Origin of the sequence: Nostoc sp. UIC 10607 (assembly GCF_047228265.1) — a bacterium.
Taxonomy (GTDB): Bacteria; Cyanobacteriota; Cyanobacteriia; order Cyanobacteriales; family Nostocaceae; genus Nostoc; species Nostoc foliaceum_A.
Map to the genome: position 1 here is coordinate 1 of NZ_JBIQNW010000010.1, position 57,671 is coordinate 57,671.

The following is a 57,671-nucleotide window of genomic DNA, read 5'->3' on the forward strand; positions in this document are numbered from 1 at the left end:
ATGATAATCAAATACTGGGTAAGGAGGCGAGCGACGCTCGCCTCCTTCCCAACCTCTCACTACGATTATCATTTTCACTAACTGGCTTTTGAGTATTTTAGCTGATTGACAAAATGCACTTTTACTTAACCTGTCACGGGTGGCAAGGGACGGATTTATAAAAGTTGATATACCTGCTTTCTGGTGCTGAACTATGCGTAGACGCCCAGGAGCTTGTCGTCCATCATTGCTCATGTCACCCTTCCTTCATTTATAGCTAAACCAAGGCATTGTTGATAACACACATCATACAATTTGTCTAATTGCGATCGCTATCGACTTAAGTATAAATTATCTCGCCTAACCTTGAGGGATAGTTAACGTTTGTAACCACAGCTTAAGCTCTATTAATAAAAACTTAAGCGTAACTTATAAGAACTTGAACGTTTATAACTACAGTTTCTTCTGTGGTAACTAAATAATTTTTTGAGGGGCAATCTTTAGTGTGATGACAAATTATCAGCCAATACTAACAATAGTTGCTCATGAAATCGTCATTCTCTCTAAAAGCGATCTGCTCTCCCGATTTTTGCCGAAAAACTTGATTGCTCTCTATTTAAAATATCAAGAGCGATCGCAACGATGTGTTACACGGTTAGGCACTAGCGTTAGCGCTGCATAGTTAGACCCAACGAGTTCGATAGCACAGAGCGCATACCCTGTACCGTCTGACGCATCTGCTGTAGCTCCTCTATTGTCTGGTGAACGATCGGATTCGCGGCTCCCTGCCCACCGTATGCGCTGCCAGGTATCCGCCCCGCAGTGATGAAGTAGATTTGGTTCGGTGATGCTTTGTACACAAGCCCACCTGAGCGTCCAAAGTTGGCAAGCTGGAAGGTCTGATAGGGGATGTAGTAGGTGACACCACCCTCACGCTGACCCGACTTCTGGTTGCGCCTGCCCTCGACTCGCTCTCGTGCTTGGGTAGCATGTCCGGCTGCCTCCTCTTCCGTTCGTCCCAATCCGATGGTGGTGTCGATTTGCACGGTGAGCACATCTACATCGCCCAGCAAACCTGCGATGATTGAGTAACCTTGTCCGCCTCTCTGACGGTCGGCAGCAGCGCCTAACTGGTCTAGCGAGTTGCGTAGTGTGTCGCGAGCCTGTAGATACTCTCTCATTTTGGCTTCAAGGATCTGTAGCGCGTTGAACATCGCCGTTTGCGCCCCGCGCAGCTGGGATACATTGACGCTGATCGCGGCCTCGCGAGTCTGGGCATTTGCCTGAGCGATCTGGGACTCAATCTGGTTGGTTTCCTCACGGTACCACTCTTGGCTGATTGCTGTGGCGATAGAATCCGGGCTTATGGTGCCCAGTGCCTGCTGCCCCAAACTAGTCAACCCTTGACCCAAGGTATTACTGGCAGCCGCCGTTGCTGCTGTACCCATACCTGCTGCACCGCCGATTGCTGACAACACCTTTAGTCCGGTTGACAGTCGGCTCTGCATTGTCGAGACCCTGGCCGAGATGGCGCTCCGCTGGGCAGCTAATTCCGGGTTCGCCTCGCGTGGGATGATGCCGGAGTTAAGGTTACTCAATGCAGAATTCAGCTCGTGTACAGCTTGCCTAGCATTACCCTGAGCAGCATTGAAATCGTTGCCTTTCTGTATCAGGGTGTCGTGATTCTGCTGTACATCTAAACGCATTGTTTCAGCGTTGCCTCTGACTCCCCCTGCCGACTCCTGAGCACTTCTAGCACCAGTGGCCGCACCGACAATCTGCTCGGCACGGTAGGACGCTGACTGGTTAGGATCTACGACCCCCATAGCTTCAAGGTGAATCATCTGCCCTTCAACGCGACCATAGTCTAATCGGACTTGCTGCAACTGTTGCTGAAAGGTTGAGAGCGTCCGGCCCTGCTCACCGATATTGACAAGGTAGTCCGATAGCGCCGCGATCGCTGTTTCATTGGCGGAGATTTCGTCCCCGGAGACGGTACCAGTGCGCCCGCCGTTCTGCATGTTCTGGCGGTACCCTTCGATCTCGGTCATTTTGCTTTGTGCAGCGCTTCCGTCTGAGATATTGTTGACCTGCATCGCTGGCGGTGGTTGCTGCTGCATCTGCTCACGTTGGTCTTGCTCACCAAAGTCGGCGAAATCCCGCAGGTCTTCGGCCTGATCGCGCTGGATACTATACCCCTTCTGCTGCACTACATGAGTTAACTCATTATTCCCTGGTGACTTACCTGACCCAAAGTAAATATCACTTTGAGTCTGTTCTTTTGGTAAAATCTCCCGTTGCAGAGCAGAATCAGGCATCGACATGACTTGATTTGCCATCATCTCAGCTTCTTGCTCATACTGGTCTCCTGGTTCTCCAACCGTGAGTTTTGCCTGTGGACGACGCAACGGTATGCTACTAATGTCGTGACTAAGGGGCTTTTCTTTGAGCGCCAAGGATTGCTCATCCGCAGATTGCGCCTCTTGAAGGTCTGGTGCTATCTCAGTTACTGTTTGGGGCACATTAGTATTGATTTGTGAACCAAAGCCGCGGATTGGATTCGCTAGTGTCGGAGTATCTTGTGAGGCAAGGGAAGGATTCGTAAAAGTAGATGCGGCTGATTTCTTACGCCCAATTATGCGATCGCTCATCTCACTCTACCTTGGATATCACAAGGCGTATTTTTGAAGCAAATTATACACTTTGTCTAATTGCGATCGCTATCGACTTAAGTGTAAATTATTTTGTTAAGCGATCGCACATCCTCATCCACAAAGAGCTATATCTGACAACAAACCGAGGAAGCGTCTACACTTTTGTAATTATTTAGACAAATGCGATCACCTACGGTGGGCGCTTGCGCCATCGCTCATCTCATCTTCTTTATATCAACTAAACTATGGGGTTATCTGATTGCTAAAGCTTGACATACACCAAAACCAAAATTTGTCAATACCTACTGGCTACAACTAAAGTCTAATTTTAGAATCAAGTCCTCAGTTAAACTAGAGAGTATACAAACCATTTCTAATTACTAGTAGACTGTAACGGAAGTTTATCTACCTTTAACAAGGAAATTTTGCCTCTTGTTAGTATAGTTAATTGAGATGGGAGCTGGATTTACGCCGTGTTTTACTAGTTGTGATGTCTTTCGCTCTCCAAGGAAATCCGGTCAAATGATAGAGATAATTCATCAGCTACAGTGTCTTTCAAGACAACTAATACTACAAAAATGGCTTAAGAGTTTAGGGATTGTGACACTAAGTTCGTCTGATTGCCCATAATAATAAAAGTAACTCTTCAGCAATTTCTCGTTGTACTCTATTAGTAAATCATAACTATATTTTTAACTATGACTACGCAAACACTACCTCCACCAGAAGTTTATCAAGGCCAGTTTGGGGAATTTACAATTACTCCAAGCGATCGCACTGGCGTAATTATCTATCGCGCTGGGTTAATGGTAGCAGCACTAAGCTTTGCCATAGGCAGCGCTTTGGTTTTGCTCAACAATAACCAAGCTGTTTCTACCGCAATTACACCACTATATACTTGTTTTAGTCTCGCTCTTGGTGTAAGTTTATTTACCATTCATATCTACATGGCATCGCTGCACCGAATGTTGCAAATTTTTTGGGCGATCGGTAGTATAGCATCAGTGATTTTGGCAATCTCTAGTAGTGAACCTTTGGCTCTCACTGTTTACAATCAGCCTCTTACCTTATTTGGAGTTGGTTTTATCTTCGTTGCTTTGACAGGTATTTATTTTAAAGAGGCTTTTTGCTTCAATCGCCTGGAAACCAAAGTATTAACCCTAATAGTACCGCTACTGTTGTTAGGACATTTGGTGGGAATTTTACCAACTCAGGTGGAAAGTATTTTATTAGGAATTTGGGCAACGTTGTTTTTAGTCTTTGCCCTGCGAAAGACAGTGCAAGTAATTCCTGCTGATATTGGAGATAAGTCTGTCTTTACCTACTTGAAAGAACAACGTTTAGCTAAGGGTTAATGCAGACAAAAAAACGTCGGCGTCAAAAATTTCCAAAAATCAAACTAATAAAACGCCAAGAAATGTGGACACTTACGGCTCAGGGGTGGGCGATTGCAATCGCTTTGATTGCTTATTTAATTTTTTTCACTATTACTCATGTACACTCATTTCTCGCCGTGACTTCCCCTATTAAATCAGCAGAAGTATTGGTTGTTGAAGGATGGCTACCAGATTATGCCATACAAGAAGCTTTGACTGAATTTAAAAACGGTTCTTATCGTCTAGTAATTACCACCGGAGGCTCAATAGAAAAAGGAAATTATCTTAGTGAATACAAGAACTTTGCAGAAGTGTCAGCCGCTACCTTCAAAAAACTCGGTTTAGAATCAGAGAAGGTGGTAGCTGTTCCAACACCTGTGGTAATTAAGGATCGTAGTTATGCATCTGCTGCCGAATTTAATCGCTGGCTATCTGATTCAAATTTAAATCTACAATCAATTAATGTTTTTTCCTTGGACGTTCACACCCGTAGAAGTTGGTTGCTGTTCAAAAAACTCCTTACTCCTAACATCAAAGTTGGTGCGATTGCTGCCAAAACACAAGATTATGATCCAGACAAATGGTGGGATTATAGCCAAGGTGTACGGACAATTATTGATGAAGGCATAGCTTATATTTATGCGCGGTTTTTGAATTGGAAAGCCTAGAAGTGATAATTCGTAATTCGTAATTCGTAATTCGTAATTTTGAGTTACGAATTATGAATTGTGCTAGATAAAGTAATTTCGGTGGTATCAAGTGCTTTTACTATAGGCAATTAGACAAACATCATATTACTTTTCCAAGATTTGTAATAATGCTTGTCTGTAAATTTTAAGTCCTTCTGCGTTCAGATGGTCGCCATCACTCGTTAAATTCTCTTTAAGAGCATTATTCTCATACAATGGTGCTAGTCCTGCTGCTGCAACTGGTACTTTTTCTATTTCAGCAACTTGATTAATCAGAGCATTAATTTGTTCAACTCTAGAAAGTGAGGCTGCTACAGTTGGATCTGAGCTTGCTGCAACTGTTGAATAAAAAGCCGGAATGAGAAAAATCTCTTTATTTCCCATTGTACGGATAAGTGCGATCGCTTCTTGCAGATTTTTAGTAAACAACTCATCACTAATTCCATACCAAGCATCATTTCCACCTACGGCAATAATAGCTTTTTCGCATTTTACCTTGGTAGGAATTAAACTTTTCAGTTGTTCTAGTAATGAGATTGTACTCAATCCATTTAATCCAAAATTGAAAGTGCCCTCACCAAGAGTATTACCAAGCCCAGCCGAAATAGAATCGCCAAATAAGCAACCTGAAAACTGTTTATCTTGGGCAGCAAGTGTTTGATATTGCAGTGCAATTTTTCCTAAGGGTGAAGAACTTACATTATCCTTTGGAGGTGCATCGGCAGAACCAGAAGAAGAATTTGCCAGTCCAACTAGCTTAGAAATTTTTGACACATCAACAACTAATTGATTACTAGGATATGCTTCTAAAAAGCTGATTAATCCTAGACCTTCTGGTGATCTTGCTCCGATGATAATAGCAGATCGTAGGGCTTGTATACTGGCTTGATCGCGACGGGCGATCGCTTGGGATGCAAAAGATAAAATTTGCTTGCCCATTCCTGTATTTAGCAGCTTATCTAAAGCCACAATATTAAGAGACATTTTTACCTGAAGAGCATCTTGAAACTTCTGTTTCTCTTTAGCACTGAGGTAATCTAGGAAAGATTGCAGATCGGCAGAAGCCTTTTGCGTCTTGTCATAGTTGCGTATATCTGCCACAGGGATCGATTGCTCAAACAATCCATATCTGACAGTAACTTTCTCAGCGGCCAAACTAGGCAACAAACCAAGGCCACTGTGCAACAGTAAAAATATTAAGCACCCAGATAGGCTTATTAAAAAACGATAGAAATATTTCATCACAGAAGATAAGAAGATAGATAGTCAATAGTTAATAGTCAAGAGTCAAGTGTCAAAAGTCAAGGGGAATTGGGAAAGAGGTCTTTGTAGAGACGGCGATTCATCGCGTCTCTTGCCTTAACCGAACAGCATTGCCCCCATCCCTCTCAACAGCCAAGCCCAATTTGGGAATACTCAAACCAGTAGGCGTGAGGATGAAACCGTGGTAGAAGAAGGCGCATATTGGCTAGCTTGGGCGCAAATTTCGGGAATTGGCCCGGTGTTACTGAGGCGGCTGCAACAGCATTTTGGCACGTTAGCAACTGCTTGGAACGCTACTAAGGTAGAGTTAGCAGAAGTGGAGGGTTTTGGTTTTCAGACACTAGAAAAAGTAGTACAACAGCGATCGCGTTTGCACCCAGAACAACTATTCACCAAGCACCAGCAGGAAAATTCCCATTTCTGGACACCAGCAGATGCAGATTATCCCCGCTTACTGCTGGAAACTCCGAGTCCACCGCCGATTTTGTACTATCGCGGTGAAGTCGAACTCCAAGAAAATCTTGGACAAAAACCGATGGTTGGGATTGTCGGAACACGCCAACCCTCAGAATACGGTATCCGTTGGACTCGCCAAATTAGTACAGCTTTGGCTAAAAATGGCTTTACAGTTGTTTCTGGTATGGCAGAGGGAATTGACACAGAAAGCCACATCGCCGCCATGAAAGCAGGTGGACGCACGATCGCAGTTTTAGGAACCGGTGTAGATGTCATCTATCCGCATAAAAATCGGGATTTGTACAAGCAGATTTTGACGGCTGGGTTAGTCGTAAGTGAGTACCCTACAAAAACCCCACCCGATCGCACGCATTTTCCCCGTCGTAATCGGATTATTGCAGGTTTAAGCCGCGCCATCCTTGTAATGGAAGCACCCTTAAAATCTGGATGATGCCAACCATTCTATAGGGTTTCCAGGGCTTCTGGCTACGCTCTGGCTACAATGACAAAAGATAGTAAAAAAGTTGGCAAAGTCGGTATAGAACAGCGCTCTGGTAAATATCGCCTAAGATTACCCAGAGCGATCGCAGATGGATCTAATCGGTACATTTCCACCGGGTTATCTATTGATAGCCAGGAGGGTTACAAACAAGCCCAGAGGCTAGCTTGGGACATAGAGGATGAAATAGCCAGAGGTAAGTTCAACCTAACCAAACATAAGGTAACTAACCAGTCAGAACTAATACCCCAGTTAACCCTAGTTGAACTCTGGCAGCGCTTCAGTGACCATAAAAAAGCCTCTGTTGCCCTATCCACCCATCACAAGGTCTATGAGGGGACCTGGAAAAGATTAATCGCCCTAATACCCCATCAATCCCCTGATGATGCCGAGGCGGTTAAATACTGGTTAGTAAAGCATAAGCCAGCCAGCACAGCTAGGCAGGTACTAATACACTTAAGCGCCTGTATGGATTGGGCCATGTCCCAAGGACTACTAAATACCCATAGGTTTACCGGATTATCAAAGGGTATCAAGGTAACTAAGGGGCACAACATTGACCCATTTACCACCGCAGAGATGTTAGGGATACTCCAGTTATTTCAGGGTAGCCATTATGAGAACTTTGTACACTTCCTGTTTTTAACTGGCTGTAGAACTGGGGAAGCGATCGCGCTCCAATGGAAACAGGTAGCTACTGATTACTCTTCAGTTACCATTAATGCTACTTATTACCTTGAGCTAAGGGCCAGGAAGCCAACTAAAACTAAGAAGTCCAGGGTAGTACCCTGTAACAATCAGTTATCACAGTTACTCCAAAAGTTAACCAGGGGGCAGCCTACCGATCAGGTATTTACCAGCTTAGAGGGCTGTGTCATAAATAACCATAACTTCCTTTTATACCACTGGCGACCTAAGATTACCCAACTGATTGAACAAGGGTTAGTAGAGCGCTACCGACCTGCTTACAATACCCGGCATACAGCTATTACCAGGATGCTTGAATCCGGGTTAACTACTGCTGAGGTGGCTAGGGTAGTAGGTAACAGCCCAAGGGTCATAACAGAACATTACGCAGGCATTAGTCGATCCATAGTCCTACCAGAGTTTTAGGGTATATCTGACTAAGTAGAGGTAACTGTAAGTTTTATAAAAACCCTATTTTTAACTGAACTTTGTCTAATGGTTATATAGATCACAGCCCTCTGGTTAACCTTTCCAGGGGGTATTTTTATGTCCCTTAGTCGCCCCGGCGTTGCATATGGATTCCTGGCTAGCGCTGGAGATGTGGGGGTATTAGCTTGATGTCTTAGTATCTTGTGAACTTTCCTTAAAAGAGATAGAGATACTAAGACAGATGTTACCCCCCAGTACGCCCTATGGATTCTCATTAGAGTCTTAGGATTCTCATTAGTCTGACAGAGAAGATTTCAGATTTCCAAGGGTATTATCAGCCAGCCTAAAATACCAAATCACCTAAGAAAGGGTTAACCCTGTTAAATAAGATACCACAACCCCTTGGCATTTATCTAAGGGTATGATATGATAGTAGTAACAAAGCAACAAAGGTAAAACCATTATGGCTAGCAGTTTTCAAGCATTTAACCTAAGACTTCCTGAAGAACTAGACAGCCAAGTAAAGGCACAAGCGCAACAACTAGGTATCAGTAAGCATCAGTTTATTATCGATGCCATAGCCGCGCAGTTAGGAGATCAAGCTTATGAGTACCCAGCACCCGCCACAACTACCCTTGCGGATCTTCAGGCACAGGTAGATAGATTACAAAAACAGTTCAAAATATTAGCCGAGCATTGTGGTAATCCTCTAGGCACTTGGTAATAGAGGCGCAGAGCATTTATACCTATTCCTAAAGACATAGATTTAAATATCTTTAGGATTCCTTAAGGTTTACAAGATTACCCAGAGGCTAGAACCCTGATTCTACTGTTAACTAACCAGACTTGACATTCTAAGAGAAAGCAGACAAATAGGGACAGGGAAATGATTAAGACAACAGCTAAGTTCTCAATGCGGTTCACTGAAGAGACTAAGGTACAGATTGAGAAGCTGGCAGCCGATCGGGAAAGCTCAATCGCTCAGATAGTCAGAGAAGCATTGAGAGATTATCTGGCTAAACAAACCATAGAAACCAAATAGGGCAACCAGTTACCAGCTAGTTACCCTAAGAAACCAAAGATTCAAAGTAAACAAAACACAGGGCTAATGCCCAAGGATTCAAAAATGTCTTATACCACCGATGATAACACACTTTCCAATACTCAGTCAAGATTTGATGCTGATGCAAATAGCCAGGATAATAGAAAAGCAGCCTTAGATTTAGTAAGGGCTTTTGATATCTTGCAACCCCCAGTATCTAGCGGGGCGGACACATCCCACTCAGATTATAAGGGGCGGGGTGATGTGATTAATGCAAAAAAGGCAGCTAAGTTTTATATTCAAAGCGCCGATGAAAAGGCTTATGCTTTCTGGGAAGTGTTTGCGGCTACTTATGGGGCTTATCACAGAAATGGAGAGTTTAAGTTAACCCAGGATGCTTGGGCGGGTACTGTCTACTATGAGGGTAAGTCTACTACAGTTGGTAAGCTAGTAGGTAAGTTAGAGCAAATACTTGAACTAGCTAGACCCCGAACATCCGAAGGATTCTATGATAGACAGCTAGACCTATTTCTAGAGACTAGGCAGGTTAAGCCAGTTAAGCAATATCTAGATAGTTGCTTGCGCCAATATAGCAAGACTGAAGAGGTTTTTGAGGTAGTAGAAAACGGTATTACCCTATTAATCCCAGGGCAAAGAAATGGGTCATTTATGAATACTACAGTTGACCTACTACCAGAATGGGACAGCTTAGGCAAAGTGCTATTTGGTACTGATGACTTGTTAACCCAAGAGATGATTACCACTTGGTTAGTTGGGGCTGCCAAGCGGGGTATTAACCCTGGCTGTTATAACAAGAGAACCATAATCCTTAAGGGTAGCCAAGACGCGGGTAAATCAGCATTTGTTTCTAAGTTAGCTAAACACTGGGGAACTGAGTTACCCTCTGGTACTTCTGAGATGGACTTTGTTCGCCAGTGTAGCAGGACTTGGATTATGGAACTAGCCGAATGCGATCGCCTGTTCAAAGGTAGAGATGCTAGCATCCTTAAGCAACAGTTGTCTACCACAGTTGATAAATATGTCCCCAAGTATAAGGAAGCCGATGAAATGGCTATTAACCCTAGAACTACTGTGTTTATGGGGACAACTAATAAGTCCCAGTTCTTAGTAGATGATACTGGTAACAAAAGATTCTGGGTAGTTGATTTGGCGGATGATTGGAAGTTACCCCTAGCTTGGTTAGATGAAAATGTAGATCAACTATGGGCTACTGCTTACCATAAGTTACTCAATGGGCATCCTACCGACTTGTCAGAAGATAGCCAAGTTGCATCAGAGGTCAGGAACCGGGATTACATGGTTGAGGGTAGCTGGAATGAGCAACTAGAAACAGTCTTGGAAAAGGCTACACTTGATGGTAAGTTAGCCGTTGCTTTCAAAGCAGTAGATATTATGTATGCAATGGGGCTTCAGGGGGATGCTCATGGCAGACACAAGGCAGCAGTTATCGCTAGCTTGAAACAACTTGGTTATGAGCAAAAGTCCATCAAGGTACTAGGCAAGGCTGAAAAGCTTTGGAAGTTAACCAGTGCATCTAACACTGACACATACCCCGGCAAGTTTGACCTAGAGCGCAGAGTTTGGACTCATCTCGACAAAGATACCCCTGAAAAAGGTTACAGATAAATACTAGCAGTTAACTAACCCCCAGCAATGCCCCTACCATTAGGGGTATTTATTTGTCCTACCCGCTTTAATGCGCTTAAACAGGAGTGCTTTTACTCTATTGACCTCCCAGTTACCTCCCGGTTACCTCTGGTTACTCCAAAGTTACCTTGCTGGTAACCGCTAGGATGTATAGGGGGTAAGCATTACAGCCTTCCGGTTACCTGGTTACCTCTATTTTCTCTAAAATAGGGTGTACAGAAATACTATAGGGGTTTTGTTTGCCAAATATGAGGTAACTAGGTAACCCATAGGCTACAACCTAAGCTCCATAAAGGTTCTAGCGGTTACTAGTAGAGGTAACCAGAGGTAACTAGGGAGGTAACCGGGAAATACTAAAGACTAAATCACCCAGCGATCACCTAACCGACCCTTAGCCCCCTCTAGTATCGCCTAAGACAACCACCGGGGCTTAAGGTATCCCATAAACGCATCAATAAATACACTATAAGTAAATCAGGGTATTAATCCATAACTTATAAGATATTCAAATAACTAAATAGTTCATTATGGGTTAACCCAAAGGCACACAATAGCCTCAAACTATTGTATAATGGTAGTTATAGAAGGTATATGGTTAGGTTGACAGAATAAGGTTAAAGGTACAAATAGAGGATTTATGACTAACCCAGTAGACAAACCCAATCTTGAATATACACTCCGATATCTCAGAGAGCGCCCTAAGTCAGCTAACAACGCTGAGATAATAGCGGCATTAGGTTTGTCTAATAAGGGTAAGACCTCTGGTAAGTATCTCTATTTGGCGCAAGACAAGAAAGGTAAGTTCTACCGGATAGCTACCCAGAAAGCACCGGACGCACTTGTAGGCCATGAGTTGCCCGAATATCAAGCCGAAGTTGTTACCTCCGGTCAAGAGGCTACCAAGCTGAAGCAAGAGAAATACCGCAAGGCTACAGGGGTATTCAATGGGATGGAAGTTTTCAACCCTAAACGCACAGCTAAACCAGAGACTAAGAAGCAACCCCAGATACTAGCAGACGCTGACTGGGTAACCCTAGATGTAGCCTAAGTACTTAATCAACTATTTTATACTAACTAATATGGCAAAGGGAAATACTAAACAGATGCAAGCGCTTGCACTGGAGACTTTAAACTATGGCTCCTATGACCACAAGGATGAGGCGATTAACCTCAGACTTAACCACAAGGATAAGCAGGGATTGAAGAAACTAGCGGATAGTCTAGGGCTGCCAGTTAATCTACTGCTGAGGGTACTAATCAAGCAAGCGATCGCCCAAAACGCCGAGGGTATTAATCCAATACCTACCTTTGATACCAACGCGGATAAGCCAAAGGGCAATAAATAACCATAGGGGATATTATTATGACTGCTGAGGATTTCCAAGATTTATTGGTAGGCTATTTAGGGGATAACTGGTTTGATTTCTTCTACCCTGAGTTTTGCCAAGCTATAGCTGATAGATGGTCTACACCCTATCAGGACATGGCTAATCTTAAAAAACAGGGTTGGTCTTTCAAAGAACTAAACCATCATCCTCTTTATGGCTTCTGGGTTAATCTGGTTGAATATCATCCCAACATGAAAGCGCTTACTAAACGCATAAGTAGTTTTGAACACTAACCAGTAACCACCTAGCGATCACTTAATCAACATCACAGGTATTTAATCAACTAATCAATCCACACTACACTTATTTGAATCAAACAGAGTAGGCTGGGCTGACCTAGCCATCTCTTCTGTCCCCATTGCCACATAGGGGTAAATAGATATCAGCTCATTTAACTCTTGTACACTTTCAGGGGGCAATACTTGTACAAGTTCTGTATACTCGGTATTTTGGAAGTCTTGCCTAGTCTTCCATAGATAGATGTTTTTATTCTCAAAGATTCGCACTACTTCATCCCGATTAGTAACCATTACATAAGCCGGGGTGTTACTGGTAGTCTTAAACTGATGAACAATAGCACCCGCAACAATACCAGCCACATAAACCTTACATTGGCTTCTATCAAAGGGTTCATCATCCCCATCATTATCTAAATCACCTACCGGGGTTTGGATTTGAGCTTGTTCATCTATCCGGGGTTGTTCTGTTCTATGTGTACCTGTTTGAACCGCAACAAGGGATATAACTAGCACCCCCACAACCCCTATTGCTCTAAGATGCTTCTCAATAAAATATATGTATCTGTCTATCATTTAATGTATTTAATATTACTTCCTTAATCTATTCTCAGGGGCATCAAGGGTCAAGGCTATGTATCTTTATTGTTATATTAGAAACATAAGCACCCTAGATAACCATCACTTCTCAGTTCGCTTATTACTGGGTCAAACAGGAGATAATCAGAGATAACAGGAGATAACCGGAGATAATCGGCAATCCCTCAGTTCATTAGTTGCCCCATAAGAAAAGCCCGGTAAGTTAACCAAGACCTACCGGGCTAAACTATGACTTACTGAACGCTTAGAACTGACCGAAAAATGATGAGAGGAGAAAGGCATCATCAGTAGTTATCTGAGATAAATCAGGGACTGACAACGGTTCCTTAGCTTCTCTAACTTCCCTCTGGTAAAGATTAGCATAAGCCTCAAATCTTTCTGGAGTAGAACAAGCATAGACTATAGCGCTCGGATCATTTGAAAAGACCGAATCCAGAATGCTATAAATCCATTGGACATGTTCTAATGGGTCATCGCCAATAACATCTTGCACGGCGGCATAAAGAGCCTCAGCGCTTTCATAACTCTTACCATGCCACAGAAGTCCTTTATTACCATATCGGGCTGTTGTAGACTCAACTCCGAAGTTTTCCTGAGTTAGCAGAAGCGCTCCGAGTCTCAAGTATTCATTGATGGTTTTTTCCCGACCATAAACCAAGATGTATTTAGTAAGATATACCTCAGCCCGGTCAAGGTTTAGTAAACCATGCTTGATTAGTTTTTCAACCGCATCCTGTAATACATGTAAGGTTTTAAGCGCTGAGATTTTCTTAAAGTTATCAGCATCATCAATAGCTTTCTGAGCCGCCTCAGCTTCCTTCATAGCTTGTATTGCTTTATCAGCAGCTTCTTTCGCTTGCTGTTTTAGTTGGTTCACAAAACTGTCATTAGCCATTTTATTAGTCCTTAGATTATTTGGTCTTCTACTAATAAGAATGTCAAGTACAAAAGTCCCTGAAACGCCGAAAGAGGTATTGACAATGTAAGGTTAAATGGGGCAATAAAAATGAAGACTAAGGCATTATCATTTCGGATCGAGGAAGACACATACAACTACTTGGCTGACTTGGCAGATAAGTCAAAACAACCCATGTCAGAGGTAGTTAGGGGGATATTGGAAAATAATCAGATGACAGAGGGTACTAGACGCGCCTATGGGGAATGCTTAACCTATTTGGCATCAGTAGATTCTAATGATTTTTTAGTTGGTCTGGATGCCCTTGTAGAGGCTATTAAGGAGGTTAAGACCAATGGTTAGAAAGACCAACTGTCCCATCTGTTCGCTTAATGCTGAGGCTAGGCAAAGCTTTGAGGATAAAGTCAGGCTAGGCCTGCCAGCAACCGCATTAGTCGATTATTTGATAACTCAGGGTATCCATGTAACCCCTCAGCAGATATATTCCCACAAGAAGCATTCAAAGCCCCTGCAACGCACAGTACCCCAGAGTAACCCGGTAGCCCCTAGGCTAACCACAAATGTCTCAGCCGATGGTTTGACCACCGATGACAGACAAGAGAGGTTACTGGCGATCGCTCTAGAGGCTGTTGATTCCTTAGCTGCCCAGTTTAGAGACTCTAATAATCTGAGGGTAGCTAGGATGCTTAAGGAAATGGGGGAGTTAGCCAGGGCACTGGTAAGAGACAGGATGGATCGGGAAACTCTACCAGAAACTAACATCTCAGTCAGTATCAACCTCGGTTCACTTGAGGCACAACTAGGGTTACCAGAACGGGACATGACCGGACAGGATATCAAATACCAAACAGAGGAACAACAATGATTATCAACAGAAGCCGAATATTTGCCAAGTTCAACCTGAATGCTGACCAAAGGAAAATATTTAACCTATTGACCCCGGCCCAGCAAAAGAGACTTATCAAAGTCCTTGAGGGTAAACAAGGACAACGCAGGGTTATCAAGGCATCATCCAACCCTAGACGCGCCAGACCTAATCAGGCTACCCAAGACACCCAAGGGATAGAAAACCAATACCAAGACCGCCTGATGTAACCTTTGTCGAAATGTTTCGATAGCCTGGGAAATATTTCGATTTTAAGCCCAAGACCAACCAGAACAGCCAAAGCTCCCAAGGTATGACCAGTACCAAGGGAGCTATCAATAAATCTTTATCAACAATACTATGACCATTATAGCACATCTTTCTCCTAATGGGGAAAGAAAAGACAGCAGTTATCACCTAGCCTCTTTTGAGGCTAGGCTAGCCTGTGGTAACTCATGGGAGAATAGCCTAACTGAGTATTTAGGTACTCAAGGGTTAGACCGGGTTTACCAGCCAGACCAGTACATGACATACCGATCGGTTTATGGGAGTTGGAAGCCTGACCCGGATAACTGGCGATCGCGGAGTCAGTCTAAGCTAGCCCAAGACTTATACCCAAAGTACCAGCGAGATATCCGAGTTATTCACAAGGGGGCTGGTTACAACTTAGAGGTTAAGTCCAAATCAGGCATCTTTGAAAACCATAACATACTGGTAGGCGGTATTGCAAGCCGATGGGAGCGCTACAGGTTCCCTGTTCACTTTGTAGTTGCCATCGATCGCAACACAGGAGAAGCCAGGGTAACTGAAGCGGATAGGCTAACCAGAGAGACAAGCTGGTTAAGAGTCAAATCCCAAGAGCTATCATATGGAATACCAAGGCATCTGTTTAGACCCCTGGACACTTGGTTAGACTTCATAAAGACTACTAGTTGACTCTCTGGCTATCCTCTGGCTACACTGGGGACTATAAACACCCCTAGAAGCCTTATAGAAGCCAGAGGCTTTGGATTATTGCAGGTTTAAGCCGCGCCATCCTTGTAATGGAAGCACCCTTAAAATCTGGTGCCTTAATTACTGCTACCTACGCAAATGAATTTGGCAGAGATGTCTATGCACTGCCTGGAAGAGTGGACGATCACCCATCCCAAGGGTGCTTAAAGTTACTGAATCAGGGAGCTTCTTTCATCCTTAAAGAATTAGATGAACTGTTAACAATGCTAGGAGCAATACCACAAATTGATGCAGTCGAGGCTTCCACAGCACCAGAACAGTTAATGCCAACTTTATCGCCAGAATTGCAAACGGTTATGGATGCACTCGCAAGTGAAGCTTTACCCTTCGATTTTATTGTTCAACAAACCAGCATGGCTGCTGGTGCAGTTTCCGGTGCGTTGTTACAGTTGGAACTTATGGGTTTAGTTTCGCAGTTACCAGGAATGCGGTATCAAAAAAGTTAAGAATTAAAAGATAACAGTATAGTTTAGCTTTTAGAAACAAAAAGCTAGTGGCGATCGCACTTTCGATTTTTCTAGCTGCTTGATGAGGTAGATGTCTCTGGAGCTTTCACCACTCTTCTACCCCAAGGTTTGATGACTGAAATGCCGATGATGCCAAGTATACAGAGAGTTTGAATTGCACCACCAATCAGGACTCCATTCAAGTCAAACATGTACAATGGATTGTTCAATGCTTGCTCCCGTGCCACATCTGAAATACCTGTCACCGCATTAACCCACGGGCCTAGCCATATAGTTCCTACCACAATCAAAGTAACTGTGGCAATCCATTTGACAATTACCCAGTAATGTTTGAAGAATCCCCAAACGGTGAGCCAACAGAGGAGTCCTCCTGTTAATAAAGATAGGTTTGCAGAGGGAATAACTACAAAATCATCAAGCAATTTCAAGGTTGTGTTAATTGCATACAGTTCGTCACCATTGGTAATATTGGCATTCTTTAACGCGATCGCAACCATACATAGAGCAGATCCAAACCAAATGCTACCAGAAGCGACATGAGCAGAGAGTAACCAGTTTTTCTGTTTAACGTTGAGTTTGGGCATAAAGTCTCCAGATTTAGCAAAGTTAATTAGCTACCATATAATATGGCTCCTTATTATAATAGGATAAAATTTCCTAACTTCAAAGGTATTTACCTATTTAAACTAAAAATCTCGCATCGCTGGTACTCCTGCCTGTAGCTTAGACAAGAGTTGTATCAGCGTCTTCTGCTCAGTCAGGCTTAGATGAGCTATCAGTCCAGTAGTTCGACAAAAATGATCTGGCAGCATATTTGTCAAATTCTGTTGCCCTTGCTCGGTCAATTGCACGATTAAACGGCGTCTATCTTCTGGGTGTGGTTGTCGCTTCACCCATCCATCCCGTTCCAAACCGTCTAATAATCCAGTTATAGTTCCACGAGTTACACCAGAACGTTCAGCACATTCTGAAGGTGTTAAGTGCTGACCATTTGCTCGGAATAATTGCATGACAACTGTAAATTTACCCATAGACAGCTGATGGCGAGCTAAATGGGCATCCAATGCGGCATAAACAAGGGCTGTAGTTTTCAAAAAGGCTAAACAAGTCTCCACTGCGGAAATGTTTAACTCAGGGAACTGTGTGGCAAGTTCCTCTAGCTCGTACTTTGGTGGGACTTCAGGAGAAACAAACATGAATTTGCAAGCATTAGTTGACTAGCTTACTATATGCTGCCTTAGTAAAACTTGCTGTGGCAACTCTACATTTAAAAATTCTAATTTATCTTGGGGGATAATACTGCGGATTCATCACTGGAGATTGATAACCGTTTGGGGGTACTGTACTTCCCATACCGTTAGGTACAGGACTGACAACAGGAGGCTGATAAACGTTCATAGGTACGGTGCCTGTTGTATTGTTTGGTAAAGCTGGACTCACACCCTGGGGCTGATAACCGTTTGCAGGTGTAGTGCTTATACTGTTGGGTGTAACAGCATTTTGGCTAAACTCTTCGTAAGCAGCACGAGAAATTGAGCTAATTAATTTTTCGGCACGAGGGTCATTATTGGGGCGTTGTACCATGACAGCTGCTACGTAGCGCTTGCCAGTTGGAACAACAACTAAACCTGCATCTGCCAGCATAGTACCAATATCGCCCGTTTTGTGATATACTCTCGCGCCTGTTCCCAAACCAGATGGTAGCAGAGTGTTTCTCTGAGTGCGACGCAAGATATCGAGCATTAAATCGCGTGATGGCATACTCACTAAATTTCCCTGACTCACAATAGCCATCAAATTCCCCAATTCTTTGGGAGTAGTGGTATTTGTCCCTTGCAAATCTGGGAGTTGATTACGAATTATTGTGTTTGTCAATCCCCAGTTTCGGAAACGCTGGTTTAAAGCCTCTATTCCTCCCAGTCGGGCAATCAGCATATTTGTCGCCGTGTTGTCGCTAATTGTAACCATTTTTGTGGCGACTTCCAGAGCGGCGTACTGGGTTCCGGCTGATTTGTATTGCAGATTTCCAGAACCGCCAGCAACCATATCCTGTTGCATGGTCAGCATTTCATCCAGGCGAATTTTCCCTGCGTCCACATCCTGGAAAAAGGCAATTAAAATCGGCACCTTAATTGTGCTAGCCGCCGGAAAACTGGTAGAGCCATTGACATCTACATAATTACCAGTATCTAAATCTACCAAGAAAACTCCGGGTGTAAGATTTGGGTTGGTCGCCGCCAAATTTTGTACGGCATTTTTCAAAGCGCTAATTTCCTGGGATAAGTACATACTCGAAGCTGCAACTGGGGGAGTTTGGGTAGGTTGCGGCTGCGATCGCGCTACATTCGCCACATTACTATTAGATTGCGGCGCAGAAGTTGTGCTGATGCGATTAGCCGGGTCTAATACTGACAATGCGGTGCCAACAATTGCACCCATCCCAACACCCACAATCAACAACCGCACAACATACAACAAAGTTTTGGCCATTGGCTTTAACCGCGTCTTCCGCGATGAACGCCTGCCTATTTTTGGCTTTTCCATCCGCACTGTTTTCACCATCACAGCACCTGGTCGAAAGGGAGGAATTTTTCCCTTCCCAGTAGGTATTGATTTTACTGCCGTTGGCATGACTAACCCCGATTTTACCCTGCGTGTAGCGCCAGGGGTTGGGGGAGGACTGATGCGATTTTTTGGGCGTGCTAACGCCGCTTCTCTGCCAGTGGCACCTTGCTGCTGCTGGCTCTTAACTTTCACTTTCTTCTGCGCCACTTTTTGAACCTTTTGTGGACGCTGGCGGCCATTTAAGGGTTGACGCCGCGAGAAAGCTGTTAGTTCGTCACTTGACTCTGACACAGTTACTCCTTGTGACCCACTTGACTGTTTTCTTGCAGACTCCTAACCCAAAACTTATTTAAGCAATATTAATACTCAAATTCCACTTTGCCACTAAGTAGCATTTTTGTGTTTAGTTTAAGCCATATTAAATATTTTGGGGGATGATTGCGTACATATTAAACGAATAATTACAATTTTTCACCATCCCTCTGGTTTTTAAGGGCCCATTCTACTTGCTGTAAAATCCCTCGCAGCATGTACACTTCCCCTGTTTTCAGGTGAGCGCGATTATATAGTTGGCGGAATTTTTCCATGCGACTAGCTGCCGTATGGGGATATACATAGCCAATTTTTAATAATAATGATTCTAATTGCTGATAGTATCCTTCTACAACATCTAAGGGTGCAAGTTCAGTTTGGGTTAAGGTTTGAGTCTTAGGTTGCTGGGCACATTGTGACAATTCATAACAGCAGATTGCTACGGCGGTAGCCAAATTCAGGGCTACATAATCTGGACTCGTGGGAATGCCAACAAACCGCTGTGCATAATTTAATTCTTCATTGCTTAATCCCCGGTCTTCCCTGCCAAAAATTAGTGCCGCGGGTTCTTCTGGTTCCTCCAGCAGCCAGGGTAGTGCAGTGCGGGGGTTTTCTAAGGGTGTTTCCCAACTCCGAACGCGACCAGTAGTAGCGATCGCTCGTACACATCCATGCAATGCTTCTGGTAATGTCGGCACTAATACCGCAGATTCTATAATTTCCTGAGCATGAACAGCCATCATCAAAGCTTCCGTCGATAGCGGATCGCATTGGGGGTTCACTAATACTAAATTATATAGCCCGAAATTTTTCATTACCCTGGCGATCGCGCCGATATTTATCGGCCCTGCTGGTTCTACCAACACAATTCTTAATCCAGCCAAGCCCATTTTTTTGCCTCCTGCGATCGCACCAGATAATATTTACAGGCTAATTCTCAGCGTTGTGGTTCTGCTGAAGAGTTTCCTTGAAATCATTTTAGCTGTGTAGGTGAATGCCTGTGTTAGCTCTGATGTAATATCAACGTTGTAACATCGCGTGATTTCACTCAACAATGCCACAGCCAGCCCAAATAAAAAGCTTTAGGAAACGTTGGTTTCCTCGGATTATCAAAAGAACTTTAATTGTGCTGTTAGTGCTGGGGCTATTATTAGCGGGATTCGCCACTTACACTGTGCGCCAATCCTTTGCTCAAGAAAGTGGCACAATTCAACTACCTGAACTCAAAGCTAAAGTAACCGTCCAGCGCGATAAATGGGGAATTCCCCACATTTATGCTGCCAACTCTCACGATTTATTTATGGCGCAAGGTTATATCCACGCCCAAGACCGTTTTTGGCAAATGGATTTTTGGCGACACATCGGCTCTGGGCGACTCTCAGAAATGTTTGGTTCCTCTCAGGTTGATACTGACAGATATCTGCGGACAATGGGTTGGGCAAGGGTGGCCCAACAAGAAATTCAAGAAATTAATGCAGAGATGAAGGCATACCTGGAAGCTTATGCCGATGGTGTCAATGCTTATCTTGCAGAGCATCAAGGCAGCGTCCTAAGTCTAGAATACGCTGTGCTAAAATTCCTCAATCCTGGGTATAAGCCAGAACCTTGGCAAATACTGCATTCTCTGACTTGGGGCAAGGTGATGGCTTACGATTTGGGTACAAATTTCCAGAGCGAAATTGAACGTGCCATCCTGCTTAAAACCCTTACTCCTGCTCAAGTAGAAGAACTTTATCCACCGTATCCTCAAGACTTGCCAGCGATTTTACCTGAGTTCGCAAAAAGGAAAACAGGAGAGGATGAAAATCCTGATGAGACAACATTTACCACCTTTGGTATTGAGGAGGTAATAGAGTCAATTACCAAGCCGATCATGGCTTTAGAACAACTCATCGGCCCCACGGGAATCGGTATTGGTTCTAATAACTGGGTAATATCCGGTCAGCGCACGGTTACAGGTAAGCCAATTTTGGCAAATGACCCCCACTTAGGTGTACAAATACCCTCTATATGGTACGAGGTTGGTTTGCACTGTACATCTAAGAGTGCAGAATGTCCTTACAACGTTACTGGCTTTTCCTTTGCGGGAATGATTGGGGTAGTTATCGGTCATAGCGATCGCATTGCCTGGGGTGTTACCAATGTGCTATCTGATGTAATGGATTTATACATTGAGAAACTCAATCCAAACAACCCCAATCAGTATCAGGTAAATGGCAAATGGGTTGATATGAAACTCGTGCAAGAGACGATTCAAGTCGCGGGAAGTCAGCCGATTGTGCAAACAGTGCATTATACCCGACATGGCCCGATTCTCTCTGATGTTTCGCCTAATCTGAAGCAATTCCAGCCAAGTCAGCCCTTAGAAGTACCGCAAAACTACGCTGTAGCACTGCGCTGGACAGCCCTAGAACCTTCCAAATTAGGGTATGCCATTCCCCAAATCAATCGCGCCCAAAACTGGCAGGAATTCCGCACTGCTGCCAGTAACTATGATGTCCCCGCGCAAAACTTAGTCTACGCTGACGTTGATGGCAATATTGGCTACCAAATGCCTGGGAAATTCCCTATCCGAGCCAAGGGAAATGGACGTTATCCCATTCCTGGTTGGACGGATGAATATGAGTGGCAAGGCTATATTGACTTTGAGCAGTTACCCAAAAGTTTCAATCCATCTCAAGGTTATATTGCTACTGCCAATAATTTAGTTATGCGTGAATATCCTTACTTGATTACCGCAGACTGGGTTTATGGCTATCGGGCACAGCGCATCGTTGAGATGATTTCACAACAAACCGAACCTATTTCCCTGGAAGATGTACAGCAGATACAGGGTGACGATCGCAATCTCAATGCACAAACATTAGTACCGCTACTGCAATCTATCACTGTTGACACACCCCGCTTGCAAGCAGCCCAAAAACTTCTACAAGATTGGAATTTGCAGTTGGGAATGACATCGCCTGTTGCTGCCCTATTTGAAGTATTCTGGAAACACTTGCTAGCAGATACGTTTCACGATCAGTTGCCTGAAAGGTACTTTCCGAATGGAGGCGATCGCTGGTATGCTGTGGTAGCAAATCTGGTAAAACAGCCCAATAGTTCTTGGTGGGATAATCGCAACACCCCAGAAGTTGAGAACCGCGACCAAATCCTGCGGCAATCTTTTACAAAGGCTGTGGATGAACTAGAACGTATTCAAAGCAAAGACCCGAAAAACTGGAATTGGGGCAAACTACACACTGTGACTTTTCGTAATGCCACCCTGGGTAAATCTGGGGTTGCACCGATTGAAGCTTTATTTAATCGTGGTGCTTTTGCTACAGCTGGTAACGGCGAAACAGTGAATGCTAACCGCTGGAGAGCAAATAAATCCTTTGAGGTAACTGATATTCCTTCACTGCGGATGATTGTAGATTTGGGAAATTTGGATAACTCAGTCGCTATTCACACCCCTGGACAGTCAGGCCATGCCTTCCATAACCACTACAATGACATGGTTGACTCTTGGCGCAAAATTGAATACCACCCAATGCTGTGGGAACAAAAAAATGTTACAAATAACACTACTGCGACATTGAAGTTAATTCCAAAATTGGCAGAGTAAAGGGCAATTACGAATTACGAATTACGAATTACAAATTAGTCGGTCGATAACCACCAAAAACAGCAAAGCTAAAATTTTTGTACCAGCAATCAACATTTTGAAACCCAGCCGCTTCTAGCCAGCGAAGTTGAATATCAAGGGTTGCCATGCGATCGTATTCCATGCGTTTTTGTGCAGCTTTAAGATTCTCCTCTGAGATCCCCTTAGCGCGGACAGAATCTAGCCAGTGTTGACGGTAAAGTTTTTCTAAATCATGGGTTTTACCCATAACTTGATCGGCGTTGACAAACATTCCTCCAGGATTGAGGACATCATAAATCCGTTGATAAAGAAGTTCTTTGTCAAAATCTGACAGATGATGAATCGATAAGGCAGAGATTATCAGATTATATGAATCACCTAAATCAGTCTCAATATAGTCACCAATTAAGATTTTGGGAGATTTACCCATTTTGCTAAATCTCAACTTAGCTTTCTCTAACATCTCAGGGGCTAAGTCCAGCAAGGTGAACTCTGCATTAGGAAAGACGGACTGCACCATACCTGAGTAAAGTCCAGTACCAGCACCTAAATCCAGAACCTTCAGCCGTATAGTGCGTAGGTGTAGCCCGTCGTAGACATCGCTTGATATGATTTCAACGGCTGTTTTGTAAAAGTCATCAAAACAGGGAATTAAGATCCGACGTAGGTTATCGTAATCTACTGCGGCAGAATTAAAAGCTTCTTGAATATTCATTATTTAATTTTTAATATGGGAAAACACTTCTTGTCGAGTCAAACCCAAATACGAAGTGTTTCCCCTATCACACTAGAGCCTACTACTTGATAATCTCCAGAGAACCATTGCTTGACGTACTGAGACTACCAGAGCTGGTCATATTTGCAATCAAATTTGTACCATCTAAGGTAACAGTGCCTGAAACCTGTGCATCACGAGAGGAACCACTAGAGCGATAAATTGATGAGTAGCCAGGCCCTTGATAGCGGCTATTGGATTTGCCACGGTAGGTATCACCTGTACCCGTCCACGTTAAATTCACTGTTGCAGTTTTGGAAGTCTCCGAATAGTAATCGTAAACTGTGAAAGTGCCATTCAAAGTAGCTGAGTTGAGCTTATTACTTGTGAAGGGAATGTTTTCACTAAAACCACTACCATAAAACTGCGCTCCGGTACAGTAATTATAGCTTGAATAGTCTAAGTAACCCCCTGTTTGAGAAATAGGAGCGCCAGACCCACTTTTAGTAGCACTGTCAAAACCATAAACAGATACGTAGGTATAACTACAATCATCAGATTGGTAAAAAGAGGCGTAAGCATTCTGCCCCTTGATTTGGTATTTAGTAGCTGTAGCAGCTAAGGCTGGAACAGTGCTTAGACTAAGTAGTGTCAAAGCAGTTGCAATTGCTGTTGCAGTTTTCATCGTTTATTCTCCATTAGTATTTGTTTCTCACAACATTTGGACTTATGCACAGCAGAAATTGACATTCCATGAGTAATGGAACTCGAACGCTTGAGACTAATGAGATCACCTTCAGGCATTTATTTACTTGCACAGGTAAGTAAATAATCAAACATCAATGCCTGAAAAATGCTGCATTATTCTTCAGTATTTGTAGTACTCTCTAAGCCCAAAAGATGTTTTTTTTAAACGGAATTAGTTCAATGTTAGGGATGTGCTTACTATTCAACTTCCTAGCACAAGATTAAAACCCGACTGTAGTCTTTATACAGTCAGACTTTTTCTAATTAGCAAAAGTTTTAAAGCTGTATGCCGAGACTAATTATCAAATATAACAGCCTCCTTATAACCTGATAAGTGATTTATGATATTTGTATAGTAGCATACAACTTGCTAGACAGAAGATGCGAAATACATAATTTGTAATCATCATGTAATCAGCAATTTTACAAAGAAAGGCAGAGGGCAGTTCTTGCAAAAGGCAGGAGGAAAGAAGTATTAACAGAAACTTTCCTTATCTACGAGAGGCTGCGCCAACAACAGAATTGTATTGAAACGCCCTCTTCCATGATGCAAAGCGTCGACAGCCTAAATAGGAGTTGCGCGTGGCTACCTCCTATTTCCTGCATGTCAATCCCACCCCTCACAATAACCCTAAGCCTTTTTCATTACTCTGGATAGAGAATAAAACAGTGTTTTCAGTAAAATCCTGAAAACACTGTTTTTCAAACGATGTATCAAAACGCAAAAGCGCTAAGAAATCTTTATCTCTTAGCGCCTTTGTGTAAGATATTTTCTCTAACTTTCTACACCATCTCAGATGAAGCTTGCACCATTGGTTGCGGCTGCGGCTGGAACATGAACAACGAGTACACAACATCTCGGCGGATGTTAACCATCATATCCAAGAAGAGTTCGTAACCCTCACTCTTGTATTCAATCAGCGGGTCTTTTTGACCATAACCACGCAATCCTACTGATTCGCGTAAGGCATCCATTTGTTGCAGGTGTTCCCGCCATAAGGTATCAATGCGTTGCAAGATAAAGAAGCGTTCAGCTTGGCGCATGAGTCCGGGTTGAACTTGGTCAATCTGTGCTTCTTTGAGATCGTAAGCAATTCGTACCTGTTCGTGGAGGAAGGCTTTAATCTCGCTGACTGTCATATCTTCTAATTGACTCGCTTGCAAATCCGCTAGCAAATAAACAAATTCTTTGACTTTCTCAACCAGCTTTTCTAACTCCCACTCTTCCGAGGGCAAGTCTACGTTGATGTAGTAGTCAACGATGTCATCCATCGTTTTTTCAGCGTATTTAATCACCTGTTCTTTCAAGTCTTGACCTTCTAACACCCGCCGACGTTCAGCGTAAATAGCACGACGTTGATTATTCATCACCTCGTCATACTCAAATACCTGCTTACGAATGTCGTAGTAATAGGTTTCAACTTTTTTCTGTGCGCCTTCCAAACTGCGGGTAAGCATCCCAGATTCGATGGGCATATCTTCTTCCACTTGGAAAGCATTCATTAACCCAGCAACGCGATCGCCACCAAAAATCCGCAGTAGGTTATCCTCTAAACTGAGGAAGAATCTCGTTGTTCCAGGGTCACCTTGTCTTCCTGCACGTCCGCGCAACTGGTTATCAATCCGCCGTGATTCGTGGCGTTCTGTACCAATTACGTGCAAACCACCGATTCCCACTACCTCATCATGTTCGCGGGTAGTAAATTGTTCATATTCCTGTTTAACGCGGTTGTAAGCCTCCCGCAATTTTAGAATCACAGGGTCGTCGATGGGAGCTTTTTCGGCAGCCACAGCTACCTTGTCTTCAGCTTCCAATTCCGGTAAACTGCGATCGCCATATTCACGCACCGCAATTTCTACTGCATCTTTGAGCAATTTTTCTGTTTCTTTTGTCAATTGGGTGGGGAAAATTTCTGGCGAAGCCCGCCAAGTTTTGACTTTTTTACCAGGGACAAAACCTTGACCACCACCATGTCCTGTAGGCAATCCGGCTGCTCTTTGCACGCCAAAGCTATCTTCATCTTCTGGCATGACGATTCGGGGCATGAAGTATTCCCGCAGTTTCAGACGTGCCATATATTCGGAGTTCCCACCCAAGATGATGTCTGTACCTCTACCAGCCATGTTGGTAGCAATAGTAACAGCACCTTTTCGTCCAGCTTGGGCGACGATTTCCGCCTCACGCTCGACGTTTTCTGGTCGGGCGTTGAGTAATTCGTGGGGAATTTCTAGTTGCTTCAGCAGTCGGCTGAGAAGTTCGGATTTTTCCACACTAGTGGTTCCTACTAATACAGGTCTGCCGAGTTCGTGCATTTCGGCACATTCCCTTGCGATCGCACCCCACTTACCCGGTTCTGTCTTAAAGACCATATCAGACAAGTCTTCGCGTCTTCTGTCACGGTTGGTGGGAATTACCGCAACTTCCAATTTGTAAATCTTTTCAAATTCCGGTTCTTCTGTTTTTGCTGTTCCGGTCATTCCACCAAGTTTCGGATACAGCAAGAACAGATTTTGATAAGTAATTGTCGCTAGAGTTTGAGTTTCTGGCTGAATTTCTACGTGTTCTTTGGCTTCAATCGCTTGGTGTAGTCCATCACTCCAACGCCGTCCGGGTAGCACCCGACCGGTAAATTCATCCACAATTACCACTTCATCATTGCGGACGATGTAATTTACATCTTTGAGGAAAAGTTCTTTGGCTTTAATTGCATTGAAAACAAAGTGCGCCCAAGGATCTTCTGGGTCAAATAAATCTGTGACTCCCAAAAGATTTTCGGCTTCCGCAAACCCTTCATCTGTCAATAGCACGTTACGAGCTTTTTCATCCACATCATAATGCTCGTCTTTTTTGAGTGTAAATGCGATTTCAGCGGCTTGCAGATACTTTTCTGTAGGTCTTTCCACCTGTCCGGAAATAATTAGCGGTGTCCGCGCCTCATCAATTAAAATCGAGTCTACCTCGTCAATCACGCAATAATTGAACGGGCGTTGCACCACATCTGCCATTGATGTCGCCATGTTATCCCGCAGGTAGTCAAACCCTACCTCGCTGTTGGTGACATAGGTGATATCGCACTCGTAATTTTTCTGTCGTTCACTGGGAGTCATGCTTGACTGGATTAGTCCCACACTCAGACCTAAGAACCGATGCACCTGTCCCATCCATTCAGCATCCCGACGAGCCAGGTAATCGTTTACAGTGACAACGTGTACACCTTTACCAGTAAGGCCATTTAAATAACTCGGTAAGGTTGCTACAAGCGTTTTACCCTCACCAGTTTTCATTTCGGCAATTTGCCCGACATGCAAAATGATCCCGCCAAGGAGTTGGACATCAAAGTGCCGCAAGCCTAAGACTCGCCGTCCTGCTTCCCGGACGACCGCGTAAGCTTCTGGTAATAGGTCATCCAGGGCTTCGCCTTTGGCAAGCCGTTGTTTAAATTCGACGGTTTTACCTTTTAACTCCTCATCGGAAAGAACCTTAATTTCTTCCTCTAGAAGGTTAATTTCAGTAACAGAAGGTTGATATTTTTTAAGCTTACGAGCGTTGGGGTCGCCCAACAAAAGTTTTAACATGGCAGATTATAGAACTGAATCAAGGGGGATGGGAATTAAAGGATCGGCATTGATTATAAACATTTAACCCAACCCAACCTTCTTGGTTGTGGATGGGTGTCAAATGAGAATTAACTCAAAAACAGGAGAAAAACTAGGCAATCAGTGTACTAAATGATTGGTTTTAACTCTTATCTTATATTTAGTCTTTCTTCATAGTATCATTTTGCCCCCAGATGGGGCCAGAGAAGGAGTAGAGTTAGGAATTAGGAATTAGGAATTAGGAGTTAGGAGTTATAAATTCTTCAACTTTTAACTTATAACTCCTCACTCTTCACTTCCATTCTGGTGTCAGGCGGCGGAAATTGAAATCACTAGCGCTGGGATGACAGCTGACACAGCTACCAAGCTGGACGGGACGTGGTAACTTAACTCCTGGATGCAAAGCTTTGAAATAACGCGAGTTGTTAAGGCGATAGGGTGTTTCTTCGTCGTCTCGTTGGACACGGGAGAAAGTCGAAAGATATTTCCACACCAAGATGCGTGGCGGATCGACTAAAGGCTTTAGTTGTGCGCCGTAGTGCTGTGAGTCTTGCAGGAGATTTTTCCAAGTTTGGGTGGGTAAAACGGCTGGTGGTAAGCCGATGTGGCATGTGGAGCAGTTTTCCAAATACAGTTCTTGCCCTAATTGGTACTGTGTTGGCACTACGTCAACAGTGCCAATTTCGGCGGTGGGAGTAGCACTTTGGGCATTAGTTGCCAAGGCAAGAAGCCAACCCATAGCTAGGCTCCATGTGACAATTACCAGAAGTAAACCGAAAAATTGGCGTTTAAATTGGCGTTCGGCGCTTTGCTGTAGTGCTTGGCGATCGCTATCACGGATTTTGCGCTTAACAAAAATTGACATTCCTCACATTCCCAGATATTTAGAAGTGGCGCTTGTGCTAATCATAGGACTTACGCAGTCTTGGCAGTGTTTCAGATTTTGCGTAAGTATTTTCGATAAACAACATGGCAATGAAAGCGATCGCAATTTTGTGGCTGGGTTTTCCGCGTAAAGAAGGTGCGAGGGATAACTGTTATGAGTTATTGACTAAAATGGTAGCGCGAGGAACTTTCCCTGATAGTTTGGATGAATTGATAGCAGAGTCCGAACTGACGCAGGATGAACCGGAGTAAAGGCGCAAACAAATAATGTACTTAATAAAGTAAAACAGGACTAAGAGAACAACTACAAAAATGGAGAGGCATCGAACTCACATTAACATGCACAAATTGAAGCAAGATAAGGAATCTAAAGTTTAGATTCCTTATCTTGCATTTAAGGAATGGAAACCGATCGCAATAACCGCTCAATAACAGTTCTTGCATTCCGTCCTCCTCTTGGGATAAGGCGATGGCAAAGAACATGAGGGACGAGAAATTTCACATCGTCGGGAATAGCATAATCACGCCCTAATAGAAAAGCTAGCGCTTGGGCAGCCCGTTGTAATGCTAATGTGCCACGCGGACTAACACCAAGGGCGATTTCCTCATCTTGGCGTGTTGCCCGCACCAATTCGAGGATGTACTGTTGCAAAGAGGTCGCCACTTTTACTTGAGAGCAGAGGTAACGCAATTCCTGTACTTCTGCCAAGGTAATACAAGGCTGCAAATCAGCAACCTTCACACCATTTTGGAGATTTTGCAGCATTTGGAGTTCTTCTGCTTCGGAAGGATAGCCCAAACTCAGCGACAACATGAACCGATCCATTTGCGCTTCCGGCAGGGGAAAAGTACCTTGATACTCAATAGGGTTTTGAGTGGCGATCACAAAAAAGGGCTGGGGAACTGCACGAGAGACACCATCTACTGTTACCTGATGTTCTTCCATGACTTCTAGTAAAGCTGACTGAGTGCGGGGTGTAGCGCGGTTAATTTCGTCAGCTAGGAGAATATTGGTAAAGACGGGCCCAGGAAGAAAAGTAAATTCGCCGCTTTTTGGGTTCCAGATGTTAGTGCCAGTAATGTCAGTTGGCAGTAAATCTGGGGTACATTGTAGCCGTTGAAACTTACCATCCAACGAACGAGCTAGAGATTTAGCGAGTAGGGTTTTACCAACACCAGGGACATCTTCTAGCAGGGCATGACCACCACCTAGCAAGGCTACTAGCACTAAGCGTATCGCTTCAGCTTTACCAACGATGGTAAGAGCCAGATTTTGTGTTAAAGCGTCAATTTTTTCTCTCATGCAGTGCGGGGAGTGGGGAATAGGGAATGGGGAGTTGGGAATGAGGATTGGATGATTCCCAATGCCCCATTCCCTAAATACATTGTTCCCACTCAGAACTGCTAACTCCTAACTCTTAACTTTTAACTTTGCTCTCCAGCCCTCAAAACTTCTTTAGCAACAATGCAGTCAAGTTGAATTTGTGTTTTCAGGACTTCTAAAGAAGCAAATTTTTGTTCAGGGCGCAAAAATTTCACTAGTTCCACAGCCAGTTTTTTGCCATACAAATCACCAGACCAATCGAACAGATGTACTTCAGCAGATGAATAGGTACCATTTACAGTTGGGCGGTTACCAATATTCATTACGCCTAAGATTTCACTAGGAGCGACATCTGATGTTTCACTGAAAGTGAAAACGCGGACAGCATAGACTCCTTGGCGGGGCAAAAACTTTTCTTTTGGTAGTTGCAGGTTGGCGGTGGGAAAACCAATTGTTCTGCCCAATTGTTGACCTTGAACGACAATACCAAAGAGAGTGTAGGGTCTTCCTAGTAGTAGATTTGCGTTTTCGATGTCGCCGTGCTCAAGGTTTTGGCGGATCAATGAAGTGCTAATGCGGGCATCCTGAGTCGGAGTAGTACTGACGCAACTGCTTTGGGTGGGTGAGTCACCTGTATAAGTTTGTAAGGGAACGATGGTAACGGGGATATTGTGCTTGGCGGCGATTAATTGCAAATCTTTAGCAGTACCACTGCGCTTTTCACCAAAACAAAAATCCTGCCCGATGCTAATTCGCTGGCATCGCAGTTGTTGCACAAGAATTTTTTCGACGAATTCTTCGGGGGTCAAAGCAGATAATTCTTTGTCAAAGGGTAGTAGTACTAGTTGTTCTACCCCAAGCGATCGCAATTGTTGGACTTTTTCATCCAGTGGCGTTAACAAAGTCCGGGGCTGCCCCGTAAAAAATTCCTGTGGATGGGGGTCAAAAGTAACTACTGTTGAGTAGGTATATTCTTGATTTGTCAGTTGTCCGTTGTTAGTAGTTAGTTGCGGACTACTGGCTACTGAGAACTGACCACCAGCGTGCAAGACTGGTTGAATTACCCTTTGGTGACCAAGATGAACACCATCAAACTTGCCAAGGGCAACAGCAGTCGGCGTTAGTAGCCCTTCGCTCGAAGAAGCAACCCACACAGAACACCCATTTTGAGACAAATTTAGCACGTGGATTCTGAAATTTTAGGTTTATTTTAGCTATCAGCAGGAAGCTACCTTATGGTAAACCGCCTTGAGGAGGACATTCACCAACTGCCCATGAGGTCTTGTGCAATCAGCCAGGGTGTTGATGTCACACCTTTTAGCTATCAGCCAAAAGCCTAACTCACGGTAAGTCGCCCAAGATGGGATCTTGTGCAATTAGCTTGATAGCTAATTGCTTAGTCCAGATAACCGCAAATACCAGAGCTAAAAAGGCTCTAGTTTCGTGTTGAGGCTGCAAAGAAGGTTTTACCCGACCATCACCCCAAGAGAGGGTATTTGTGGGTGTCTAGGCTGTGTTGGTGAATCTATAAAGTATGTCCTCCTGTTGTCGCCCTTATCCTGTGGCGCTCTGACAACTCTGGGCAGCGCTGTCTCACCGTGCAGCCACAGGTACGCTCTCGCGCTGAAAGCTTCTGATCACCAATCTAATCTAAAATCTACAATTCCTCCGATCGCAATCTTTAAGTAGAAAATTTACTAACAGGAAAAGATTCTGATAAGGAAACTGAGGTGGGAACCTGAAGTACCATTCCTTCCCGTGCCATAATAGCACCTGGAAATTTCTCAGATGCTTGTTTCCCGACACGATCCAAAAAGTCGTCATTGTGCGCGGGGTCGTGGTGATAAATCACCAGAGTTTTGACGTTAGCAGCTTGTGCCACTTTCACCGCTTCTTGCCAAGTAGAATGTCCCCAGCCAATTTTTGGGGTTTTTGAGCAATGGTATTCTTCGTCTGTGTATGTGGAATCGTAAATCAGAATGTCAGCATTACGAGCTAGCCACAGCACATTATCATCGAGTCGGTCAGGAAAATGTTCTGTATCGGTGATATAAGCAGCAGCACCACCAAGCCAGTTGACGCGGTATCCTACGGCTTCACCTGGATGGTTTAAAGGTGCTGTTTCTACAGTAACGTCATCGATGTGGATTGGTTGCCCCGGTCGAATGTCGTAGAACTTTAAATTGGCTTGCATAATCTGCAAGGGTACGGGAAAGTTCGGGTGTAACATTTGATCATTGAGGCGCTGTTCTATGGTAGAACCATCAGGTGCGATCGCGCCGTAAATATGAAAGTCATTCCCCTTTACAAACCCTGGCGTAAAGAAGGGAAAACCTTGCATGTGATCCCAGTGAGAGTGGGTAAAAAATATGTGAGCTTCTAACGGCATTTGGCGCAACAGAGATTGCCCCAAAACATGTAGTCCAGTGCCAGCATCGAAAACTAAGCGTTTATCGCCCGCTTGCATTGATATGCAAGGGGTATTACCGCCGTAACGAACAGTGTGTGGCCCTGGGCTGGGGATGCTGCCGCGAACGCCCCAAAATTGTACGGTAAATTGATTCTCTATCCTAGACATGGGTGTTGCTTGCTGGACTGAGCGGGCGATAATTGAAGAATTGTTACTTATTTTGGCTAAGTTTATGCTGTCTCACCAATTTTGCTAGAGGGAGGATTTCTTGGTAAAACAGCATACCCTGTTTCTAGCTGATTGTGTAAATGTGGATGAGATACTATCCAGTAGAATTTTCCAGCTTTTGGAGTATATGTGTATCACTTATTTCAAGAGTGCCCCTACGTTATAGCCTACATTTTTCTCAGATGCATTTGAATAACTCTACTTTTATCCTGATAAATCAAATGATTCACTGAAAATTGAATTCCCACTCAGATAATTTATCTAATCCAGTTGCGTAAGTAAGATTGTATTGTAACGGAGTTATACTGATGTAGTTTTTACGTACAACATGCACATCTAACGGTACATTTTGCGGCAGATTTGATCCGGTTGGGGGTTCTACATCCTCAATTACCTCTCCGGTTAACCAGTAGTACGTTTTTCCACGAGGATCAACTCGTTTATCAAACACATCAATGTAATGCCGTAGGCCTTGACGGGTAAGAGTAACTCCGGCAATTTCTTCCCATTTGACCGCAGGAATATTGACGTTGAGCAACATTAAATCTGGCAGCGGTTTTTGGGCTAACTGGTCTACGAGAACTGTGGCAAACTTAGCAGCAGCTTGAAAGTCTTTAGATGTGTGACTTGTCAGACTCAGCGCTACACTGGGAATGCCTTCAATTAGACCTTCCATTGCCGCAGAAACGGTGCCAGAATACAGAATTTCAGTTCCCAAATTCGCACCTTGATTAATACCAGAGAGAACCAAATCTGGGGGAGTTTCCAGCAAAGCCCACAGCGCCAATTTGACGCAATCTGAAGGCGTACCATCGCAAGCCCAAGCTTTGATGGCAGGATGAAAAATCCCTTCAACAATTTCGGCGCGAATGGGTTGGTGTAAAGTTAACCCGTGTCCAGTTGCTGATCGCTCTCGATCTGGGCAAACTACACTCACATCATGACCTGCCTCTGCCAAGTAGTTGGCTAAGGTACGAATCCCCAAGGCAGAAATCCCGTCATCGTTGCTAATTAATAATTTCATAGTCATTGGTCATTCGTTATTAGTTATTAGTTGTTTGTTATTAGCCATTTGTCAATGTCTGAGGTCACAAGCAGCAAAAAAATATTTATACTCACTAGTACACTGTGGCAAAAGTTTGACTACCTTTAAGACAAGTTGCTCAATCCCCAAGTCTTGTTAATTGAGATGTTAGCTGGATTGACGCGCCCGCTGTACTAGCCCAATCTTCTCTAACTAATAAACAGAGGTTTGGTTTTGACCCTCACTTTTGGCTAATGTTAATGGCATGGCTCTGAGTTGATTTATCGACCAGTTCACAGCTTTTGACTATAGACTAATGACTAAAGACCAATGACTAATAACTAATGACTAGCAATTTAGAAGCTCAACTTTTAGCACTGCGGCAGGAAGGAGAAAAAGCGATCGCAGCCGCCGATACCCTAGAACGTCTGGAAGAACTCAGAGTTAACTATCTGGGTAAAAAAGGCGAGCTGGGGGCACTGTTGCGAAGTATGGGGCAGATGAGTGCAGAGGAACGACCAAAAATTGGAGCGATCGCAAATACAGTCAAAGAGTCCCTGCAAACTAGTCTAGACCAGCAACGCGTCGCCCTGGAATCCGCACAAATTCAGCTACAGCTAGAGGCGGAAACTCTGGATGTAACTATGCCAGGAATTTACAGTCCCCAAGGTCGCATTCATCCCCTCAACGGCATTATCGATCGGGCACTGGATATCTTTGTTGGTATGGGTTACACCGTGGCTCAAGGACCAGAGATGGAAACAGATTATTATAATTTTGAGGCTTTGAATACCCCGCCTGATCACCCCGCCCGTGATATGCAGGATACCTTCTACCTGCCAGATGGTAATCTTCTCCGGACTCATACCTCGTCAGTACAAATTCGTTATATGGAAAGAGAAGAACCACCGATTCGGGTTGTGGCTCCAGGGCGAGTTTATCGGCGAGATAATGTAGACGCGACTCATTCAGCAGTATTCCATCAAATAGAACTTTTAGCCATTGACGAAGGACTAACTTTTACAGACCTAAAAGGCACAATTAAGGTATTTTTACAAGCAATATTTGGCGATTTGCCAATTCGCTTCCGCGCCAGTTATTTCCCCTTTACTGAACCCTCAGCTGAGGTGGATTTGCAGTGGAATGGACGCTGGCTGGAGGTGATGGGCTGCGGTATGGTCGATCCAAATGTACTTAAGTCTGTGGGTTATGACCCAGAAGTTTATACAGGGTTTGCTGCCGGTTTTGGTGTAGAACGCTTTGCAATGGTGTTACACCAAATCGATGATATTCGTCGCTTGTATGCTAGCGATTTGCGATTTTTGCAGCAATTTTAGGCATGCGTAATAGTTATGTACTGCAAGCAAGGTAAAAATAAATAATGACCTCAGTTTCCAGGTTAGATCCAGTTCTAGAAAGCATCGAAGACTTATTCAGTAGATGAACAAGAAACACTAATTGATCTGATACGTCATCGACTGGCAGAACGGCGGCGTTCTGAAATTGCTCGTAATATAGTTCAAGCACAAGTAGAATACCAGTCGGGTAAAGTGTTCCGTGGAACCGTTACTCAAATGATGGATGAGTTACGCAAGTGATAACTGTAGTTCTGGCATCATCATTTAAACGAGCATTTAAGCGATTGGTACGACGACAGCCAGAATTACAAGAGCGAATTGAAGAGCGGTTAGCATTACTAACCGCCGATCCATTTGATCCTAACCGCAGAGCAAGTACTCAATGCTGGAGAAAGCAATATACCCAGCAAGGCAAAAGTAAAAAGTTAAGATTTACTCATCAAAAAAGGTTTATAACCACTTTTATATCGCTATCTTTAGCCAAATAATATGTGTGAAGCCAATCCAATAGCTCCTCCTGCTAGCACTAACCAAGCTGAATTAATTTTAAATTTAAACACAGCGATCACACTCAAAACTGCCATAGTAATTGTTAACCAATCTACCAGTGCGGCTCGTCCTAATGTGTAGGTAACTCCTGCCATTAATCCTAAAGAAGCCGCATTCAACCCATCCAAAAATCCACTTGCCCAACGAGATTGACGCAACTTAGGAACCCAAGGATTAACCACCAACACCAGCACAAAAGCTGGCAAGAAAATGCCGATTGTACCAGCGATCGCTCCTGCATTTCCTGCTAGCAAATACCCAATAAATGTTGCGGTGGTGAAAACAGGACCCGGTGTAAACTGCCCGATCGCTACAGCATCTAAAAGCTGTTGTGATGTGAGCCACTGGTTGCGCTCGACTAAATCCCGTTGCAGAAATGCCAGCAATACATAACCACTACCATAGAGAACACATCCAATTTTGAGAAAAAAGACAAAGACGTTAATCCAACTGACTGATGTAACTGCTGCCGTTGTACTACCAACCTGCGCCAAAATACCTGAAATAGGTAACAGGAATGCTCCGCTTGTGTGTCCTCTGGCTTGCCAATTCTTGAGTAGCATCACAACGATACTTAGTAATATCAGCACCAAAATTTCATTCAATCCAGCTAAGTATGCTGCGATCGCTGCCATCCCTGCAATGATCGTCGGCATGTCTTTGGCTGCCTTTTTCCCCAAATTCCACACAGCCTGAATCACGATCGCAATAATTACAGGTTTAATTCCATAAAGCAGCCATTCCACTTGGGGAACTGTTTGATAGCGGGTATAAATGGCGGCTAATGTCCAAACTATTAGCATCGCAGGTAGAATAAAGCAGCTACCCGCAACCAGTAAACCACGCCATCCGGCTCGTTCGTAGCCAATGTGAATGGCTAATTCCGTCGAGTTGGGGCCTGGAATCAAATTCGTAATTCCCAGTAAATCTAGCAGTTTCTCCCGGCTCATCCACTGACGGCGATTCACCACTTCATTGTCCATCATGGCGATGTGGGCAGCAGGACCACCAAAAGCGATCGCCCCCAATCGCAAAAAAACCGCCGCCAGTTCTGTTAATCGCTGCTTCTGTTGTTTGGGAGTCAGAGCATTATAGGAAATCACTTCTTCCTCTTTCTGGATATCCTCAGCTTCTTGCGTCACTATAGTTTTCCTGATTAATTATGATGACAAAATTAGGATATCGAATTTCGATAACGAAAAGCTATATACTTAGAAATTAATTTGTGATACTATGCCATTGACTGAAAATACGGTAATACAATCGAGATTACGGAGTATGTATGAGTGATGTCAAGAAAGTGAGCGATGAGTTTTCAGCAGGTGGACAGCCAACCCCAGAGACACTAAAACAGCTTGCTGATGAAGGTTATAGGTCTGTAGTGAATCTGCGATCGCTTGATGAAACTGGAGCCTTAAAAGACGAACAGCAACAAGCAAAAACCGTAGGTCTTGAATATGTTAATGTTCCACTCAAGACAAATTCAGCCAACGACAACTTGACTGCAACAGTTCTCTCAGAACTAGAGGAATTGCCGACTCCTGTATATTTTCATTGTGGTGCAGGTGGACGAGCCAGTGCCTTAGCGCTCATTGCCTTTGCCACTCAACAAAAGCTGAACCATGAACAGGTTTTAGCAAGAGCAAAAGAACTTGATATCAACCCAGATCAACCTCACCTGAAGCAGTTTTTAGAGAACTTATCGTGAGTAGTAGTGAGTAGAGGAGATGACAATACGGTTTGGTTAAAGTTTTTTGATGAAAATTCTAGATATTAAAGACGCGATAAATCACCGTCAAGACGAAAAATTGATCCTTGTAGAGACGGCGATTTATCGCGTCTCTTGCCTTAACCGAACCGTATTGGGGGAGATTAGGGAGATCGGAAAAAGTACAGACGCGATAAATTACGTCTACTCCTCGAACAATTCACCAAATAATTCCCGTACCTTTTCTTTTGCGTCTTCTAGAGTCATTTTTCCTAAATCGGTAGCTCGGTAGAGTCGTCGGCTCTGCCGCCCCGATCTCTCCTCAACAGAATATAGATATCCCTTGCGCTCCATATCATGCAGCATTGGATAGAGTGTTCCAGCACTGAGTTTATAGCCGTGACGTGCCAGTTCTTCAATAATACCTAGCCCAAAAATTTGCTCCTGAACTGCATGATGCAGAATGTGAAGCCGAATCAAGCTTGAGTAGAATTCTCTTCCATCCATTGGGCAAGGCTTTTGCGACACTTAGAATTTCATTTTCCCTTATATCGCACTGGTTCAAATCTACCGCCTAAATATTTGGCGAGAAATTCTTATGCGATCGCATCCCTCCTCAAGCTATTTTCTAATATGGCAAACCAGCCTGCTACTGACCAATTGAAAATATTAAGGTGGTCAGTAAATCACACTAACCACCATGCGTGAGACTTTATTTAACTATTCCTGAATGACCAGGGATATCTGCTAAAGGTTCAAATCTGCCGCCTAAGTATTTAGCAAGAAACTCTTCTGCGATCGCAAAGAAATGCAACCGATTTTCTGGTCTGGCAAAACCATGTCCTTCATCTGTGTAAAGTGCATATTGTACCGGTAAACCAGCTTGCTGCATTGCGTTGACAATTTGATCACTTTCTGATTGTTTCACTCGCGGATCATTTGCACCTTGACCGATGAGCAAAGGTTTTTGAATCCGGTCAGCAAAGAATAAAGGCGATCGCGATTTCAAAAACTCCTCTTCTGTCTCCAAGTTACCGACACGATGGTAAAGCATTGCCCTCAATGGTTCCCAATAAGGCGGTATAGTTTCTATCAGCGTAATTAGGTTACTCGGCCCGACAATATCCACACCAGCAGCAAAAACTTCTGGTGTAAAAGTTAACCCCACGAGGGTGGCATAACCGCCATAAGAACCGCCCATAATCGCAATCTTTTGCGGATCGGAAATACCTTGTTCCACTAGCCAGTTAACAGCATCAATCAAATCGTCGTGCATTTTAGCAGCCCATTCCCGATTTCCAGCATTCAAAAATGCTTTGCCGTAGCCAGTGGAACCGCGAAAGTTTACTTGCAGGACAGCGTAACCACGGTTAGCTAGCCATTGCGCTGTGGGAGAGAAGCCCCAAACATCCCGCGCCCAAGGGCCACCATGAACCAGCAGTACTGTTGGTAGATTCTGCGTAGGTATTCCCACAGGGGTTGTTAGGTAACTGTGGATAGTCAAACCATCCCGCGCTTCATAGGAAATCGGTTCCATTGAAGCTAACTGCAACGTTTCTAGCTTGGGTTGGTTGCTAAAAAGGAAAGTGCTAGTTTTTGATTCTCGGTTATGGGCATAGTAATAAACTGGGCCATCGTCTGTGTTGTAAGCTAATAGCCAGTTTTTATCTTCCAAATCGCGGCTAATTAAAGAAAACTCCCCAGAACGTACCTTGGCAATTTCTTCAAAATCAGCGGCGATACTTTCGTCAATTACCTGCCATTCCTGTTTATCTTTGTAGAAAGAAACTGCTTGGATAACTCGTGTTACAGGCTGAATGACTATCCCCATAACATCATACTGCTCATCTTGGGCGATCGCTGTTTCTTCACGGGTATCTAAGTCAACAGCTAGCAGACGTTGGGCGTTAGCATCATGACTGCCTTCAATATAAAGTGTTTTGCCATCAGCCGAGAAGCTAACAGAATTCCCTTGTTCTTCTAGTCCCCAGTGACGGAGAACATCCCACTCTTTATCTGTGGTTTCCCGTAATAACAAATCGTAACCACCATCAGGAGTACTAGCTATTGCTGCACGTACTTGAAAATCAGCGTCAGCTGTCCAACTGATAATATTACCGGGGTTGTCAGTGTCGAACTCAACCGCACCATTTTTTAGGTTGATGCGGTAAACGTCAAACTTTTGGGGATTATTTAAGTTCAACGCTACCAGCACTTCATCTGGAAATTTCGGTTCTAGTTCCACGAGTTCGGCTTTCACGCCCTGGAATGGCGTTAAGTCACGCACAATCTTGGAGTGAATATTAACCAAGTGGAGGTGAAAGTTCTCGTCGCCATCCGAGTCTTGCATGTAAATCAACTGGTCGGCGTTATAAGTCCAGAAGAAAATGCGGATACCGCGCTTTTTGTCGGCAGTTAGTATTTGGTCGTCTTCTTGTCCTATAGTTCGCAACCATACCTGCAAAACATTTTTCTCATCAGGGGCGATATATGCCAAGTACTTACCATCAGGCGAGAGTTGTGGGCTAGTTTTTTCGGGATTCCCAAACAGAATTTCGCGCGGAATCAGCGGTGGTAGGGAGGGTGCTTGAGCAGATGACATATTTTCTTTTCATCCTCTACTTGACTACCCTATTGTCACTTGGTGGAGAAAATGACAATTCATCCTATTGGGTGAACCTAGAATAGTACGGGAACGCCTGAAGGTAAAAGAGCGCCCCCATGTAGAGACGCAATTTATTGCGTCTAAAAGACAGGCACATTAGAGAGAGGCGATAAATCGCCGTCTCTACAGACGAATTTACTCATCAATTATTCTCGGCGATGAGTCTTTGATACTCGTGAATGAGTCTTTTATACTCGCTGACGAGTCTTTGATACTCGTGAACGAGCCTTTTATACTCGGCGACGAGTCTTTGATACTCGCTGATGAGTCTTTTATACTCGTGAATGAGTCTTTGATACTCGCTGACGAGTCTTTGATACTCGTGAACGAGCCTTTTATACTCGGCGACGAGTCTTTGATACTCGTGAATGAGTCTTTGATACTCGCTGACGAGTCTTTGATACTCATTGACGGCAATTATCGCAATGTCCGCAACGCAGGTTAGCGGCTTCTTTGTCAAAACCAAAGGCGTTTAACAAAAACTGCCAGCGACACTGCTTAGTTGTCAGGTATTGATGCATCTGTTTAGCAGCGTGTAATTGTGATGGTGGCTGATTTCCTGCTTTTTGAGCAATGGTGTAATGAAAAGGGTCAAGCCAGTTTAGCTGACCACTGCTGTGGAGTAATGCCAGCGCTGTAGCACCTCCGGGAAATTTTCGGGTTACTGCATTCACTTCTCCCTGTTTCGGTAATTTTTTCACAAGTTGCTGCGCTATTTGTTGTTGCGATCGCATTTGCTCTTGAAAAAAATCCTGTCTTTGCTTATCCTCTGGATCTAGCCACCCAGTAGGTTCACTCACCAATGTCAAAGCTTGGGCTGGTTTCCCATCTCTTCCAGCGCGGCCTATTTCTTGCACATATTCAGATAGCAGATGTGGCGCGTGAAAATGGGCTACCCAACGAACATCACTTTTATTAATCCCCATACCAAACGCACAGGTACACACAACAAAGGGAATTTTGCCGCTTAACCAGCTTGCTTCTACTGCACGGCGTTCGGTTGCACCTAATCCCGCATGATAACTAGCTGTGGCATAACCCATCTCTGCTAACCATTCAGCTAAATCTTCGCTATCTCGCCGAGTGCGAACATAAACTAATCCCGATTGTTGCGGTCTATTTTGAATAAACTTTAATAATTGTTGTTTTCTACCTCGTGGTGTCCAAGCAATGCGAACGCTGGGATGCAAATTAGGACGGTAGGGATTCAAGCGAAAAATCTCTGGTTGCTGTAATTGTAAAACTGTTTGAATAATCTTTTGGGCTGAGGGGTCAGCAGTAGCAGTAAAAGCAGCGATACTGATTTTTGTTCCTGGTGGTTTTGATTTTAGCAATGCCGGACGTACCGCCCCTAATCTGCGGTAAGCTGGGCGAAACGTATCACCCCACTGCACTAAACAATGAGCTTCATCTAAAATTAAGCCATTAATTTGCAATTGTGGGTGAGACAATGTTTCCCACACAGGCGTACTTAGCAAAGTTTCTGGTGACAAATACAGTAATCTTAACTGTTGACGTTCCAAAGCTTGCAGAGTTACACGGCGTTGAGATGAAGACAATTCACTATGCAAAAGTGCTGCTTTTTGGTGGCTTTCTCGTAGTTCCTGTACTTGATTTTCCATCAACGCCACCAAGGGCGAAACTACTAAAGTTAATCCTGTTTGTAGGAGTGCAGGAAGTTGAAAACAAATCGACTTACCTCCACCTGTGGGCATAATAATCAGCGCATCTTTTTTCGCCAATAAACTGCTGACAATTTCTCCTTGTGGCGGACGGAAATCTTCATAACCCCAGATTTTTTGAAAAGTTGCACGAACTTCTTGCCAAGATTTTGTTGTAGGCTGATTCATAATCAATGCTAGATGCACATATATCCTTGAATACTGAAATATAGCCTTTATTATCCAGCTAATGGTTCAGTAATTTCATCATCTGACACTGCAACTCACTGACCGAAAGAATGAATTATAATTAATTATTGTTTTCCGACATATTAAATAAAAGATGTAGCCGGATGAACGAAGAATTAAAACATAAGTTTTACATTAGCACTGATAAATCTAAATTAAATATTCAAATGATTCATGATTTTTTAGAAACTTCCTATTGGGCTGAAAACATCCGATTAGCTACTGTTGAAAAATCAATAAACAATTCTTTCTGTTTTGGACTTTATGAAGGTAATCAACAAGTTGGCTTTGCGAGAGTCATCACTGATTATGCAACTTCTGCGTTATTAAAAGATGTTTTTATTCTGGAGCCTTATCGAGGACAGGGTTTAGGAAAATGGTTTGTAGAATATATTTTGGAATATCCAGAACTGCAAGATGTGCAAAGGTGGTTGTTAGGTACAAAAGATGCTCATGGACTTTATCGCCGTTATGGTTTTAAAAATTTGACAGAGCCGGAAAAAATCATGATGCGTTTAAATCCTAATACTTATCAATCATGAGTAAGAGGATATTTTAAAAGTATTAGGCGAGTAGAAATCGCTACTACACAAACATAGGCGCTTTGCTGCTTACCACAGGGTAGTCCACCTGCATAGACTACCCAAAATCAAAGTTTTGCTAACCTGCGGAGGCAGGTTTTGTCTGTATAGCCGTGACTTCTAGTCGCCAAAGCTACTGAATTTGGGAATGGAAAGGACAACCACCCGCCGTTAATTTCTGAAGAAAAGCATTATTATCAAAATAATGCTCTAAAGACTCAATCTTTAAGTCATCAGTTACACGAGCAATACTAACTCCTACGATTTCTATTGTTTCTCCTGTGGGTGCATAGTCTTTATAGGAGCCATTAAATGTTCCCCAATGCCGCCACTTAAAGGTAACATTAGGCGGCCCCGAAAGGATTTCTGTTAATTCCCAAAGGAAGCCATTAGGAAAGGCTGTATGAAAAACTTGAAATGACGATTCAAAGGTTTCTGTTTCAGAGCTATACTGCTCACTTTCACCCAAAAACAGGTTATAAGTACCTTCAACTGCAACATCCTGAGCAGTGAATTGTTGTCCTCCATTGGTACTCATTTTAAATTTATCAGTAACAATCGAAAGCCACTGTTGAGGATTAGATTTATTAGAAGCTTCCATCTCAAAATTTCGGACTAAGTTTTGTGCGATCGCTTCTAAAGAACCTTCAGGATGCTGAAATTTACTCTCTTGATGAAGAAATTCATTGGTGTATGAATAATCCGGGCGTTTTCCTTCTCGCCACTGTACTTCTTCATCATGAGCAATGACTATATCTCTATCTTGTACCCAGAGTGGCAATTCTGTTGTTTTCTCGCTACTCATACAAGCTAACTAGTTATAAACATCGTTTTTTAGAATAAAGTTTTATGCTTATCAAGTAAATCGAAAAATCCAAAAAATTAAACAATATTCATAATTAAATCAATATTGCACAAATGCGAACACAAGCAACCACAGATCCATATTGATCTAAAAACTTAACTACAAGGCAAAAAATTGCTGTACTTAAATCAAATCTAATTGCAGTGCATTCCCTTCAGAAAAACCAAGGCTGGAGTAAACTGGTTTACCTAATGGCGAGGCGTTAAGAACCACTCGCGTACAACCGATCGCTTTTAAATATTCAATTGCTCTATTAGTTAAGGATTTGGCAATTCCTTGTCTGCGGTAAGGCTGTTCAACATAAACGCCCCAAATATATCCAAATTTACGGTATTCATCTTTGAAAACATTCGGGTATAAACCTGCAAAGAGTTGACAACTTACAGAACCCACAACGGTATTATCAACCTCTGCAACAAAAGCCTTGTAAAACAAATCTCGACGCGCCTCTTCTATGAATTTGAGGGTAATATTCTGCCACTCAAAGTTGATATTACTCTCATCAACACCAATATCTAGCCACATTTGATAAAAGTGTTGTGCAATCAGTAAGTCTTCTTTGCTAGTGGCTTCTCTGATAGTTATATGTTTTTCTGTCAGCATAATTTCCAACGAATTTTTGGAACTCACACATAACTCCTCCCCAATGTTGGGAAGGAGTTTTTTTACATCAGCCAAAAACGCGCAGGTTGACAAATCCTATCTCAGACTTTCTGTGCTGATACTTCCTCTGGCTTTTCTTGAGTTTGCAAAGATGCATACAACCTATTCAATGCATTTACATAAGCTTGCGCGGATGCCACGATAATATCTGTGTTCGCTGCATGACCAGAAAACACTTTAGATTCATAACGTAAACGAATCGTCACTTCTCCAATGGCATCAATACCGGCTGTTACAGACTGCACAGAAAACTCAATCAACTGGTTGGGCACATTCACAACCCGGTTGATGGCTTTGTAAACTGCATCCACTGGCCCAGTACCGATCGCAGCATCGGTTAATTCTTCACCTTCTGGGGTGCGGAGGGTAACTGTAGCAGTGGGACGGGCGTTGCTACCACAGGAAACTTGCACCAATTCTACTCGGAACAAATCGGGTGCTTGTTGGATTTCATCGTTAACGATCGCTTCCAAATCCCAATCAGAAATATCTTTCTTTTTATCTGCTACTTCTTTGAATCTGACGAATGCTTTATTTAATTCAGTATCTGACAGTTCAAAGCCCAATTCTTTCAATCGGGTGCGGAAAGCATTTCTGCCTGAATGTTTGCCCAAAACTATTTGATTGTCTGTCAAGCCAATCAATTGGGCATCCATAATTTCATAGGTGAGTTTGTTTTTTAACACACCATCTTGGTGAATTCCAGACTCATGGGCAAAGGCATTTGCCCCGACAATCGCTTTATTTGGTTGTACTAACATTCCCGTCAAATTGGAAACTAAGCGTGAGGTTTTGTAAATTTGTCGGGTGTCGATATTTGTCAGGGATTCTTGAGAATCTTCTGGTCTTCCAAGATAGGGATTAAAATATTGTCGCCGCACATGTAACGCCATCACCAATTCTTCTAGTGATGCATTTCCGGCTCGTTCGCCAATGCCATTGATAGTACATTCTAGTTGCCGTGCACCATTTTTCACGGCTTCTAAGAAGTTAGCAACTGCCAAGCCTAAATCATTATGACCGTGAACGGAAATAATCGCTTGGTCGATGTTGGGGACATTTTCAATAATGCCTTTAATGATTGCTCCAAATTCGCTAGGGGTGGTGTAACCGACAGTATCGGGAATGTTAACTGTTGTTGCACCAGCTGCGATCGTTCGCTCTAACACTTGGTAAAGAAATTCTGGATCGGAACGAGCCGCATCCATTGGCGAAAATTCGACATCTTTCATGAAGGACTTGGCATAAGCTACCATTTCTTCTGCGATCGCTAACACCTCTGCCCTTGACTTCCGCAACTGATACTCTAAATGAATATCAGAAGTCGAAATAAATGTGTGAATTCTAGCGTTAACTGCTGGTTTTAATGCTTCTGCGGCTGCTTCAATATCTGCTTTAATTGCTCTTGCCAAACTGCAAATTACCGGGCCATTTTCTGTCCCCACAATCTTGGCAATCTTGCTGACTGCTTCAAAATCTCCGGGACTAGCAAAGGCAAAGCCTGCCTCAATTATATCTACGCCCAGACGCGCCAGTTGCTTGGCAATAACTAGCTTTTCATCTATATTTAGAGTCGCTCCCGGACACTGCTCTCCATCTCGCAGTGTAGTATCAAAAATGATAATTCGATCTGTTTTGTTTGTCATTTGCGGTTTGTTGTTTAGTTTTTACTTGTAACTCAAAATATCTTCAACCTTAGTTTTTCTTTTACTCTTACCTTTGTAAATAATTGCTAAGGCTACTAACCTTCAGTTTTTTCTATTTGATCTCTGATATCATTTAAATCTATATATCTATCAGTAGCATTGCGTAACTCTCTCGCGATCATTCCTTCAGTTGAAACTACCGTAATATGTGTATTTTTTGAGCGTAATAGTTCGATTGCTCTTTCAAAATCTCCATCGCCACTGAATAATACTACTCGGTCATACTGGTCTACTGTATTAAACATATCTACAACAATTTCAATATCTAAATTCGCTTTTTGCGAGTAACGACCAGAAGTATCATCATAGTATTCTTTAAGAATTTTAGTTCTGACTGTATATCCTAGACTAATTAGAGCATCTCTAAAACCTCGCTGATCTTGTGGGTCTTTTAAGCCAGTGTACCAGAATGCATTAATTAATGTTGTTTCTGATTGCTCATGTTTGAAGTATTCTAAGACTCGCCGCGGGTCAAAAAACCACCCATTTTTTTGTTGAGCATAGAACATATTGTTTCCGTCTACAAAAATAGACAGACGATTCATTGGAGAACCCATACAAATTTACACCTAATAATATAAATGAATTTAGATGGAACAATAGATTATAGCAATTTTCAAATGCCTTGTTTGCTAATATCTATAAAGTAGCTCTTCATCTATAGCTTTTATCCTACCTCTTTCAAGGCATAAAAACGGATGCAACATTGGAGTTGAGATACTGGGTGCTAACCTTATTCACCTCCGGCACTGCAAGAGCCACCCTGTGATCAAAATCTACCAATAAAATTGAACCAGTAACAGCATTCATTGCTGTATAACACTAAAGTTTACTCCTAAAGAGGTATGGCATAAGCTTAGGGTAAGATATAAGTTGATGCCTATCTATAGGTAAAGCTTTCAGTATAAGGACACGCTTTATGGGGAGTACCAATATTGCGCCAAATACAGAAGACGACCTTGGGACAGCTTCTAGTAAAACACCCAGTTAAGAGCGTACTTGTTGGTTGAGTTAGGGTAAAATCTTGCTGCAACCAACTACAGAGACGACGTAGATCCGGCTATGATCTGTGAGACAATCACTAGTTGTAACTAACTCAACAGAAAAATAATAAGTTAGGCAGTACCTGAGTAGGAATCTCTTGGGGGCTACCTTTGCCAATAAAAGTTTGTTGATGAATAGAAGATACTTTACAAATGTATAAGATTATCATTTAAGTCTTATTTCAATGTGCTTGCATTAAAACGTGGTCTGAATAAATAAAAGTGTTGGACTTAAATCAATCAGTAACACGATATGGCAGAAGAACCTACATCTACCTTAACTAAAAACTATGTCTCTGCTGCCAATAGACTGTCAAGTAAACCGACAAAATTAACGTCAACAGCATCGGCTCTCCAGTCTAGATGGATGGTTCTTTTAGGCCATCTCCTCGCTGGCGGTTGCACAATGGGGGCAGCATTGCTGAGTGCTTCTGGTGGGGAATTGGTTCAATTGCTGGAAAATAAGGCGCTTTCTGGCTTTTTTCAACTGCGTGGCCCGATTGTGCCTCCAGAAGATATCGTAATTTTAGCAATAGACGATCACTCAATATCAGTTCCCGAACAGTACTATAAAACAGATCCGAAACAGTATGCCTACCTAGAAACACTGAAATCTTATCCTTATAAACGTGCTGCTTATGCGCAGATAATCACAAAGTTAATCAAAGCAGGTGCACGCTCTGTAGCAGTAGACGTAATATTTGACACAACAAGTAGATATGGAGTTAGTGACGATCGCAAATTCCAGGCAGTATTGCAAAAATATGGCAGCAAAGTTACCTTAGGAGCCGTCTACGAAAATTCCCAGACACACCAAGGGTCTTTTATGCAACTGATTGACCCACAACAGATGTTTCGTACAGGGTCGGTGTCCATTGGCTCAGTTAATTTCCCTTTAGAGGTGGATGGTAAAGTTCATCGATTGGCGAGTGAGTTTTCTAAGCTGTTAGCTAAAGATAATTTGATCGAGAAGCTACCCTCTTTTGATGAAGCAGCGCTCAGGGCAGCACAAGTAAATTATCCCAGACCAAAGGGCGATCGCATTTATTTTTGGGGGCCTGCGGGTACATTTGAGCAAATACCCTTTTGGCATGTACTAGACCCGGAAAACTGGAACACCTATTTGCAGCAGGGAAAGTTCTTCAAAGACAAGATAGTGCTGATTGGGGCAACAGATAAGTTAAATAATGATTATCATCCAGTCGCTGCAAGCAATAGCACTGAACGCATGTCGGGTGTGGAAATTCACGCCAATGCGATCGCAACTTTGATGACAGGTAAAGCGATCGCCCCAGGAATTAACACTCTACCATTGCGGGGTTTGTTTGTGCTGATTCTAGTAGGCAGTACAGCCTTGATGATTAGCAGACGCAGGCGTAGTATCAATAGATTTCTATATAGCCTCGCTCTATCTGGCGCTTGGGTAGGAATTAGCTATGGGTTATTTATCTATGGTCAGTTAATTTTTCCGACTACTGTACCAATGATTGCGATCGCAATGACCGGACTTTGCTATCTGGGAACCTCAGTAATGAGGGAAAGCATCAGAAAACGTCAATTAGTAGATATTTTTCAGAAGTATAAAACCTCCCCCGTTGTCCAAGAGATTATCAGCCAACAATATGACTTGCAATACCTAATCCAGCAAAGGGATTTAGCCTTATCAGGGAAAATCCTGGCTCAACGCTACAAAATTGTCAAAGTTCTCGGTTCCGGTGGATTTAGCGAAACCTATATTGCCGAAGATACCCTACGTCCAGGGAATCCGCGATGTGTTGTCAAGCAACTAAAACCAGCCAGCACCAAACCAGAAGCCTTGCAACTTGCCAGACGTTTATTTAACTCAGAGGCACAAACACTAGAAAAATTGGGAACACACGCTCAAATCCCTCAACTTTTGGCGTATTTTGAAGAAGATGAAGAATTTTATTTAGTACAAGAGCAGATCATTGGTCATCCTTTAAATCAGGAATTGCCATCAGGCAGAGCAATTGATGAAATTGCAGTGATCAAAATTGTCAAAGACTTATTGCAAACATTAACATTTGTCCATAAAAACAACGTGATTCACCGGGATATTAAACCCAGCAATATCATCCGGCGACATTCAGACGGGAAACTGGTACTGATTGACTTTGGAGCCGTCAAAGAAGTCAGTACAAAACAGCTTGATGATGAAGAGCAAACCCCTTTCACCATTGGCATTGGTACTCAGGGTTACGCACCTAGCGAACAATGTTTTGGCCGTCCCTACTACAGTAGTGATATCTATGCAGTCGGCATGGTTGGAATTAAAGCCTTGACTGGTATAGCACCTCGTGAGCTAGATAGAGATGCTGATGGAGAGATAAAATGGAGCGATGCCTACGGCGGTAAACTACGCTCCCAGTTTAGCCACTCTTTAACTAAGATTCTCAGTAAAATGGTGCTGGATGACTTCAAACAGCGATATCAGTCTGCATCAGAGGCTCTTGAGGATCTTAAAGTTTTTGACAATGTTATAAATTTCCAAAGCAGATACCCCATCCCACAGGATGACCCATTAATGAATACTTTAGACCAATTAAACGCTCCTACAAAATCTAACTCAGAAGCATCCTCAGAAACTATTTGAGAAGGACGCGAGGACACGGAGATGCAGAGAGAATATTTGATAGTTTCTCCCCGTCTCCGTGTCTTTTTCACTTAGTCCTGCACATGATTTTAAATTAACGACAAAAATTCTTCTCCTGTGGTGGGATGAATGCCTATAGTTTCATCCAAATCTTCCTTAGTAATGCCCTTGCGAATTGCCACACCCAGACTTTGAATGATATCTGCTGCATGTTCACCCACCATATGAGCACCCAAAACTAGCCCAGAATCACTATTTAGCACTAACTTCATAGTGATTGGTTCATTCTGTTCGATTAGCTGATACAACAGTGGTTGGAACTGGGTGCAGTAACATTGTACAGATTCACCTTTTTCCCGTGCTTTCGCCTCTGTCATCCCCACACTAGCCGCTTCTGGACGGCAAAAAACAGCAGTGGGCACATAATCATAATTTAGTTTTTGCGCCTTGTTGCCAAAAACTTTATCGGCAAAGGCAATACCTTCTGCCTGAGCCACTGGAGACAATTGCACGCGGCTGGTGCAGTCCCCCACAGCAAAAATGTTTTTTTGGCTGGTGCAGCTGTATTCGTCTACTTTGATTGCACCATGTTCGCCAAGTTCAACATGGGCATTTTCCAAACCAAGATTCTTGGTATTTGGAGCGTAACCCGTGGCAACTAAGATGGTATCTGCTGTAATTATTTCTCGGCTCTCACCATTAATAGTTAGCAACAAACTCTCATCTGAGTATTTGATTTTTTGAATTGTGCTGTTGGTGAATAACTTAATTCCCCGTTTGCTCAAACCTTTTTGTACAGCAGAGCGAATGTCATCATCAAACCCCGATAAAATCATCTCGTCTTTTTCAATTACCGTCACCTTGCAACCGAAAGCGTGCATCATGCTAGAAAATTCTACGCCAATGTAGCCGCCGCCAATAATTGCTAAACGTTTTGGCAAATAAGGTAGCTGAAACATCTCGCGGGATGTGATGGCGTATTCTATCCCTGGAATTTTGGGCTTGAGGGGTTGCCCTCCCACAGCAATTAAAATTTTGTCGGCTGTAACTTTGCGTCCATCGATATTGATAGTATGGGTATCGATGAGAGTGGCATGTTCAGAAATTAGTTCAATTCCAGCTTTTTGCAATTGCTGAAAATACGACTGGTTAATGCTGTCAATATGCTGATGTACTGACTTAATAAATAATGTCCAGTCAAAGTATGTTTGACAGTCACTCCACCCATAACTGTGCGCTATTTGATTTTGGAGGGCGAAGTCAGCTGCGTAGACAATCAGTTTTTTCGGAACGCAACCGCGATTTACACAAGTCCCACCGACGGCTTCTTGTTCGGCAATAGCGACACGGACACCGTAGCTAGCTGCTTTTTTAGCTGCTGCCAATCCCCCAGGCCCAGCACCAATGACAAACAAATCGTAATCAAATGTCATAAAAATCTGTTCCTTTTTCAGTTTTTGGAAAGCAGAGCTATTTCATCCCTTATAGTTATTCAGACAAAACTTAATCTACTGTCTTTGGATGGACAATTGGGGATGAAACTAGGCTGATATGTAGCAGATTGCCGAATTAATAGCAATTAGTTCCAAAAGGAACAGCGTAGGCGCAGCCCGCCGTAGGCATCGCTAGATTATTGGTAAGTTATATTACATTATCTTGCCAAACAAGGATATTGTCTATTTTACAAGAGGTATAAGTGCGATCGCGCTTTTGATCCAAAGCATATAAATAACAGCCTAATCTTCAGTGACAATCTCACCTAAGACTAAAATAGTTATGGAAAAACACCCTTGTAAATAAATCGATGAATGTGTTCTTAAATCCAGAGATAGAGCAATTCATCCAAACTCAGATTGAAAGTGGTAAGTATACTTTGGCAGAGGAAGTAATATGTTGACGCTCCCAAGATGTTTGCAGCAAAAGATCAAATTGAGGCACCAGTGAAGGTAAAAACACCTGAAGAATTGGGGTGGCCTCCTGATTTTTGCTTGCATTGTTTATCTAAAGAGCTATCCGACTCCGTACTAATTTCTTTAACGGCACCAAAGTCAATCAGCACAATTTTGCCGTCTTGACGACGCGTACCCAACACCCTTGCGTAAGGTAAAAATCAAAAACAAAGGCGGGTGCGGGGGTTGAACCCGCTAATCCCCACAATGGTGGAGACGTAACCGATAATCCTAAATTCTCCGTCCCCGAAAGGCAAGTTGCGAATAAGGATAACCCGCCATGAAGTATGAAGGATAAAGTATATTTCATCCTTTACCCTTCAGTAATATCTACAATTCACCCGTAGCCAGCATCTGGATGATCCGAGGTGTACCTGGGTCGAACCCTGCCAAATCCCAAGACAGCGAATCTTCAGGATCTACCAAAGTAATTTGGTAAGGTGTCAAGGTGACATACACTGCTTTGACGTTAGGATTTACCTTTTTGCGGTACTCCTTCAACGCTTGACTTGGATGCTTATTTCCCGCCCAGCTTTCCGAGTCAGTCCAAAAGCAGACTACATCTGCTTTGAACTTATTCTTAATCATCCAGTCGTAAGCTACAGATGCATCCGTTCCACCGAAGTTTTGGTTGCTAGCTTTGCGAACCGCAGAACTAAAACTATCTTTGGCAGTGATACCTAATTCCCGGAATTCTGTAGCAAAGCCGCGAATCATGTAGTTTTTCTCTGCTTTTGCTGTCACCAGTGCCATTGTGGTGGCAATTTCACAGCAAGTCAGTCCCATATCTGCAACCAAGCTACCCATAGAACCAGAAACATCCACGGCGTGCATGAATACTTTACCTGTGGGTTGCACAACATCAAAAGACAGTTCAACTGCTTTTTCTAAAATGTCCACAATCCGAGGAACTGGATTCCAAGTTTTCTTACTGCGTCCTAATCTTCCACCAGATTCATAAGTCTTGAGTGCTTTCAAAACATCAATCGGATGGATGCGACCTTTACGCAGATGTTCTCTGCGATTAAGAACTGCTTCCACTTGGAGCAAATTAGCATTTTCATCGGCTCGTAACACACCCAGTTCAGTTAAAGAACCAAGGTTACGTAACATTGCACCTATTGGCATTTCCTGAAATAGCAGCTGCCAAGCAAGCTTATCCATTTTGCCCACAGGTGCAGCCATTTCGTGGGTTAAGCGTCCTTGGGAAACAGCTTCATGGGTTTGGGTGGGATTCCGCTTGAGCCACTCATACCACCAAATCTGCGCCAATGCCTCTGAAGGGATGTCTGCTGGCAATTCTTCCCAGCCTCTAACTACCCACTCAAATAGTTGACGGTGATTTTCTGTAGGCGGTTTGACATGGAACAACCGCAACGCATCTCGGTGGGAAAAGCCTTGACGCTGTTGATATTTCAACAGTTGATAAGCTAAACCCTTAACATCTTCCCTTGATAGCCAAGTTTTACCAGCTTCCCGCACTACTTTGCCAAATCCCCGCAGAGATTTGGTGTAGTTCAACCATTCGTAGAAGTGGCTACCAGTACGGACAACTTGCGGAAATATTTCACCAAACGCCTGTTTTGCTTCTGTTGTTTCACCCATCGACAGCAGCACCAAAGCCAAGATAGGCGCACTGTTATTGATGGCGCGTCCATCGCTAGCATACAAAATTTCTTCTGCTACACGGCTGGGATTTTCAGCAACAGCTTGTCTGACAACTGTCACAAAATCCTCAGTTAATTCTTGTTTACCCGCGTAGTAAGTGCTTTTTGCTGTGCCAACCAACAGACAACGGCGCAGCATTTTCCAAATGCCAGCATCAAACATAAAGCCGCCGGAACGTCCCTGAATCATCTCTGCTTCCCGTCCGGGGATAGGTTGATTTTGTGGTGTAGTTGTCTTCTTTTTAGTGAAAAAATTGTAATTCATGGTTTCATCTCCCGGCCCTTGCGGGCAAAAATGAAAGGTGGCGGAGCGGGATTTGAACCCGCGACCTCTCGAACCCTAATCGATAACCCTAATTCGTCGGCCTTTTCAGGCAAGGGGTGAACAAGGATGTTTAGCGCTCTACCTCTGAGCTACCCGCCACATAAAAAGTTAGGAGTTAAATATTTAAAACTTCTCACTCTTGAGTTTCTACTCAGCATTCAGTACTCATTGGTGTAGTGGAGCGGGAATCGTAGCTTGCTTCCCGTAGGGTACCCGCGACCTCCCGCTTGGCAGGCGATAACCCTCAATTCTTCGGCCTTATTGAGGCAAGGGGTGAATAAGGATGTTTAGGCACTCTAACCACTGAGCTACCCACCACATATCAAGTAAAGTTGACTTGTATTATAAATGTAGTATATGTATTATTTGTTGTCAAGGGGCTGGCAAGCTAATTTATAGAGTTCTTGGTTGAGTCAAAAAACCTCTTTTTTTCGCTCGTAAAAACATTTGTCCGTAGTTTACCGCCGTAGGCATCGCAGACAAATGTTAGAGAAGTTCCAGTTACTGAAGTCTATAACACTTACTAGTTAAAGGTTTTGCCACAAAATTTGCCGCAACTTTGCCAAAAGATACAAAAAAGTGTCCCAATTTTTGCCAATATAGATAGTATTATTTCCCAAAATTCACTTGGCAAAAATCGGCATGAGTGAGAAACCCATAGAAGGTGACGGCAAGGCTTTTCTCGTTCTACTTTTGCCCATCTCGTTTTTGATTATTTTCCTGGTTGCCACATGGAGAATTTTACTGGCGCTGATTGTGCTGGTAATTGGCTTCAAGCTTTGGCAGGAATATCAATGGCAACAGTGGACTCATCGAGTTAACCCAATTTTTCATCAGTTAGTTCGGGAAAATCAGGGCAGACTTACGCCAATGGACTTGGCAATAAGGGGCAATTTTCCTGGAACAACGGCAAAACGCTACTTGGATAGTAAAGCCTCGGAATTTGGCGCTAGTATAGTGAACTCCGAAGATGCGGGGCAGTCTTATTACTTTATAACAGCCAGTATTCTCGGCAATATTCTTGATAGTAGTGAGCCTGTTAAAGAACTTCCTGCTCAACCAGTTACTAAAACTGCGCGATCGCTCCTAGCACCACCACCAACCCCACAGGAGGAAGAACCAGAAACCGAATCAACACCACAGCCAACCCATGAGGAAGCTAAACGATCGCTGGAAAAACAGTTAATTTTTGGCTCTCTGATTCAATCTGAACTTGCCAAGCGACTAAATGTCTATTCCAGCACGGTTTATAAACGACGAAATGATCCAGAATTTCCTGAGTGGAGTCGCAGCAAAGACCCTGATGGTATTGCCTGGACATACTCGGAAAAAACTAAGGAGTTTTTCCCAGTGGAGGAAGAAGGTTAAAGGAGGCAGGAGGGGAAAATCATCCCTTTATTCGACCGAGAATGATTTGGCAGCGTGTTGTCTTAAACTCTTGCTCCTTCTGGTCGCAGCAGTTATAGAGTACGGTCAGTCTTACTCCTGCCGACGCTCGCAGACTCGCTACCGCTACGCTATCCTGCCCTCTGCCTCCTGCCTTCGTTGATTTTTGAATTCTAAACCCACAGCTTCGTTGATGGAATTTAATCCGCTTTGTTCTAGCTTAGAAAGCAAACCTGCTAGAATTCGGCGTACCATCAGTGGACCTTCGTAAATCCAGCCTGTATAAACCTGGATTAGACTAGCACCAGCAGTAATTTTCTCCCAAGCATCTTCAGCAGAAAAGATTCCACCAACGCCAATAATTGGCATTTGTCCTTGGGTTTGCTGCCAAATAAAACGAATTACCTCAGTGGAGCGATCGCGCAATGGTTCACCGCTAATTCCGCCAGCTTCTTCCTGAGGTGATTTGCCCGTTTGGTCAATCACCTGGGTTTTTAGTCCATCACGGCGGATGGTGGTATTAGTGGCGATAATTCCTGCCAGTTGGTAGGTTTTAGCCAAAGAAATAATGTCAGCGATCGCTTCCCATTCTAAATCTGGGGCTATTTTGACAAAAAGTGGTTTATGTGTATTATTTTCTTGTTGTAATAAATCTAAGATGGTACTGAGCATAGAAGCATCTTGGAGCGATCGTAAACCAGGTGTATTTGGCGAAGATACATTAACAACAAAATAATCTCCCAAATCCTTGAGTAAACGAAAACTATCGAGATAATCCTGTGCAGCTGCTTCTAGGGGAGTTACTTTAGATTTACCCAAATTTATCCCTATGGGTATTGACTGGATTAACTTCTGCTTTTCCTGTGCCAAACGTGCCGCCATTGCTGCTGCACCGAGATTATTAAAGCCCATCCGATTGAGAGCAGCTTTATCTAACGGCAAGCGAAACAAACGGGGACGGGGATTTCCTGGTTGTGCGTGAAAAGTTACAGTTCCTAGTTCCGCAAAGCCAAAACCCAGGTTAGACCAAATGCCAGCAGCTACTCCATCCTTGTCGAAACCAGCTGCTAACCCTACAGGGTTTGGGAAGTTTAGCCCAAACAAGTTTTGTTCTAGGCGTGAATCGTACAGACATAAAGACTGCTTTAAGCGTTGGTTTGCCCAACTAGCAGGGGTTTGTGATAGCCAGCTAAAACTGCGAATCGTCTGCTGGTGTAACCACTCTGAATCTGCTTTTACCAGATTGAACAAAAGGGGACGAATAGCGACTTGATAAATATCCATTTCAATTCTTAACACTACGCGAATTCGGTAGACTGCCAGGCTTTCTCTCTAGCTTTCTGGAGTTCCTCTCTAGCTTGTCGAAGTTCCTCTTTAGCCTGCCGGGCTTCCTCTTTAGCTTGTCGGAGTTCTTCTTTAAATTGCCGTATTTCTTCAGCAATCTGCCGGATTTCTTCGGCAGAATTTCTTATTTCTTCAGCAAGCTCTCGCTGCTCCTCTTGTGAAAGCCTGAGATGTTCAGACGACTCCCGCTGCTTCTCTTGTGAAAGCCTGGCATTTTCAGCAGACTCTCGCTTTTCCTCTGAGACTTGTCGCTGCTCCTCTAGAGCATCGGACGAAGATTCACCCATTTCCTTAGCACTCCATAATGTTACTTCCACCAACCTGTTACTTAAAACTTTCAGCAAACACCTGTGGCGATATTAGTCAAGGTGCTTTTCTGGGCATCTTATATATTACAAGTTATGTAAACCAATAAATCAGATGGGGCAGCCGCAAAAACCTATAGCCGCCGAACAGCAGATCCTCTCCTTGGGACGTGTCCTCCAGAGCCTCAGAGAAGAAGATGATGTTGACGTTCTGATTGAAACTACTATTTCTTATCTTAAGGAACAGTTTGACTACAGACTGATTTGGGTTGCTCTTTACGATCGCCTGAATCACATATTATTCGGCAAAGGGGGCATCACACCTGATCATGACACGAGCTTTTTACGCCAAAGGGTTGTTCTCAGTCCTGGGGATTTATTAGAGCAAGTGGTGATTGAACAGCATCCTTTGGGCATAGCTGATTTACAAACTGAAATCCGCGCCGCCGAATGGCGAAAGATAGCAGAAAAATTCCATATCCAAGGAACGATTATTTTACCAATTCGCTATAAAGACCGTTGCTTGGGTTTGCTGTTACTGGGTTCAGAACGCTGGGGCTACCTACTGACAGGGGAAGCAAAAGCACGTTTGATGATGGTTTTAGGTGAACTAGGGGCAGTGCTTTATCAAAATGAGATGCATTTGCAGCAAAAGCAAACCAAGCGAACCGACGAGCCATTGTTAGAATTGCTAGAAAATTTACGCACCCTCGGAAATCTGAATCAAAGACTTGAAGCAGGGGTGCAAGCAACTCATAAATTTGTTTCCCCTAGCCGAACAAATGTTTACTGGTTTGAGCGAGAAGGGCGCTACTTTTGGTGTCGGATGAGCAATCAGCTTGTGAAAATTGATCGCAATTCCAGCACTCAGCAAGCCGCGGGAATGACTGTACAGGAGTTGAGCGACTTTTATTATGCTTTGGCAGTTAACCAAATTGTCTCGATTGGTGATGCCCGCAGTTCTTTAAAGAGCCATTTTACGGCAAAATTGCTGGAACGACTGAAGGTGCGATCGCTCTTGGCAGCTCCGATAATCTGGCAAAAGAACCTATTAGGTTTTCTGGCGGTAGAAAGCAATGAACCTCGCATTTGGACGGAGGCAGACAAAAATTTTGTTCAAGGTGTTGCTGGCTTAATCTCTCTGGTTGCACCTAGCGAAAGCATGGAAAGCACTATCAAACAGATTCAAGAGGATGCCCACCTGACTGGTCAAGTTGCCCAAGGTATCTATAGCGAACATGAACTTCAGGAAACTTTACACAGCTGTGCTAAAAGAGTTTTAGCTCGATTAGCTGCCACCCGCTTTTTGCTGTTGCAGTATGACCCTGAACAGAATAATTATCAATTTATTTACCAAAGTCAGCCTCATA

53 protein-coding genes, 2 tRNA genes and 2 pseudogenes (1 of these 57 running past the window's edge) are annotated in these 57,671 nt (G+C 43.4%); 26 read left to right on the plus strand and 31 right to left on the minus strand.

The window, feature by feature from the left end:
* Positions 1 to 234 (minus strand): hypothetical protein (locus ACEYW6_RS11785; RefSeq protein WP_412979831.1); only part of this gene is annotated, 234 nt, incomplete at its 3' end.
* 250 nt (positions 235 to 484) lie between these two features.
* Between ACEYW6_RS11785 and ACEYW6_RS11790 the strand changes: the two genes are divergently transcribed.
* Entirely contained in the window at positions 485 to 661 is a 177-nt protein-coding gene (locus ACEYW6_RS11790) for a hypothetical protein (protein WP_412979832.1), read from the plus strand.
* On the opposite strand, the gene ACEYW6_RS11795 is transcribed toward ACEYW6_RS11790, so the two are convergent.
* Positions 648 to 2,435 carry a hypothetical protein gene (locus tag ACEYW6_RS11795; protein ID WP_412979833.1) on the minus strand — a complete coding sequence of 596 codons (1,788 nt, stop codon included), beginning with the start codon at positions 2,433 to 2,435 and terminating at the stop codon, positions 648 to 650. The two genes, ACEYW6_RS11790 and ACEYW6_RS11795, sit on opposite strands and share 14 nt — an antisense overlap.
* 155 nt (positions 2,436 to 2,590) lie before the next feature.
* On the opposite strand from ACEYW6_RS11795, the gene ACEYW6_RS11800 reads away from it, so the two are divergent.
* From ACEYW6_RS11800 to ACEYW6_RS11810, 3 genes are all read left to right on the plus strand, one after another.
* On the plus strand, positions 2,591 to 2,809 hold the full coding sequence (locus ACEYW6_RS11800; protein ID WP_412979834.1) for a hypothetical protein: 219 nt from the start codon (positions 2,591 to 2,593) through the stop codon (positions 2,807 to 2,809).
* Positions 2,810 to 3,331: 522 nt separating this feature from the next.
* Positions 3,332 to 3,988, plus strand: a complete 657-nt coding sequence (locus tag ACEYW6_RS11805) for a DUF2301 domain-containing membrane protein (RefSeq protein ID WP_412979835.1) — start codon at positions 3,332 to 3,334, stop codon at positions 3,986 to 3,988.
* The gene (locus ACEYW6_RS11810; protein ID WP_412979836.1) at positions 3,988 to 4,677 is read left to right on the plus strand and encodes a YdcF family protein; all 690 of its coding nucleotides are present in this window, start codon (positions 3,988 to 3,990) and stop codon (positions 4,675 to 4,677) included. Before ACEYW6_RS11805 ends, ACEYW6_RS11810 begins: the two co-directional genes overlap by 1 nt.
* Before the next feature lie 126 nt (positions 4,678 to 4,803).
* Here the strand turns inward: ACEYW6_RS11810 and ACEYW6_RS11815 are convergent, their stop codons facing one another.
* A complete protein-coding gene (locus ACEYW6_RS11815; protein ID WP_412979837.1) occupies positions 4,804 to 5,940 on the minus strand; it encodes an alpha/beta hydrolase in 1,137 nt (378 codons plus the stop codon).
* A 202-nt stretch (positions 5,941 to 6,142) separates the two neighbouring features.
* On the opposite strand from ACEYW6_RS11815, the pseudogene dprA reads away from it, so the two are divergent.
* From dprA to ACEYW6_RS11855, 8 genes and pseudogenes are all read left to right on the plus strand, one after another.
* Positions 6,143 to 6,865: pseudogene (dprA, locus tag ACEYW6_RS11820) on the plus strand (DNA-processing protein DprA); the annotation flags it as partial.
* A 54-nt stretch (positions 6,866 to 6,919) separates the two neighbouring features.
* On the plus strand, positions 6,920 to 8,029 hold the full coding sequence (locus ACEYW6_RS11825) for a tyrosine-type recombinase/integrase (RefSeq protein WP_412979838.1): 1,110 nt from the start codon (positions 6,920 to 6,922) through the stop codon (positions 8,027 to 8,029).
* A gap of 466 nt (positions 8,030 to 8,495) precedes the next feature.
* A complete protein-coding gene (locus tag ACEYW6_RS11830) occupies positions 8,496 to 8,756 on the plus strand; it encodes a toxin-antitoxin system HicB family antitoxin (RefSeq protein ID WP_412979839.1) in 261 nt (86 codons plus the stop codon).
* A 162-nt stretch (positions 8,757 to 8,918) separates the two neighbouring features.
* Positions 8,919 to 9,074 carry a CopG family transcriptional regulator gene (locus ACEYW6_RS11835; RefSeq protein ID WP_412979840.1) on the plus strand — a complete coding sequence of 52 codons (156 nt, stop codon included), beginning with the start codon at positions 8,919 to 8,921 and terminating at the stop codon, positions 9,072 to 9,074.
* 84 nt (positions 9,075 to 9,158) lie between these two features.
* Positions 9,159 to 10,721, plus strand: a complete 1,563-nt coding sequence (locus ACEYW6_RS11840; RefSeq protein ID WP_412979841.1) for a VapE domain-containing protein — start codon at positions 9,159 to 9,161, stop codon at positions 10,719 to 10,721.
* Positions 10,722 to 11,379: 658 nt separating this feature from the next.
* Positions 11,380 to 11,790 carry a hypothetical protein gene (locus ACEYW6_RS11845; protein WP_412979842.1) on the plus strand — a complete coding sequence of 137 codons (411 nt, stop codon included), beginning with the start codon at positions 11,380 to 11,382 and terminating at the stop codon, positions 11,788 to 11,790.
* Positions 11,791 to 11,845: 55 nt separating this feature from the next.
* Positions 11,846 to 12,088, plus strand: a complete 243-nt coding sequence (locus ACEYW6_RS11850; protein WP_412979843.1) for a hypothetical protein — start codon at positions 11,846 to 11,848, stop codon at positions 12,086 to 12,088.
* A 17-nt stretch (positions 12,089 to 12,105) separates the two neighbouring features.
* Positions 12,106 to 12,363: a hypothetical protein gene (locus ACEYW6_RS11855; RefSeq protein ID WP_412979844.1), complete on the plus strand. Its 258-nt coding sequence runs from the start codon at positions 12,106 to 12,108 to the stop codon at positions 12,361 to 12,363.
* 54 nt (positions 12,364 to 12,417) lie between these two features.
* Here the strand turns inward: ACEYW6_RS11855 and ACEYW6_RS11860 are convergent, their stop codons facing one another.
* Positions 12,418 to 12,882, minus strand: coding sequence for a hypothetical protein (locus ACEYW6_RS11860; protein WP_412979845.1), 465 nt, complete (start codon positions 12,880 to 12,882; stop codon positions 12,418 to 12,420).
* Positions 12,883 to 13,210: 328 nt separating this feature from the next.
* Positions 13,211 to 13,861 carry a hypothetical protein gene (locus ACEYW6_RS11865; protein WP_412979846.1) on the minus strand — a complete coding sequence of 217 codons (651 nt, stop codon included), beginning with the start codon at positions 13,859 to 13,861 and terminating at the stop codon, positions 13,211 to 13,213.
* Positions 13,862 to 13,972: 111 nt separating this feature from the next.
* Here ACEYW6_RS11865 and ACEYW6_RS11870 point away from each other — a divergent pair, with 111 nt between their 5' ends.
* The 5 genes and pseudogenes from ACEYW6_RS11870 to ACEYW6_RS11890 all read left to right on the plus strand — a co-directional run.
* The gene (locus tag ACEYW6_RS11870; protein WP_412979847.1) at positions 13,973 to 14,224 is read left to right on the plus strand and encodes a hypothetical protein; all 252 of its coding nucleotides are present in this window, start codon (positions 13,973 to 13,975) and stop codon (positions 14,222 to 14,224) included.
* Positions 14,217 to 14,747 carry a hypothetical protein gene (locus ACEYW6_RS11875; protein ID WP_412979848.1) on the plus strand — a complete coding sequence of 177 codons (531 nt, stop codon included), beginning with the start codon at positions 14,217 to 14,219 and terminating at the stop codon, positions 14,745 to 14,747. The genes ACEYW6_RS11870 and ACEYW6_RS11875 overlap by 8 nt, the downstream gene beginning before the upstream one ends.
* Positions 14,744 to 14,977 carry a hypothetical protein gene (locus ACEYW6_RS11880; RefSeq protein WP_412979849.1) on the plus strand — a complete coding sequence of 78 codons (234 nt, stop codon included), beginning with the start codon at positions 14,744 to 14,746 and terminating at the stop codon, positions 14,975 to 14,977. Before ACEYW6_RS11875 ends, ACEYW6_RS11880 begins: the two co-directional genes overlap by 4 nt.
* Before the next feature lie 130 nt (positions 14,978 to 15,107).
* Complete coding sequence (locus tag ACEYW6_RS11885; protein WP_412979850.1) at positions 15,108 to 15,683, plus strand: hypothetical protein; 576 nt, start codon at positions 15,108 to 15,110, stop codon at positions 15,681 to 15,683.
* Positions 15,684 to 15,757: 74 nt separating this feature from the next.
* Positions 15,758 to 16,207 (plus strand): annotated as a pseudogene (locus ACEYW6_RS11890) (DNA-processing protein DprA); the annotation flags it as partial.
* A gap of 71 nt (positions 16,208 to 16,278) precedes the next feature.
* On the opposite strand, the gene ACEYW6_RS11895 reads toward ACEYW6_RS11890, so the two are convergent.
* The 4 genes from ACEYW6_RS11895 to ACEYW6_RS11910 form a co-directional block, all read right to left on the minus strand.
* Positions 16,279 to 16,812, minus strand: a complete 534-nt coding sequence (locus ACEYW6_RS11895) for a hypothetical protein (RefSeq protein WP_412979851.1) — start codon at positions 16,810 to 16,812, stop codon at positions 16,279 to 16,281.
* A gap of 102 nt (positions 16,813 to 16,914) precedes the next feature.
* Entirely contained in the window at positions 16,915 to 17,424 is a 510-nt protein-coding gene (locus ACEYW6_RS11900; protein WP_412979852.1) for a MarR family winged helix-turn-helix transcriptional regulator, read from the minus strand.
* Between the two features lie 85 nt (positions 17,425 to 17,509).
* A complete protein-coding gene (locus ACEYW6_RS11905; RefSeq protein WP_412979853.1) occupies positions 17,510 to 19,084 on the minus strand; it encodes a serine hydrolase in 1,575 nt (524 codons plus the stop codon).
* Between the two features lie 170 nt (positions 19,085 to 19,254).
* Positions 19,255 to 19,995, minus strand: a complete 741-nt coding sequence (locus ACEYW6_RS11910; protein WP_190892406.1) for an RNA methyltransferase — start codon at positions 19,993 to 19,995, stop codon at positions 19,255 to 19,257.
* Positions 19,996 to 20,159: 164 nt separating this feature from the next.
* On the opposite strand from ACEYW6_RS11910, the gene ACEYW6_RS11915 reads away from it, so the two are divergent.
* Positions 20,160 to 22,712, plus strand: coding sequence for a penicillin acylase family protein (locus ACEYW6_RS11915; protein ID WP_412979854.1), 2,553 nt, complete (start codon positions 20,160 to 20,162; stop codon positions 22,710 to 22,712).
* Between the two features lie 28 nt (positions 22,713 to 22,740).
* Here the strand turns inward: ACEYW6_RS11915 and ACEYW6_RS11920 are convergent, their stop codons facing one another.
* The 4 genes from ACEYW6_RS11920 to ACEYW6_RS11935 form a co-directional block, all read right to left on the minus strand.
* Positions 22,741 to 23,448, minus strand: coding sequence for a class I SAM-dependent methyltransferase (locus tag ACEYW6_RS11920; RefSeq protein WP_412979855.1), 708 nt, complete (start codon positions 23,446 to 23,448; stop codon positions 22,741 to 22,743).
* 82 nt (positions 23,449 to 23,530) lie between these two features.
* Positions 23,531 to 24,133, minus strand: coding sequence for a hypothetical protein (locus ACEYW6_RS11925; protein ID WP_412979856.1), 603 nt, complete (start codon positions 24,131 to 24,133; stop codon positions 23,531 to 23,533).
* A gap of 845 nt (positions 24,134 to 24,978) precedes the next feature.
* On the minus strand, positions 24,979 to 27,771 hold the full coding sequence (gene secA, locus ACEYW6_RS11930) for a preprotein translocase subunit SecA (RefSeq protein ID WP_412979857.1): 2,793 nt from the start codon (positions 27,769 to 27,771) through the stop codon (positions 24,979 to 24,981).
* Between the two features lie 313 nt (positions 27,772 to 28,084).
* Positions 28,085 to 28,657: a cytochrome C gene (locus ACEYW6_RS11935; protein WP_412979858.1), complete on the minus strand. Its 573-nt coding sequence runs from the start codon at positions 28,655 to 28,657 to the stop codon at positions 28,085 to 28,087.
* 110 nt (positions 28,658 to 28,767) lie between these two features.
* On the opposite strand from ACEYW6_RS11935, the gene ACEYW6_RS11940 reads away from it, so the two are divergent.
* Positions 28,768 to 28,929 (plus strand): type II toxin-antitoxin system YhaV family toxin, encoded by a 162-nt coding sequence (locus ACEYW6_RS11940; protein WP_412979859.1) that lies wholly within the window; start codon positions 28,768 to 28,770, stop codon positions 28,927 to 28,929.
* A 142-nt stretch (positions 28,930 to 29,071) separates the two neighbouring features.
* Here ACEYW6_RS11940 and ACEYW6_RS11945 read toward each other — a convergent pair whose 3' ends face one another.
* The 4 genes from ACEYW6_RS11945 to surE all read right to left on the minus strand — a co-directional run bounded on the left by ACEYW6_RS11945 (position 29,072) and on the right by surE (position 33,663).
* Positions 29,072 to 29,980, minus strand: a complete 909-nt coding sequence (locus ACEYW6_RS11945) for an AAA family ATPase (RefSeq protein WP_412979860.1) — start codon at positions 29,978 to 29,980, stop codon at positions 29,072 to 29,074.
* Positions 29,981 to 30,102: 122 nt separating this feature from the next.
* Entirely contained in the window at positions 30,103 to 31,185 is a 1,083-nt protein-coding gene (locus ACEYW6_RS11950) for a bifunctional riboflavin kinase/FAD synthetase (RefSeq protein WP_412979861.1), read from the minus strand.
* A 497-nt stretch (positions 31,186 to 31,682) separates the two neighbouring features.
* Entirely contained in the window at positions 31,683 to 32,579 is an 897-nt protein-coding gene (locus tag ACEYW6_RS11955; RefSeq protein ID WP_412979862.1) for an MBL fold metallo-hydrolase, read from the minus strand.
* A gap of 286 nt (positions 32,580 to 32,865) precedes the next feature.
* The gene (gene surE / locus ACEYW6_RS11960) at positions 32,866 to 33,663 is read right to left on the minus strand and encodes a 5'/3'-nucleotidase SurE (protein ID WP_412979970.1); all 798 of its coding nucleotides are present in this window, start codon (positions 33,661 to 33,663) and stop codon (positions 32,866 to 32,868) included.
* A 344-nt stretch (positions 33,664 to 34,007) separates the two neighbouring features.
* Between surE and pheS the strand changes: the two genes are divergently transcribed.
* Complete coding sequence (gene pheS, locus ACEYW6_RS11965; protein ID WP_190892424.1) at positions 34,008 to 35,000, plus strand: phenylalanine--tRNA ligase subunit alpha; 993 nt, start codon at positions 34,008 to 34,010, stop codon at positions 34,998 to 35,000.
* A 257-nt stretch (positions 35,001 to 35,257) separates the two neighbouring features.
* Entirely contained in the window at positions 35,258 to 35,509 is a 252-nt protein-coding gene (locus ACEYW6_RS11970; protein WP_412979863.1) for a hypothetical protein, read from the plus strand.
* Here the strand turns inward: ACEYW6_RS11970 and ACEYW6_RS11975 are convergent.
* The gene (locus tag ACEYW6_RS11975; protein WP_412979864.1) at positions 35,498 to 36,712 is read right to left on the minus strand and encodes a chromate transporter; all 1,215 of its coding nucleotides are present in this window, start codon (positions 36,710 to 36,712) and stop codon (positions 35,498 to 35,500) included. The genes ACEYW6_RS11970 and ACEYW6_RS11975 overlap by 12 nt on opposite strands.
* 140 nt (positions 36,713 to 36,852) lie before the next feature.
* Between ACEYW6_RS11975 and ACEYW6_RS11980 the strand changes: the two genes are divergently transcribed.
* A complete protein-coding gene (locus ACEYW6_RS11980; RefSeq protein ID WP_412979865.1) occupies positions 36,853 to 37,278 on the plus strand; it encodes a fused DSP-PTPase phosphatase/NAD kinase-like protein in 426 nt (141 codons plus the stop codon).
* A gap of 204 nt (positions 37,279 to 37,482) precedes the next feature.
* Here ACEYW6_RS11980 and ACEYW6_RS11985 read toward each other — a convergent pair whose 3' ends face one another.
* From ACEYW6_RS11985 to ACEYW6_RS11995, 3 genes are all read right to left on the minus strand, one after another.
* Positions 37,483 to 37,785 carry a PadR family transcriptional regulator gene (locus tag ACEYW6_RS11985; protein ID WP_069074159.1) on the minus strand — a complete coding sequence of 101 codons (303 nt, stop codon included), beginning with the start codon at positions 37,783 to 37,785 and terminating at the stop codon, positions 37,483 to 37,485.
* Positions 37,786 to 37,990: 205 nt separating this feature from the next.
* Positions 37,991 to 39,880, minus strand: a complete 1,890-nt coding sequence (locus ACEYW6_RS11990; protein WP_412979866.1) for a S9 family peptidase — start codon at positions 39,878 to 39,880, stop codon at positions 37,991 to 37,993.
* A gap of 467 nt (positions 39,881 to 40,347) precedes the next feature.
* Positions 40,348 to 41,793 (minus strand): RecQ family ATP-dependent DNA helicase, encoded by a 1,446-nt coding sequence (locus ACEYW6_RS11995; protein WP_412979867.1) that lies wholly within the window; start codon positions 41,791 to 41,793, stop codon positions 40,348 to 40,350.
* 164 nt (positions 41,794 to 41,957) lie between these two features.
* Between ACEYW6_RS11995 and ACEYW6_RS12000 the strand changes: the two genes are divergently transcribed.
* A complete protein-coding gene (locus tag ACEYW6_RS12000; RefSeq protein ID WP_412979868.1) occupies positions 41,958 to 42,395 on the plus strand; it encodes a GNAT family N-acetyltransferase in 438 nt (145 codons plus the stop codon).
* A gap of 172 nt (positions 42,396 to 42,567) precedes the next feature.
* Here ACEYW6_RS12000 and ACEYW6_RS12005 read toward each other — a convergent pair whose 3' ends face one another.
* The 4 genes from ACEYW6_RS12005 to ACEYW6_RS12020 form a co-directional block, all read right to left on the minus strand.
* Positions 42,568 to 43,239, minus strand: coding sequence for an ester cyclase (locus tag ACEYW6_RS12005; protein ID WP_412979869.1), 672 nt, complete (start codon positions 43,237 to 43,239; stop codon positions 42,568 to 42,570).
* A 183-nt stretch (positions 43,240 to 43,422) separates the two neighbouring features.
* A complete protein-coding gene (locus ACEYW6_RS12010) occupies positions 43,423 to 43,929 on the minus strand; it encodes a GNAT family N-acetyltransferase (protein WP_412979870.1) in 507 nt (168 codons plus the stop codon).
* Positions 43,930 to 44,003: 74 nt separating this feature from the next.
* Positions 44,004 to 45,608 carry a 2-isopropylmalate synthase gene (locus ACEYW6_RS12015; protein WP_412979871.1) on the minus strand — a complete coding sequence of 535 codons (1,605 nt, stop codon included), beginning with the start codon at positions 45,606 to 45,608 and terminating at the stop codon, positions 44,004 to 44,006.
* A gap of 95 nt (positions 45,609 to 45,703) precedes the next feature.
* The gene (locus tag ACEYW6_RS12020) at positions 45,704 to 46,225 is read right to left on the minus strand and encodes an NYN domain-containing protein (RefSeq protein WP_041565194.1); all 522 of its coding nucleotides are present in this window, start codon (positions 46,223 to 46,225) and stop codon (positions 45,704 to 45,706) included.
* A gap of 739 nt (positions 46,226 to 46,964) precedes the next feature.
* Here ACEYW6_RS12020 and ACEYW6_RS12025 point away from each other — a divergent pair.
* Positions 46,965 to 49,325, plus strand: coding sequence for a CHASE2 domain-containing protein (locus ACEYW6_RS12025; protein ID WP_412979872.1), 2,361 nt, complete (start codon positions 46,965 to 46,967; stop codon positions 49,323 to 49,325).
* Between the two features lie 89 nt (positions 49,326 to 49,414).
* Here ACEYW6_RS12025 and gorA read toward each other — a convergent pair whose 3' ends face one another.
* From gorA to ACEYW6_RS12045, 4 genes are all read right to left on the minus strand, one after another.
* Positions 49,415 to 50,758 carry a glutathione-disulfide reductase gene (gene gorA, locus ACEYW6_RS12030; protein ID WP_412979873.1) on the minus strand — a complete coding sequence of 448 codons (1,344 nt, stop codon included), beginning with the start codon at positions 50,756 to 50,758 and terminating at the stop codon, positions 49,415 to 49,417.
* Between the two features lie 846 nt (positions 50,759 to 51,604).
* Positions 51,605 to 53,206 carry a TROVE domain-containing protein gene (locus ACEYW6_RS12035; protein WP_412979874.1) on the minus strand — a complete coding sequence of 534 codons (1,602 nt, stop codon included), beginning with the start codon at positions 53,204 to 53,206 and terminating at the stop codon, positions 51,605 to 51,607.
* A 37-nt stretch (positions 53,207 to 53,243) separates the two neighbouring features.
* A tRNA-OTHER gene (locus ACEYW6_RS12040) sits at positions 53,244 to 53,365 on the minus strand.
* A 70-nt stretch (positions 53,366 to 53,435) separates the two neighbouring features.
* A tRNA-Gly gene (locus tag ACEYW6_RS12045) sits at positions 53,436 to 53,585 on the minus strand.
* A 323-nt stretch (positions 53,586 to 53,908) separates the two neighbouring features.
* On the opposite strand from ACEYW6_RS12045, the gene ACEYW6_RS12050 reads away from it, so the two are divergent.
* Positions 53,909 to 54,634, plus strand: coding sequence for a hypothetical protein (locus ACEYW6_RS12050; RefSeq protein ID WP_412979875.1), 726 nt, complete (start codon positions 53,909 to 53,911; stop codon positions 54,632 to 54,634).
* Between the two features lie 144 nt (positions 54,635 to 54,778).
* On the opposite strand, the gene ACEYW6_RS12055 is transcribed toward ACEYW6_RS12050, so the two are convergent.
* Positions 54,779 to 55,936: a quinone-dependent dihydroorotate dehydrogenase gene (locus ACEYW6_RS12055; protein WP_412979876.1), complete on the minus strand. Its 1,158-nt coding sequence runs from the start codon at positions 55,934 to 55,936 to the stop codon at positions 54,779 to 54,781.
* A 14-nt stretch (positions 55,937 to 55,950) separates the two neighbouring features.
* Positions 55,951 to 56,313, minus strand: coding sequence for a hypothetical protein (locus ACEYW6_RS12060; protein WP_412979877.1), 363 nt, complete (start codon positions 56,311 to 56,313; stop codon positions 55,951 to 55,953).
* 103 nt (positions 56,314 to 56,416) lie between these two features.
* On the opposite strand from ACEYW6_RS12060, the gene ACEYW6_RS12065 reads away from it, so the two are divergent.
* On the plus strand, positions 56,417 to 57,671 hold the start of the coding sequence (locus ACEYW6_RS12065) for a GAF domain-containing protein (protein ID WP_412979878.1). Its footprint extends 1,670 nt past the window's final position; the window shows 1,255 of its 2,925 coding nt (coding positions 1–1,255); it begins with the start codon at positions 56,417 to 56,419; its stop codon lies beyond the right edge, outside the window.

What these genes read in the sequence shown, in the direction of transcription:
- ACEYW6_RS11800 (WP_412979834.1), top strand. Translation starts at nt 2,591, where the DNA reads ATGCGGCTGATTTCTTACGCCCAATTATGCGATCGCTCATCTCACTCT.
- ACEYW6_RS11805 (WP_412979835.1), top strand. Translation starts at nt 3,332, where the DNA reads ATGACTACGCAAACACTACCTCCACCAGAAGTTTATCAAGGCCAGTTT.
- ACEYW6_RS11810 (WP_412979836.1), top strand. Translation starts at nt 3,988, where the DNA reads ATGCAGACAAAAAAACGTCGGCGTCAAAAATTTCCAAAAATCAAACTA.
- ACEYW6_RS11815 (WP_412979837.1), bottom strand. Translation starts at nt 5,940, where the DNA reads ATGAAATATTTCTATCGTTTTTTAATAAGCCTATCTGGGTGCTTAATA.
- ACEYW6_RS11825 (WP_412979838.1), top strand. Translation starts at nt 6,920, where the DNA reads ATGACAAAAGATAGTAAAAAAGTTGGCAAAGTCGGTATAGAACAGCGC.
- ACEYW6_RS11830 (WP_412979839.1), top strand. Translation starts at nt 8,496, where the DNA reads ATGGCTAGCAGTTTTCAAGCATTTAACCTAAGACTTCCTGAAGAACTA.
- ACEYW6_RS11835 (WP_412979840.1), top strand. Translation starts at nt 8,919, where the DNA reads ATGATTAAGACAACAGCTAAGTTCTCAATGCGGTTCACTGAAGAGACT.
- ACEYW6_RS11840 (WP_412979841.1), top strand. Translation starts at nt 9,159, where the DNA reads ATGTCTTATACCACCGATGATAACACACTTTCCAATACTCAGTCAAGA.
- ACEYW6_RS11845 (WP_412979842.1), top strand. Translation starts at nt 11,380, where the DNA reads ATGACTAACCCAGTAGACAAACCCAATCTTGAATATACACTCCGATAT.
- ACEYW6_RS11850 (WP_412979843.1), top strand. Translation starts at nt 11,846, where the DNA reads ATGCAAGCGCTTGCACTGGAGACTTTAAACTATGGCTCCTATGACCAC.
- ACEYW6_RS11855 (WP_412979844.1), top strand. Translation starts at nt 12,106, where the DNA reads ATGACTGCTGAGGATTTCCAAGATTTATTGGTAGGCTATTTAGGGGAT.
- ACEYW6_RS11865 (WP_412979846.1), bottom strand. Translation starts at nt 13,861, where the DNA reads ATGGCTAATGACAGTTTTGTGAACCAACTAAAACAGCAAGCGAAAGAA.
- ACEYW6_RS11870 (WP_412979847.1), top strand. Translation starts at nt 13,973, where the DNA reads ATGAAGACTAAGGCATTATCATTTCGGATCGAGGAAGACACATACAAC.
- ACEYW6_RS11875 (WP_412979848.1), top strand. Translation starts at nt 14,217, where the DNA reads ATGGTTAGAAAGACCAACTGTCCCATCTGTTCGCTTAATGCTGAGGCT.
- ACEYW6_RS11880 (WP_412979849.1), top strand. Translation starts at nt 14,744, where the DNA reads ATGATTATCAACAGAAGCCGAATATTTGCCAAGTTCAACCTGAATGCT.
- ACEYW6_RS11885 (WP_412979850.1), top strand. Translation starts at nt 15,108, where the DNA reads ATGACCATTATAGCACATCTTTCTCCTAATGGGGAAAGAAAAGACAGC.
- ACEYW6_RS11895 (WP_412979851.1), bottom strand. Translation starts at nt 16,812, where the DNA reads ATGCCCAAACTCAACGTTAAACAGAAAAACTGGTTACTCTCTGCTCAT.
- ACEYW6_RS11900 (WP_412979852.1), bottom strand. Translation starts at nt 17,424, where the DNA reads ATGTTTGTTTCTCCTGAAGTCCCACCAAAGTACGAGCTAGAGGAACTT.
- ACEYW6_RS11910 (WP_190892406.1), bottom strand. Translation starts at nt 19,995, where the DNA reads ATGGGCTTGGCTGGATTAAGAATTGTGTTGGTAGAACCAGCAGGGCCG.
- ACEYW6_RS11915 (WP_412979854.1), top strand. Translation starts at nt 20,160, where the DNA reads ATGCCACAGCCAGCCCAAATAAAAAGCTTTAGGAAACGTTGGTTTCCT.
- ACEYW6_RS11920 (WP_412979855.1), bottom strand. Translation starts at nt 23,448, where the DNA reads ATGAATATTCAAGAAGCTTTTAATTCTGCCGCAGTAGATTACGATAAC.
- ACEYW6_RS11925 (WP_412979856.1), bottom strand. Translation starts at nt 24,133, where the DNA reads ATGAAAACTGCAACAGCAATTGCAACTGCTTTGACACTACTTAGTCTA.
- secA (WP_412979857.1), bottom strand. Translation starts at nt 27,771, where the DNA reads ATGTTAAAACTTTTGTTGGGCGACCCCAACGCTCGTAAGCTTAAAAAA.
- ACEYW6_RS11935 (WP_412979858.1), bottom strand. Translation starts at nt 28,657, where the DNA reads ATGTCAATTTTTGTTAAGCGCAAAATCCGTGATAGCGATCGCCAAGCA.
- ACEYW6_RS11940 (WP_412979859.1), top strand. Translation starts at nt 28,768, where the DNA reads ATGAAAGCGATCGCAATTTTGTGGCTGGGTTTTCCGCGTAAAGAAGGT.
- ACEYW6_RS11945 (WP_412979860.1), bottom strand. Translation starts at nt 29,980, where the DNA reads ATGAGAGAAAAAATTGACGCTTTAACACAAAATCTGGCTCTTACCATC.
- ACEYW6_RS11955 (WP_412979862.1), bottom strand. Translation starts at nt 32,579, where the DNA reads ATGTCTAGGATAGAGAATCAATTTACCGTACAATTTTGGGGCGTTCGC.
- surE (WP_412979970.1), bottom strand. Translation starts at nt 33,663, where the DNA reads ATGAAATTATTAATTAGCAACGATGACGGGATTTCTGCCTTGGGGATT.
- pheS (WP_190892424.1), top strand. Translation starts at nt 34,008, where the DNA reads ATGACTAGCAATTTAGAAGCTCAACTTTTAGCACTGCGGCAGGAAGGA.
- ACEYW6_RS11980 (WP_412979865.1), top strand. Translation starts at nt 36,853, where the DNA reads ATGAGTGATGTCAAGAAAGTGAGCGATGAGTTTTCAGCAGGTGGACAG.
- ACEYW6_RS11985 (WP_069074159.1), bottom strand. Translation starts at nt 37,785, where the DNA reads ATGGATGGAAGAGAATTCTACTCAAGCTTGATTCGGCTTCACATTCTG.
- ACEYW6_RS11990 (WP_412979866.1), bottom strand. Translation starts at nt 39,880, where the DNA reads ATGTCATCTGCTCAAGCACCCTCCCTACCACCGCTGATTCCGCGCGAA.
- ACEYW6_RS11995 (WP_412979867.1), bottom strand. Translation starts at nt 41,793, where the DNA reads ATGAATCAGCCTACAACAAAATCTTGGCAAGAAGTTCGTGCAACTTTT.
- ACEYW6_RS12000 (WP_412979868.1), top strand. Translation starts at nt 41,958, where the DNA reads ATGAACGAAGAATTAAAACATAAGTTTTACATTAGCACTGATAAATCT.
- ACEYW6_RS12005 (WP_412979869.1), bottom strand. Translation starts at nt 43,239, where the DNA reads ATGAGTAGCGAGAAAACAACAGAATTGCCACTCTGGGTACAAGATAGA.
- ACEYW6_RS12015 (WP_412979871.1), bottom strand. Translation starts at nt 45,608, where the DNA reads ATGACAAACAAAACAGATCGAATTATCATTTTTGATACTACACTGCGA.
- ACEYW6_RS12020 (WP_041565194.1), bottom strand. Translation starts at nt 46,225, where the DNA reads ATGGGTTCTCCAATGAATCGTCTGTCTATTTTTGTAGACGGAAACAAT.
- ACEYW6_RS12025 (WP_412979872.1), top strand. Translation starts at nt 46,965, where the DNA reads ATGGCAGAAGAACCTACATCTACCTTAACTAAAAACTATGTCTCTGCT.
- gorA (WP_412979873.1), bottom strand. Translation starts at nt 50,758, where the DNA reads ATGACATTTGATTACGATTTGTTTGTCATTGGTGCTGGGCCTGGGGGA.
- ACEYW6_RS12035 (WP_412979874.1), bottom strand. Translation starts at nt 53,206, where the DNA reads ATGAATTACAATTTTTTCACTAAAAAGAAGACAACTACACCACAAAAT.
- ACEYW6_RS12050 (WP_412979875.1), top strand. Translation starts at nt 53,909, where the DNA reads ATGAGTGAGAAACCCATAGAAGGTGACGGCAAGGCTTTTCTCGTTCTA.
- ACEYW6_RS12055 (WP_412979876.1), bottom strand. Translation starts at nt 55,936, where the DNA reads ATGGATATTTATCAAGTCGCTATTCGTCCCCTTTTGTTCAATCTGGTA.